Source organism: Marinicella meishanensis (assembly GCF_019931145.1).
Classification (GTDB): Bacteria; Pseudomonadota; Gammaproteobacteria; order Xanthomonadales; family Marinicellaceae; genus Marinicella; species Marinicella meishanensis.
Genome location: NZ_JAIOUV010000004.1, coordinates 115,344 through 171,659, shown reverse-complemented (window position 1 = coordinate 171,659; position 56,316 = coordinate 115,344). Strand labels below are relative to the sequence as shown.

Annotated in this window: 54 protein-coding genes, 1 tRNA gene and 1 pseudogene (2 of these 56 running past the window's edge); 31 read left to right on the top strand and 25 right to left on the bottom strand. The window is 52.8% G+C overall.

All coding sequences use genetic code 11. From position 1 onward, the window contains the following. The 3 genes in view from K7G70_RS07945 to deoC are tightly spaced (at most 24 nt apart) and all read right to left on the bottom strand, a layout consistent with a single transcriptional unit that may run on beyond the window. Positions 1-850, bottom strand: partial view of a purine-nucleoside phosphorylase gene (locus K7G70_RS07945; protein WP_223788087.1) — the 5' portion only. 8 nt of this gene lie to the left of the window's left edge; only the first 850 of its 858 coding nucleotides appear in the window; its start codon is at positions 848-850; the stop codon falls past the left edge of the window. Between the two features lie 4 nt (positions 851-854). After that, a complete protein-coding gene (locus tag K7G70_RS07940) occupies positions 855-3,200 on the bottom strand; it encodes an aldehyde dehydrogenase family protein (protein ID WP_223788086.1) in 2,346 nt (781 codons plus the stop codon). Between the two features lie 24 nt (positions 3,201-3,224). Continuing rightward, positions 3,225-4,178: a deoxyribose-phosphate aldolase gene (deoC, locus tag K7G70_RS07935; protein WP_223788085.1), complete on the bottom strand. Its 954-nt coding sequence runs from the start codon at positions 4,176-4,178 to the stop codon at positions 3,225-3,227. Positions 4,179-4,483: 305 nt separating this feature from the next. Between deoC and K7G70_RS07930 the strand changes: the two genes are divergently transcribed. The 3 genes from K7G70_RS07930 to K7G70_RS07920 all read left to right on the top strand — a co-directional run bounded on the left by K7G70_RS07930 (position 4,484) and on the right by K7G70_RS07920 (position 6,008). Beyond that, complete coding sequence (locus tag K7G70_RS07930) at positions 4,484-4,831, top strand: VOC family protein (RefSeq protein ID WP_223788084.1); 348 nt, start codon at positions 4,484-4,486, stop codon at positions 4,829-4,831. A 24-nt stretch (positions 4,832-4,855) separates the two neighbouring features. After that, on the top strand, positions 4,856-5,668 hold the full coding sequence (locus K7G70_RS07925) for an ATP-grasp domain-containing protein (protein ID WP_223788083.1): 813 nt from the start codon (positions 4,856-4,858) through the stop codon (positions 5,666-5,668). A gap of 94 nt (positions 5,669-5,762) precedes the next feature. Continuing rightward, positions 5,763-6,008: a hypothetical protein gene (locus K7G70_RS07920; RefSeq protein ID WP_223788082.1), complete on the top strand. Its 246-nt coding sequence runs from the start codon at positions 5,763-5,765 to the stop codon at positions 6,006-6,008. 36 nt (positions 6,009-6,044) lie between these two features. On the opposite strand, the gene K7G70_RS07915 is transcribed toward K7G70_RS07920, so the two are convergent. The 6 genes from K7G70_RS07915 to K7G70_RS07890 form a co-directional block, all read right to left on the bottom strand. Beyond that, positions 6,045-7,214: a metallophosphoesterase gene (locus K7G70_RS07915; RefSeq protein ID WP_223788081.1), complete on the bottom strand. Its 1,170-nt coding sequence runs from the start codon at positions 7,212-7,214 to the stop codon at positions 6,045-6,047. A gap of 77 nt (positions 7,215-7,291) precedes the next feature. Then, on the bottom strand, positions 7,292-7,849 hold the full coding sequence (locus K7G70_RS07910) for an HAAS signaling domain-containing protein (RefSeq protein WP_223788080.1): 558 nt from the start codon (positions 7,847-7,849) through the stop codon (positions 7,292-7,294). Between the two features lie 7 nt (positions 7,850-7,856). Beyond that, positions 7,857-8,228 (bottom strand): PadR family transcriptional regulator, encoded by a 372-nt coding sequence (locus K7G70_RS07905; RefSeq protein ID WP_223788079.1) that lies wholly within the window; start codon positions 8,226-8,228, stop codon positions 7,857-7,859. 107 nt (positions 8,229-8,335) lie between these two features. Continuing rightward, positions 8,336-8,851 carry a cupin domain-containing protein gene (locus K7G70_RS07900; RefSeq protein ID WP_223788078.1) on the bottom strand — a complete coding sequence of 172 codons (516 nt, stop codon included), beginning with the start codon at positions 8,849-8,851 and terminating at the stop codon, positions 8,336-8,338. A gap of 381 nt (positions 8,852-9,232) precedes the next feature. Then, a complete protein-coding gene (gene tsaD, locus K7G70_RS07895) occupies positions 9,233-10,264 on the bottom strand; it encodes a tRNA (adenosine(37)-N6)-threonylcarbamoyltransferase complex transferase subunit TsaD (RefSeq protein WP_223788077.1) in 1,032 nt (343 codons plus the stop codon). Then, positions 10,261-10,842, bottom strand: coding sequence for a nitroreductase family protein (locus tag K7G70_RS07890; RefSeq protein ID WP_223788076.1), 582 nt, complete (start codon positions 10,840-10,842; stop codon positions 10,261-10,263). Before K7G70_RS07890 ends, tsaD begins: the two co-directional genes overlap by 4 nt. 135 nt (positions 10,843-10,977) lie before the next feature. Between K7G70_RS07890 and K7G70_RS07885 the strand changes: the two genes are divergently transcribed. Genes K7G70_RS07885 through K7G70_RS07870 form a run of 4 tightly spaced genes read left to right on the top strand, consistent with a single transcriptional unit; the run spans position 10,978 to position 12,685 of the window. Continuing rightward, entirely contained in the window at positions 10,978-11,475 is a 498-nt protein-coding gene (locus K7G70_RS07885; RefSeq protein ID WP_223788075.1) for a GFA family protein, read from the top strand. Positions 11,476-11,532: 57 nt separating this feature from the next. After that, entirely contained in the window at positions 11,533-11,976 is a 444-nt protein-coding gene (locus tag K7G70_RS07880; protein ID WP_223788074.1) for a DUF4124 domain-containing protein, read from the top strand. A gap of 27 nt (positions 11,977-12,003) precedes the next feature. After that, positions 12,004-12,363, top strand: coding sequence for a hypothetical protein (locus tag K7G70_RS07875; RefSeq protein ID WP_223788073.1), 360 nt, complete (start codon positions 12,004-12,006; stop codon positions 12,361-12,363). A gap of 22 nt (positions 12,364-12,385) precedes the next feature. Then, positions 12,386-12,685, top strand: coding sequence for a DUF6958 family protein (locus tag K7G70_RS07870; protein WP_223788072.1), 300 nt, complete (start codon positions 12,386-12,388; stop codon positions 12,683-12,685). A 19-nt stretch (positions 12,686-12,704) separates the two neighbouring features. On the opposite strand, the gene K7G70_RS07865 is transcribed toward K7G70_RS07870, so the two are convergent. The 3 genes from K7G70_RS07865 to K7G70_RS07855 all read right to left on the bottom strand — a co-directional run bounded on the left by K7G70_RS07865 (position 12,705) and on the right by K7G70_RS07855 (position 14,260). Then, positions 12,705-13,181 carry a nucleoside deaminase gene (locus K7G70_RS07865; protein ID WP_223788071.1) on the bottom strand — a complete coding sequence of 159 codons (477 nt, stop codon included), beginning with the start codon at positions 13,179-13,181 and terminating at the stop codon, positions 12,705-12,707. A gap of 61 nt (positions 13,182-13,242) precedes the next feature. Then, a complete protein-coding gene (locus tag K7G70_RS07860; RefSeq protein WP_223788070.1) occupies positions 13,243-13,947 on the bottom strand; it encodes a hypothetical protein in 705 nt (234 codons plus the stop codon). Positions 13,948-14,056: 109 nt separating this feature from the next. Beyond that, on the bottom strand, positions 14,057-14,260 hold the full coding sequence (locus tag K7G70_RS07855) for a hypothetical protein (protein ID WP_431310020.1): 204 nt from the start codon (positions 14,258-14,260) through the stop codon (positions 14,057-14,059). A 192-nt stretch (positions 14,261-14,452) separates the two neighbouring features. Here K7G70_RS07855 and K7G70_RS07850 point away from each other — a divergent pair, with 192 nt between their 5' ends. From K7G70_RS07850 to K7G70_RS07835, 4 genes are all read left to right on the top strand, one after another. Continuing rightward, positions 14,453-15,589 (top strand): Re/Si-specific NAD(P)(+) transhydrogenase subunit alpha, encoded by a 1,137-nt coding sequence (locus K7G70_RS07850; RefSeq protein WP_223788069.1) that lies wholly within the window; start codon positions 14,453-14,455, stop codon positions 15,587-15,589. After that, a complete protein-coding gene (locus K7G70_RS07845; protein ID WP_223788068.1) occupies positions 15,586-15,897 on the top strand; it encodes an NAD(P) transhydrogenase subunit alpha part 2 in 312 nt (103 codons plus the stop codon). The genes K7G70_RS07850 and K7G70_RS07845 overlap by 4 nt, the downstream gene beginning before the upstream one ends. Beyond that, positions 15,894-17,327, top strand: coding sequence for an NAD(P)(+) transhydrogenase (Re/Si-specific) subunit beta (locus K7G70_RS07840; protein WP_223788067.1), 1,434 nt, complete (start codon positions 15,894-15,896; stop codon positions 17,325-17,327). The genes K7G70_RS07845 and K7G70_RS07840 overlap by 4 nt, the downstream gene beginning before the upstream one ends. 233 nt (positions 17,328-17,560) lie before the next feature. Continuing rightward, positions 17,561-19,948 carry an FG-GAP repeat protein gene (locus K7G70_RS07835; protein ID WP_223788066.1) on the top strand — a complete coding sequence of 796 codons (2,388 nt, stop codon included), beginning with the start codon at positions 17,561-17,563 and terminating at the stop codon, positions 19,946-19,948. 5 nt (positions 19,949-19,953) lie between these two features. On the opposite strand, the gene K7G70_RS07830 is transcribed toward K7G70_RS07835, so the two are convergent. Both K7G70_RS07830 and K7G70_RS07825 read right to left on the bottom strand, forming a co-directional pair. Continuing rightward, positions 19,954-21,480: a sensor histidine kinase gene (locus K7G70_RS07830; RefSeq protein WP_223788065.1), complete on the bottom strand. Its 1,527-nt coding sequence runs from the start codon at positions 21,478-21,480 to the stop codon at positions 19,954-19,956. Positions 21,481-21,498: 18 nt separating this feature from the next. Then, on the bottom strand, positions 21,499-22,842 hold the full coding sequence (locus K7G70_RS07825; RefSeq protein ID WP_223788064.1) for an alkaline phosphatase D family protein: 1,344 nt from the start codon (positions 22,840-22,842) through the stop codon (positions 21,499-21,501). 195 nt (positions 22,843-23,037) lie between these two features. Here K7G70_RS07825 and K7G70_RS07820 point away from each other — a divergent pair, with 195 nt between their 5' ends. The 13 genes from K7G70_RS07820 to pnp all read left to right on the top strand — a co-directional run bounded on the left by K7G70_RS07820 (position 23,038) and on the right by pnp (position 40,611). Continuing rightward, the gene (locus K7G70_RS07820) at positions 23,038-26,076 is read left to right on the top strand and encodes a TonB-dependent receptor (protein WP_223788063.1); all 3,039 of its coding nucleotides are present in this window, start codon (positions 23,038-23,040) and stop codon (positions 26,074-26,076) included. Between the two features lie 141 nt (positions 26,077-26,217). Then, positions 26,218-27,483, top strand: a complete 1,266-nt coding sequence (locus K7G70_RS07815; protein WP_223788062.1) for a cation:proton antiporter — start codon at positions 26,218-26,220, stop codon at positions 27,481-27,483. A gap of 105 nt (positions 27,484-27,588) precedes the next feature. Next, positions 27,589-27,665, top strand: a tRNA-Met gene (locus K7G70_RS07810). Positions 27,666-27,816: 151 nt separating this feature from the next. Beyond that, positions 27,817-28,281, top strand: coding sequence for a ribosome maturation factor RimP (gene rimP, locus K7G70_RS07805; protein ID WP_223788061.1), 465 nt, complete (start codon positions 27,817-27,819; stop codon positions 28,279-28,281). Beyond that, a complete protein-coding gene (gene nusA, locus K7G70_RS07800; protein WP_223788060.1) occupies positions 28,278-29,759 on the top strand; it encodes a transcription termination factor NusA in 1,482 nt (493 codons plus the stop codon). Before rimP ends, nusA begins: the two co-directional genes overlap by 4 nt. A gap of 18 nt (positions 29,760-29,777) precedes the next feature. Then, the gene (gene infB / locus K7G70_RS07795) at positions 29,778-32,459 is read left to right on the top strand and encodes a translation initiation factor IF-2 (protein ID WP_223788059.1); all 2,682 of its coding nucleotides are present in this window, start codon (positions 29,778-29,780) and stop codon (positions 32,457-32,459) included. A gap of 24 nt (positions 32,460-32,483) precedes the next feature. After that, the gene (gene rbfA / locus K7G70_RS07790) at positions 32,484-32,861 is read left to right on the top strand and encodes a 30S ribosome-binding factor RbfA (protein WP_223788058.1); all 378 of its coding nucleotides are present in this window, start codon (positions 32,484-32,486) and stop codon (positions 32,859-32,861) included. A 10-nt stretch (positions 32,862-32,871) separates the two neighbouring features. Then, positions 32,872-33,789 carry a tRNA pseudouridine(55) synthase TruB gene (gene truB / locus K7G70_RS07785; protein ID WP_223788057.1) on the top strand — a complete coding sequence of 306 codons (918 nt, stop codon included), beginning with the start codon at positions 32,872-32,874 and terminating at the stop codon, positions 33,787-33,789. Positions 33,790-33,799: 10 nt separating this feature from the next. Next, positions 33,800-35,494: an Hsp70 family protein gene (locus K7G70_RS07780; protein WP_223788056.1), complete on the top strand. Its 1,695-nt coding sequence runs from the start codon at positions 33,800-33,802 to the stop codon at positions 35,492-35,494. Then, positions 35,494-36,579: a J domain-containing protein gene (locus tag K7G70_RS07775; RefSeq protein ID WP_223788055.1), complete on the top strand. Its 1,086-nt coding sequence runs from the start codon at positions 35,494-35,496 to the stop codon at positions 36,577-36,579. Before K7G70_RS07780 ends, K7G70_RS07775 begins: the two co-directional genes overlap by 1 nt. 31 nt (positions 36,580-36,610) lie before the next feature. Beyond that, positions 36,611-37,774, top strand: a complete 1,164-nt coding sequence (locus K7G70_RS07770; protein WP_223788054.1) for a J domain-containing protein — start codon at positions 36,611-36,613, stop codon at positions 37,772-37,774. A gap of 350 nt (positions 37,775-38,124) precedes the next feature. Further along, positions 38,125-38,391 carry a 30S ribosomal protein S15 gene (gene rpsO, locus K7G70_RS07765; protein WP_223788053.1) on the top strand — a complete coding sequence of 89 codons (267 nt, stop codon included), beginning with the start codon at positions 38,125-38,127 and terminating at the stop codon, positions 38,389-38,391. A 120-nt stretch (positions 38,392-38,511) separates the two neighbouring features. After that, a complete protein-coding gene (gene pnp, locus K7G70_RS07760) occupies positions 38,512-40,611 on the top strand; it encodes a polyribonucleotide nucleotidyltransferase (RefSeq protein ID WP_223788052.1) in 2,100 nt (699 codons plus the stop codon). 107 nt (positions 40,612-40,718) lie between these two features. Here pnp and K7G70_RS07755 read toward each other — a convergent pair whose 3' ends face one another. Further along, positions 40,719-41,213, bottom strand: coding sequence for a helix-turn-helix domain-containing protein (locus K7G70_RS07755; protein ID WP_223788051.1), 495 nt, complete (start codon positions 41,211-41,213; stop codon positions 40,719-40,721). A gap of 146 nt (positions 41,214-41,359) precedes the next feature. Further along, complete coding sequence (locus K7G70_RS07750) at positions 41,360-42,706, bottom strand: TonB family protein (protein WP_223788050.1); 1,347 nt, start codon at positions 42,704-42,706, stop codon at positions 41,360-41,362. 120 nt (positions 42,707-42,826) lie between these two features. Here K7G70_RS07750 and K7G70_RS07745 point away from each other — a divergent pair, with 120 nt between their 5' ends. After that, entirely contained in the window at positions 42,827-43,147 is a 321-nt protein-coding gene (locus tag K7G70_RS07745) for a hypothetical protein (RefSeq protein ID WP_223788049.1), read from the top strand. An 84-nt stretch (positions 43,148-43,231) separates the two neighbouring features. Next, on the top strand, positions 43,232-44,035 hold the full coding sequence (locus K7G70_RS07740) for a M48 family metallopeptidase (RefSeq protein WP_223788048.1): 804 nt from the start codon (positions 43,232-43,234) through the stop codon (positions 44,033-44,035). Between the two features lie 5 nt (positions 44,036-44,040). Here K7G70_RS07740 and K7G70_RS07735 read toward each other — a convergent pair whose 3' ends face one another. Continuing rightward, positions 44,041-46,644 (bottom strand): hypothetical protein, encoded by a 2,604-nt coding sequence (locus tag K7G70_RS07735; protein ID WP_223788047.1) that lies wholly within the window; start codon positions 46,642-46,644, stop codon positions 44,041-44,043. Positions 46,645-46,795: 151 nt separating this feature from the next. Between K7G70_RS07735 and K7G70_RS07730 the strand changes: the two genes are divergently transcribed. The 5 genes and pseudogenes from K7G70_RS07730 to K7G70_RS07710 all read left to right on the top strand — a co-directional run bounded on the left by K7G70_RS07730 (position 46,796) and on the right by K7G70_RS07710 (position 50,218). Next, positions 46,796-47,281: an asparaginase domain-containing protein gene (locus tag K7G70_RS07730; RefSeq protein ID WP_223788046.1), complete on the top strand. Its 486-nt coding sequence runs from the start codon at positions 46,796-46,798 to the stop codon at positions 47,279-47,281. Between the two features lies 1 nt (position 47,282). Next, positions 47,283-47,900, top strand: a complete 618-nt coding sequence (locus K7G70_RS07725; protein ID WP_223788045.1) for an L-threonylcarbamoyladenylate synthase — start codon at positions 47,283-47,285, stop codon at positions 47,898-47,900. A gap of 25 nt (positions 47,901-47,925) precedes the next feature. Further along, a pseudogene (locus tag K7G70_RS07720) lies at positions 47,926-48,708 on the top strand (segregation and condensation protein A); the annotation flags it as partial. 11 nt (positions 48,709-48,719) lie between these two features. Then, on the top strand, positions 48,720-49,400 hold the full coding sequence (gene scpB, locus K7G70_RS07715; protein WP_223788043.1) for an SMC-Scp complex subunit ScpB: 681 nt from the start codon (positions 48,720-48,722) through the stop codon (positions 49,398-49,400). Next, entirely contained in the window at positions 49,397-50,218 is an 822-nt protein-coding gene (locus K7G70_RS07710) for a pseudouridine synthase (protein ID WP_223788042.1), read from the top strand. Before scpB ends, K7G70_RS07710 begins: the two co-directional genes overlap by 4 nt. 27 nt (positions 50,219-50,245) lie before the next feature. On the opposite strand, the gene K7G70_RS07705 is transcribed toward K7G70_RS07710, so the two are convergent. The 8 genes from K7G70_RS07705 to K7G70_RS07670 all read right to left on the bottom strand — a co-directional run. After that, a complete protein-coding gene (locus tag K7G70_RS07705; RefSeq protein ID WP_223788041.1) occupies positions 50,246-50,854 on the bottom strand; it encodes a rhomboid family intramembrane serine protease in 609 nt (202 codons plus the stop codon). Further along, on the bottom strand, positions 50,844-51,311 hold the full coding sequence (locus K7G70_RS07700) for a SixA phosphatase family protein (RefSeq protein ID WP_223788040.1): 468 nt from the start codon (positions 51,309-51,311) through the stop codon (positions 50,844-50,846). Before K7G70_RS07700 ends, K7G70_RS07705 begins: the two co-directional genes overlap by 11 nt. Beyond that, positions 51,311-52,285: a hypothetical protein gene (locus K7G70_RS07695; RefSeq protein ID WP_223788039.1), complete on the bottom strand. Its 975-nt coding sequence runs from the start codon at positions 52,283-52,285 to the stop codon at positions 51,311-51,313. Before K7G70_RS07695 ends, K7G70_RS07700 begins: the two co-directional genes overlap by 1 nt. Further along, positions 52,285-52,812 carry a gamma carbonic anhydrase family protein gene (locus tag K7G70_RS07690; protein WP_223788038.1) on the bottom strand — a complete coding sequence of 176 codons (528 nt, stop codon included), beginning with the start codon at positions 52,810-52,812 and terminating at the stop codon, positions 52,285-52,287. The genes K7G70_RS07695 and K7G70_RS07690 overlap by 1 nt, the downstream gene beginning before the upstream one ends. A gap of 93 nt (positions 52,813-52,905) precedes the next feature. Next, positions 52,906-54,723: a hypothetical protein gene (locus K7G70_RS07685; protein WP_223788037.1), complete on the bottom strand. Its 1,818-nt coding sequence runs from the start codon at positions 54,721-54,723 to the stop codon at positions 52,906-52,908. Further along, positions 54,720-55,178 (bottom strand): NfeD family protein, encoded by a 459-nt coding sequence (locus tag K7G70_RS07680; RefSeq protein WP_223788036.1) that lies wholly within the window; start codon positions 55,176-55,178, stop codon positions 54,720-54,722. The genes K7G70_RS07685 and K7G70_RS07680 overlap by 4 nt, the downstream gene beginning before the upstream one ends. After that, complete coding sequence (locus K7G70_RS07675; RefSeq protein WP_223788035.1) at positions 55,175-56,098, bottom strand: SPFH domain-containing protein; 924 nt, start codon at positions 56,096-56,098, stop codon at positions 55,175-55,177. The genes K7G70_RS07680 and K7G70_RS07675 overlap by 4 nt, the downstream gene beginning before the upstream one ends. Positions 56,099-56,200: 102 nt before the next feature. Continuing rightward, on the bottom strand, positions 56,201-56,316 hold the 3' portion of the coding sequence (locus K7G70_RS07670) for an ATP-binding response regulator (RefSeq protein ID WP_223788034.1). 1,297 nt of this gene lie beyond the right edge of the window; only the last 116 of its 1,413 coding nucleotides appear in the window; its start codon lies beyond the right edge, outside the window; its stop codon occupies positions 56,201-56,203.

Below are 56,316 nucleotides of genomic sequence, written 5' to 3'. Positions count from 1 at the left end.
CGGCATACAAATGATCCAAAAAGCCACTGATCAGGATGTGGACTTTGGCGGCGGCTTTGGGGGCGTAGTTGAGGGTTTGTTCGTGGCTCAGGCGCACGTCGTCCATGCCGGCACCGTAGTTGGTGATGATCGACAAGGCCGCGACTTTGATGCCGTGGTAGCGGGCCAGGATGGTTTCGGGCACGGTGGACATGCCCACCGCGTCGGCGCCCATCAAGCGGATGGCGCGGATTTCGGCTGGGGTTTCGAATTGGGGACCGGCCATCCAGGCATACACGCCTTGGGCCAGGTGGATGTCATTTTTTTCAGCGATTTGTCTGAGGTGGTATCGGTATTGTGAGTCATAGGCCTTGCTCATGCTGACAAAGCGGCGGTTGTCAGTCACTCCAAACAGCGGCGATTGGCCGGTGAAGTTGATGTAGTCCTTGATCATCATCACCGAACCCGGCGCGGCATTGAGCAGAGAACCGGCGGCATTGGTGATAATCAGGGTTTCAATGCCCAAGGCTTTGAGGGTGGCAATCACCGGGGCCATGGCGCCCGCATCGGCTTGTTCATAATAGTGGATGCGGCCATTGAGGATGATCATAGGGTGGCCATTCATCAGGGTCAGGAACATCGAACCAGAATGGCCGGCCACCCCGGTTTCTGGAAATCCAGGGATGTCGCGGTAAGAAATTTCCGCCAATATTTCGGCCTGTTCGGTGACTGATCCCAGTCCCGAACCGAGGATCATCGCCGCTTTGGCATGAAAAGGTTTGGGCAACAAGCCGATGATGCCATTGATGAACTCGGCCGATCTTTGCGCCAATTGCTCGGCAGTTGGTTGGTCTTGAGGTGTCTGTTCCATGGGGTCACTCGCCATAAGGGGTCCAAATGTTTTTCACCTGAGAGGCGTGGCGCAAGAATTCGCTGCCTTGTCCCTGCTGGTGCCAATCCCGGGGGGTGGTTTCGGTCCAGGTGCGTTTGAGGTTGGTGGCCGATTCATGTTCCACCAGCTGGGCATCGGCACCAAAGGCCCAGATGGCATCGACGTTCATGTGACCGGCCAAGGGTTTGCACAATTCGGCTTGTTGACCGGAAATGATGTTGACCGTGCCTGCCGGAACATCCGACGTGTTCAGCACCTGATAAAAATCCAAAGCCGGCAAGGGGAAGGCTTCGGCGGCGGTCATCACCACCCGGTTGCCCATGGCCATGGCCGGGGCCAACAAGGAGATGAAGCTCAACAGCGGCGCTTCATTGGGGCACTGGATGCCAATCACTCCGATCGGCTCATGCATGGCCATGGCCACCCCACGCAGTGGCACACTGTGTACCTGGCCGTCGTATTTGTCGCACCAGGCGGCGTAATAGGCCAAGCGTTCAATGGCCGTTTCGACTTCGGTTTGGGCTTGTTTTTTGCTGTGGCCATGTTGTTGCAGCCGCGCAACAAATTCGTCTTGACGGTATGACAGGTTTTCGGCCATGAAATACATCACCTGCTGGCGCTGGTAGCCGTTCATGCCGGCCCAAGTGTGGCTGTCGGCGGCCGACTCCACCGCGTTGCGGATGTCTTTGCGGTTGCCCAATCCGGCATGGGTGATTAATTGGCCTTGGTGATCATGCACGGCATAGGAATAACCGCCATCGGGCCGCACCTGCTTACCACCGATGTACATTTTTGGGGTTTTGTCCATGCCTTCGATGGGGTCATTGCTGGCTTTCATTGTTTTGGTTTTGGCGGCAGGCTTTTGGATGCCTGGCTTGAGCCGCAGATATTCATACAAACCTTCACGACCACCCTCGCGACCAAAGCCCGATTCTTTGACCCCGCCAAAGCCAGCAGCGGCATCAAATTGGTTGGTGCAATTGATCCACACCACTCCCGCCTGCACCAGTGGCGCCAAATGCATGGCCATGTTGATGTTTTCACTCCAGATGCTGGCGGCCAAGCCATAGCGGGTGTTGTTGGCCAGGGCCACCGCCTCGGCCGGGGTGCGGAAGGTCATCGAGACCAACACCGGACCAAAGATTTCTTCTTGGGCCACCGCATCCGAGGGCGACACGTCGGTCAACAAGGTCGGTGGATAAAAGCAACCGCCTTTGGGCAAAGCCGCCGTGGATTGATTCAAACAAGCCCCGGCCTCGACCCCGGCTTGCACCAAGGTGGCGATTTTTTGTTGTTGGCGCGGATCGATGATGGCGCCCATGTCGATCGATTTGTCTAAGGGATCGCCGATGCGCAGCTTGTTCATGCGACTGATCAATTTCTGGTGAAAGCGGTCAGCCACCGCCTCTTGCACCAACAAACGCGAGCCGGCACAGCAGACTTGGCCCTGATTGAACCAAATGGCATCCACCACCCCTTCCACCGCGGCATCCAAATCGGCATCGGCACAGACGATGAAAGCCGATTTGCCGCCCAGTTCCAGGGACAATTTTTTGCCGCTGCCAGCCGTGGCTTGGCGGATCCAACGGCCCACCGCGGTGGAGCCGGTGAAGGCGATCTTTTTGATGTCAGGGTGTTGCACGATGTGTTGTCCGGTCTGACCATCGCCGGTGACGATGTTGACCACGCCTTTGGGCAAGCCAGCCTGTTGGCAGATGTCGGCAAACAACAAAGCGGTCAATGAGGTGAATTCCGCCGGTTTCAGCACCACGGTGTTGCCGGTGGCCAAGGCCGGGGCGATTTTCCAGGCCAGCATCAACAGCGGAAAATTCCAGGGGATCACTTGACCCACCACACCGATGGCTTGGTGGTCGGGCAGCTCACTGTCCAGCAATTGCGCCCAGCCAGCGTGGTGGTAAAAGTGGCGCACCGCCAAAGGCACATCGATGTCGCGGCTTTCGCGGATCGGTTTGCCGTTGTCCAAACTTTCCAGCACCGCGAACAAGCGTGAATTTTTTTGCAACAAACGGGCCAGGGCATACAGATACTGTCCGCGTTGGTGGCCGCTGAGGGCCTGCCAGGCGGGCAGGGCTTCGCTGGCCGCTTTGACCGCCTGGTTGACGGTTTTTTCATCGCCCTGGGCCACCTGGGCCAAGGCTTCACCGGTGGCCGGGTTGTTGGAAGCAAAGTGGTCTTTGCCTTTTTGCCAGCGCCCATTGATGTAGTGACTCATGGTGCCGTTGTGCGTGGCCAACCAAGCCAGGGCTTGGTCGGGGGATTCGGGGGCTTTGCCGTATTCCATGGTGTTGAAGATGTCTTTGATGTTCATGAATAAAATACCTTATACCTGTGCTCAGCCCATCGCGTGGCGGTGTGCGGCTGAATAATGACCGGTGACCTGGTGTTCCAACTGCCGTTCGATGTCGCCCAACAAACTGGAGGCGCCGAAGCGGAACAGTTCGGGCTGCAGCCACTCATCGCCCAATTCTTCCTTCATCATCGACAGGTAAACCAAGGCTTCTTTGGCTTTGCTGATGCCACCGGCTGGTTTGTAACCAACTTTGAAACCGGTGCGTTCCAAATAGTCACGGATTTGGCGGATCATGGTCAGTGACACCGGTAAGGTGGCGTTGACCGACTCCTTGCCGGTGGAGGTTTTGATGAAATCGGCCCCGGCCATCATGCACACCATCGAGGCTTTGGCCACGTTGCGCAAGGTGCTGATTTCACCGGTGGACAAGATGGTTTTCATGTGGGCCTCGCCACAGGCTTCGCGGTAGGCTTTGACCTCGTCGTACAGGGCCGGCCAGTTTTTAGCAAACACATGCTTGCGGGTGATGACGATGTCGATCTCATCGGCGCCGGCTTTGACCGACTCCTTGATTTCTTCGATTTTCAAGTGAAAGGGTGTCAAGCCGGCGGGAAAACCGGTGGACACGGCAGCCAGGTGAATGCCGGTGCCCTCAAGCGCCTGAGCCGCGGTGGGCAGCATGTCGTGATAGACGCACACCGCCCCGGTGGTTAATTTCAAGTCGGCGATGTCCAGCGCTGCAATCAGGTCCTGACTCAGCGGTTTTTTCGCTTTGGCACACAACCGCTTGACGCGCAGCTCGGTGTCATCGCCAGCCAGTGTGGTCAGGTCGATCAAGGTGATGGCTTTGAGCAGCCAGGCCACTTGGTTTTGTTTTTTCACACTGCGCCGCGTGCCCAAAGTGGCCGCGCGCCGTTCGGTGGCACTTTTGTTGACCTGGATGGATTCAATCCAATCCAAATTCAGGTCCATGCCGGGATTGCGTTCAATAGTCATGTCAGCATTTTACAATAAAAGGATGGCAGTTGAATGCCTTAAACCAAAGGTTAATGGTGCGATGTGGTGGTGGTTGTCTTATGACCGGGGGGCTGCTGCACTTCGACAAGCTCAGTGGCCTTATGTGAGAACAGCATTGCAAGGTGGCTGAGCTTGTCGAAGCCCTGTTGTTTGCATGGGGTTGTTAAGTCTGTCTGATCCGTCAAATCGGACAGTGGCTTGCTGAGCGTGTCGAAGTACTCGGTGAACTGATGTGGAGATTGTGTAAAATGGCATTCAGTCACTTTAAATTATAGGAGTTGAGCATGGGTAACCCCATTGTGTTTTTCGACATCGCCGGTGATGACGACATCGCCTTGGCCCAGTTTTATCGGCAATTATTTGGTTGGGAAAAGGATGATCGAGGCCAACTGTCCATCCAGGTCAACTCACCGATCAACGGGGCGTTTCGCAAGGACCCGGCTGAAAAGCGCCTTTATATTGGGGTGCCCGACATCACCGCCACCCTCAAACAAGTGGAACAACTCGGTGGGCAAGTGGATGCCCCCCGCTTTGAAGTCCAGGGTGTGGTGGTACTGGGCCTGTTCAAAGACCCGGCCGGCAATGAAATGGGCCTGGTTGAAATGGTCGACAACGACATCAAAATTCCCTAGACAAACACCCTAGGAGGATTTGGTATGCCCGTGCGTTGGGTGCTAGAAGCCCACATATTCCCTGACAACCATCAGCAATTGGCCGCTGCCGTGGCAGCCGCAGGGCATCGGTTGAGTTGGTGGGACGATGCCTGGCTGCTTGATGGCATGCCCGCTTTTGCCGATGATGTGGTATTGTTTCATGGCAGTTTGGGCAATGCCCACCATGTGGCTCAACAGTTGTCATGGCAACCCGGTGCCTTTTGTCATACCCAGGCCTTTCATTGCAGTGCTTGGTATCCAAGCATTAAAGAACACTTGGTCAATCAGCAATGGCGATCAAGCACCGTCAAACAATTGGTTGAAGACAGCCATGCGGTGCTGCAAGGGTGGCCCGAAGGGGCGCCTTTCTTTGTGCGCCCCGACAGTCCCTTGAAGCCGTTTGCCGGCCGAGTGATGCAAGCCAAGCCATTGTCTTTGGCGGCATTGGACCATGGGTTTTATTACGAGGATGAACATTTGCCCATCATCGTGGCGCCGGTGCGACAATTGGGTGCCGAATGGCGTTTTTTGGTGGTGGATGGGCAACTCGTGGCCGGTTCGGCCTACCAAGCCGAAGGTCGAGCAGCCAAAGCAGAGCCCATACCTGACGAGGTGACCCGTTATGCCGCAGAAGTGTTGGCTGCGTTGCCAACTCCTGAGCCGCTGTTTATGTTGGATGTCTGTGAATGCGACGGTGGTTTAAAACTGCTGGAATTGAACCCATTCAGTGGCGCCGACTTATATCTGTGTGACCGCCATGCGGTGGTTGATGCGGTGTCGGCATGGATGTTGAGAACGGCATCAGCGACTGGTTGATGAATGTTCAATTTTGTTAACCAATGCATAAAAATGTCCTGATGGCGGTTGTTATGATGGGCCCAAAACAACAACCATAAAAGAGGGTCCATTCATGAAAAACGTCCGTCATTCAATCGACTCACCCAACCCCGCCGGTGCCGACCATTCCGACACCTGCCCCAAAGCCTTGTCCGCTGAGATTGCGGCAGCGGCAGAAAAAGCAGCCATTGATCCACAAGACATCCGCTCTTTGACCTTGATGATCTTAAACATCAAGCCTGAACGGGTGGATGCCACTTTGCGTGATCAAATGGCCACTTTTATGCAGCAGGTCAAAGCCCAAAACGCGGCCGCCTGAGGTGGCCACCCACAGATTTTCTGTGGCACATGAGCATCAGAGCAACTGGCGCTCACCGTCCGCCAACAAACGATAAAAGTCTGCACCCTCGATCAACAAGCCTTCGGATCGCCGCAAGGGAAAGCTGAAGTAGTAGTCCTTGGGGTGTTTGACGTCAATGGCATAAACCTTGCCCCCATACAGTTTGCTGACTTCGCTTTGGATGGTGTGGCCCACCACCACCGCGTCGGCGCCAAAAGCCGCCAGCCCCTGTTCCACTTCGGCTTGGCTTAAATCGTCCTTGAAATACCCACGGTACCAAGCGGGGCCGGTGTGGGAAGAAGTGATGAAGTCATATTGGCCTGGATCACGGCGGGTGAAGTGGGGTTTTCGGTATTGGTCGCGAATGATTTGGTTGACTTGGGTCAGGTCCAACTTGAAATCAGCGATCTCAGGGTGGATGCCGCCATGGGTGAATAGCACCCCATTGATTCGTTCGATGCTGTTTTTACTGGCCAACCAGCGCCCGATGAACGACTCCTCGCCATACAACTGTTGTTGGCTTTTGCCCAACATCGCCGCAATGTAATGGTATTTGTCTTCGGCGGCTTGAAAGTTGGCTTGCAGGTTTTTGATTTCATGGTTGCCGATGATGTAATGCACCCGCCCGCCAGCTTCGGCCGCGTCCTGTTCCAGTTTGTAGATCAGCCACAGCACTTGGGTCACTGAATTGCCGCGGTCAACGAAATCGCCCACCAGCACCAGGTGGCCAGAACCAAAGGTCCAGTTCAATTCCTGATCAATCACCCGATGACTGATGAGGAAATCCCGAAAGGCTTTGAAGCCGCCCTCGATGTCAGAGATGGCGAGCATGGGCTGGTCATCCTGGTAGCTGACCGGTGGGGTGAGGATCTGCGGGTTGATGGTGACGGTGAAGTGCTGGTCGTCCAAAGGGAAATACACCTTGGCCGCAAATTCCTGATCGAGGTCATGTCGCTGCTGTTCGGTGTGGAAACCGTCATCAGGGTTGCCGCGCAGGGTGAGGGCGGTCCACTGATGGTCTTGTTGAAACACATGCGGTCCTTCGCCATCCAGGTGATAGGCCAAGGGGTTTTGGTTCAGGTGGGCATCGGCGCCAATGGCCATGCCCAGGGCGATCAACACCGCCAGCAAGATGAAAAATGTGATGAAAAAATGTTTTAAGTTGTGCAGGATCAAACGTCCCATAACAGCCTCCTGTGATGTGGTGAGTGCCGGCCTGGGTATCAGGCCGGGTTCAATGAAAAGTGATGTGGGTTAAGGGCTTATGGCATGCCGTGCCGCAGGGCTTTGAGCACTTTGCGGGTGAGGATGAACACCAAGCCGCTGGCCAACAAGGCCAAGGGCACCAGCCACCAGCCCAAGACTTCTTGGGACATGGGAAAGCGCGCATCGGTGAAGGTGATCACCACCGACTGGCCTTGTGCCGCACTCCACAACCCGACTTGATTGGGAAACAACAATTTGGCCAATCCGACCAAAGCCAAAGCGCCGGCCATAAAGTAACCAAAGAAAGCCATCGAATACCACAGGCCTTTGGTCACCCCGCGGGTGATGGATTGGATGGCTTTGAAACCTTTGGGCGGTGGCGCGCCTTGCAGCACGTGGTCAACGTATTGGCTGGCCAAGTCCCTGGCCGAGCCAAAGCCAGCCAATATGTGTTTCATGTCCACCGTTTCGCCATTGGCTTCACGGGCTTCCACCGCATCGAGGATGTGGCTTTCGATTTCCTTGATGACTTCGGCGGCATCGTCATGGTGCAAACGGGCCAGGTATTTATTCAAGGACGACAAGTAGTTGTGCAGTTCAGTTCTGATGTTCATGTTCACCTCATTCTTCAAACATGGGTTCAGGACCGGGGTGGTCCAGGATGTAAGCCAGATCGGCCACCGATTGGCGCCAACGATCGGCCAGCAAGGCCAGCTTGTCAGTGCCGGCGCTGGTCAATTGAAAATATTTGCGGGGTCTCGAATCACCTTCCTGAAACCACTCGGCGGCAATCAAGCCCTCCCGTTTCAACCGGTCCAACAAGGGGTATAAAGTGCCCTCGGTGATTTGCATGGTGGGCAGTTGTTGTAATGATTTCAACAACTCCAAGCCATAGACCTGTCGTTCATTCAAGCTGGCCAACACCACCAGTTCCAAGGTGCCCTTGCGCAACTGGCTGTCCCATTTTTCATGCGGGTTGGAAGTTTTGCTCATACCATAAACCTATATGATGTCATGATAGGTAACAATATAATGCATGATACTATGTAATGCAAGGTATAAAGATAAAAATAGTAAAACTGAGTGCGGTTTTTGTTGACTTATCGGGTCAGTTGTTGGATCAGGTTGTTATGCTGGGGGTGCTGTTTTGCCAAGGCCTGGCCATCGGCCAGCTCAAAATCGGCAAACTCAAAACCCGGGGCCACGGTGCAACCGACCAGGGCATAGCCTTTGGGGTCATCGACGGTGGCGGCAAACCAATCGCCGGCCTTGACCACTTGTTGCCAGGCTTGCCCTTGCTCGGGGTCTGGGCCCAGCTGCAAACGCAGGTGCTCACCCTCGGTGGTGATGACTTGAATGGTGAGACCGGTGCCTTGGTAAAAATGCCAGACCTCATCTTGCTGAATGCGATGAAAGGCAGAGAAATCTGGTGCCTCTAACAAGTAGTAGATTGCCGTCGAGAAGCAGTGGTCTTGGCTAAAGCGTGGCGGCAAATGAGCGACAGAAATCTGTTCGGTACTGCGGTGGGTTTCTTTGAAATACCCCCCTTCTGGGTGGGCTTGCAAGCCCAGGTGCTGGATCCAATAGGCGGCATTGTGATTGGCTGAAGAACTCATGTGGCTATTTTGGACAGAGGGCCTTTACAGATCAAGTTTTTTTCGTTGATGTCTTCAGTGTTGCATTGTTACAGAATGAAACCCAACTTGACTGGCACTTCGACAAGCTCAGTGATCTTAATCAATGAAATATACCCAAGGTGGCTGAGCCTGTCGAATCCTTTTACTTTAGGGAATGTTGGTCTAGTTCTAAGGCGCTTCGACGGGCTCAATGGTCATGTTTTGAAAGTTTAAATTAAGGTGGCTGGGCACTTCGACAAGCTCAGTGATCTTGATCAATGAAATATACCCAAGGTGGCTGAGCCTGTCGAAGCCTGAAATATAAGGTACATTCGTCGAGTTTTATGGCACTCCGACGGGCTCAGTGGTCTTTGGCTGGCATCATGACAAGGCTTCCAGACTCCAGCGTGGGTGGGCTTTGATCAGGGTGTCTTGGGGCACGTCTTTGTGCATAAAGCGCATGGCACCAGCCACCGCAATCATGGCGCCGTTGTCGGTGCAGTATTTGAGTGACGGGAAGAAAGATTTGAACCGGTGCTTGGCGCCCATTTGACCCAAGGTTTCACGCAGCGACAGGTTGGCGCTGACGCCGCCGGAGATGACCAGCTGTCGGTGCCCGGTTTGTTTGATGCCGCGCAGGCACTTCTTGCTCAGGGTGTCGATCACCGCCAATTGAAAGCTGGCTGCGATGTCGGCTTTCAATTGTTGCACTTCAGCTTCTGTGGTGCAGTGTTCTCGAGCTTGTTCCCAAGTAACCCGGGTGTGGGTTTTGAGTCCGGAAAAGCTGAAATCCAGACCCGGTCGGTTCATCATCGGTCGGGGGAATTTAAAACGTTGGTCGTCACCTTGCTCGGCCAACTCTGCGATGTAACGACCCCCGGGGTAAGGCAGCCCCAGCATTTTGGCAGTTTTGTCAAAGGCTTCACCGGCGGCGTCATCCAGGGTGTCGCCCAGGATCTGGTATTGTCCCAGTGCCTGCACATCCACCAACAAGGTGTGGCCGCCTGAGACCAACAAACACAAAAATGGGAAGCTCGGTTTGTCGGCTTCCAACAAGGGTGCCAACAAATGGCCTTCCATGTGATGCACTTCAACCGCCGGCTTGTCCAAAGCCCAAGCAATCGATTTACCGACACAAGAGCCGACCAGCAAGGCACCAACCAAGCCGGGACCGGCGGTGTAAGCCACCGCATCGATGTCAGGCAAAGTCAGTTCGGCATCGGCACAGGTTTGTTGAATCAGCGGGACGATTTTGCGCACGTGGTCACGCGAAGCCAATTCCGGCACGACGCCACCGTATTCGGCATGCAACTCCACCTGGCTGTACAAATGATCGGCCAGCAAACCGGCCTCTGTGTCATAGATGGCGATACCGGTTTCATCACAGGAAGATTCGATGCCAAGGATTTTCATGGCGCCTCCCAATGACTCACCACCGCAGCCAAATCAGGCCGTTGTCGGTCGGCCGGTTGTTCATCAGTGGAACCGATGTATAAATAGCCGGCGATGAATTCGTGATCGGCCAGGCCCATGGCTTTTTGGGCCTCAGGATCCAAACAGGACCAGCCGGTGACCCATTGGCTGGCATAGCCCAATGAGGCGGCAGCGATGTTGATGTTTTGGCACACCGCGCCGGCGGACAAGATCTGTTCCACTTCGGGGGTGCGGTGTTCGACCGGAGAGGCGACCACGGCAATCACCAAGGGCGCACGCAGAAAACAGTCTTTTTCAATGGAGATCTGAATGTCCTCCATGTCTTCTTTGTTGGCTTTGACTGCCGCCAAAGCCTCGCCGAACTGCTGGCGGGCCTCACCTTGCAACACCATCAAACGCCAAGGTTCGAGTTTGCGGTGGTCCGGTACCCGCGTGGCGATGGTCAGAATGGTGGCCAATTCATCGGCATTGGGTCCAGGCTCGCGCATGTTTTTGATCAACACCGAACGGCGTTTGAGCATGAAGTCGGTGACCTGGTTTGGGGCTGATTCAGTCATGGTCTCAGTCAATGTGTGCTTGATGGGCGAACATTATATCGGATTGGCTGTGAATGTGGACAGCTGTTGGGTGCTTGTGTCTTGCTGGGGGTCGTGGTAGAACAGTTGTTGAACCGCTGGTATGAATCACCCTTTATGACATCCACAACAGAACAATTACCGCTTGCAGCCGAGTATGCCTGTCAATGCGCTTGCGGCCACGTCCAGTACACGGTGCAAGGCTTGCCCCTGTTTCGCATGGTCTGTCATTGTGGTATTTGCCAAAAGTACAACCAAGCCAGCCACGCCGATGTGTTGATTTACCGCACAGACCGGGTGCAAAATCCGCCGGCCGATGCGGTCCGTTTCAGCACCTACAAACGGCCGCCCAATGTGCAACGGGGCTGTTGCGAACAATGCGGACAAGCCGTCATCGAAGAGTTTTATTTTCCACTGATGCCGAAACTCACCATGGTACCGGTCCGGGTGTTTCCAGCCACTGATTCATTGCCTGAGCCGTCAGGCCATATGTTTTATGAGTCGCGGGTGCAAGAGGCCACCGATGACCGGCCCAAGCTGCATGGATTCTGGCGCAGCCAATGGGCATTTTTCAAATTCTGGTGGCGCCACCGTCGGCCGGAATCGAAGGGTTGATTTGTTCCGGTAGCCGATTGGGTTACAATGGCGGTTTTTTTTAGACCAGAAATAGCCATGAATAAAACCAGTTTGTGGATCATTGCATTGCTCATTGTGGCCGGCTCAGCCTGGAGCCAGGTGTACAAATGGGTGGATGAAAATGGCGTGACCCATTACTCGGCCAAGCCGCCCGAGGGTCAAGCCAATAACGCCAAAGAAATGAAGGTCAAAGGCATGCAGCGCTCGGTCGATTCGGTCAGCAACAGCCCAGCCGGTGCCAGTGAGTGTGAAACCATTGTGCGCCATGGCCTGACCCTGATGGAAATAGACATCAAAAAAGAAAACGTGGGCCAAGCAGCCGATGCCATGATCGCCCTATTAAAAGACCCGGGCACAGTGGCTGATGGTGTGGCCGAATGTCAAAAAGACATGCAGGATCCGGTGAAAGCCCAGATTTGGGCTTGTCAACAAAAGGCCCAAACTTTTCAGGCCCTGCGCGATTGTGAAAAATCAAGCTGATTCAGGTTGGTGATGAGACCAAGCTGTATGAACCAACGACCATCCAACAATCAGAAAACGCGACAAGCTTGGTTGCTGTTCTTCTGTTGTTGGGGCTTGGTGGCCTGTCAGCAAGCGCCGACGGTGGTGGGTGCGTGGCAAGGCCAGCATGACGGCGAGCTGCTGACCATCCACATCAACGCCGATGGCAGTTGTGAGGCGACCGATCAAAAACCCGGGAAAAAAGCCCGAGATCCGATCCACGGGCAGTGGCAAGAACAGCCCGATGGGACTTATCAACTGGACCTCAGTGGCAAAATGTTCAGCGCTGTGTTGAAGCCAGACGATCAGTTGTGGATCAAGCCAGCTGATGATGTTCAAGTCGTCTTTCATCGCCAGCAATCCTGACGCTATAAAGCAGCCAAAGGCCATGGACCCGAAAGCCAAAATCGAAGTCGAAAACATCAATGTCCCAGGTCAGGTGACGCGGGTTAATGCGGCCAAATACACCGCCATGCGCACGGCCTACCTGGCCATTTTGCCGAGCGGAGCACCGGGACTGACCCAAAAAGAAGCCATGCAGCAGGTCATACCGCATTTACCGGATGACCTGTTTCCAGGTGGCCAAACCGCTGGTTGGTGGGTCAAAACCGTGCAACTGGATCTGGAAGCCAAAGGTTTCGTGATCCGAGAATTTTGCAAGCCATTGCGCTGGCACCGCGTGACATAAGCCCTTCAACGGCTGGGGTTCAATACTCGGTTTTGTCGGTTTTTTGGTGCCATTCTTTGAACACCGCCACCGCTTCGGCCTGATTGATTTGAGTGAAAGGGATTTGGCGGTCATCGATGTGGGCATCGATTTCGTCGTAGATGAATTGGTCGTCAAAGGCGATGTTGGCCGCATCCTGGCGGTCACAACCATAGAACACTTGTTCCGGGCGGGCCCAATAGATGGCACCCAGGCACATGGGGCAGGGTTCACAAGAGGTGTAAATCACACAGCCATCCAATTGGAATGAACCCAATTTGTCACAGGCCAAGCGTATCGCCGTGACTTCGGCGTGGGCTGTGGGGTCATTGGTCGAGGTGACCCGATTCCAGCCTTCGGCAATGATCTCATTGTCTTTGACCACCACGCAGCCAAAGGGGCCGCCATGGCCGTTGTGCATGCCTTCACGCGCCAGTTCGATGGCGCGCTGCATGAATATCAGGTGGGTGTTGTCCATCGCCTTATGATAAGTTGAATCGCGGCAAAAGCAACACCCACCCGCCAAATAAATGGTGAAATTAAGGGGGTGGCGGTGGTTCTTCCATGCCATCTGTGAAAATCAAATCAGGTAAGCTGGCAACCACAAAGTCATCGACACTCCATAAGAACTCAAAATTGCCGGTCCATGAAAAACGCATGAACACCCCTGATTGCCCTGCGGCCACAGCGCTGACATCAAAAGAGCTGAATGTGGGGTTATAGGACCACCTGACATTGGGCGGATCTGGCGTGCCCAGGGTCAAGTTCGGGTAAGGCGCATAAGTGGTCCAATTGTTGCCGCCATCGTTACTCACTTGGAACACGGCGTTATTAGCGGGCACCACGGTGTACGCCCCAATAAATCCTTGAAATTCAACGTGGACACTGGATGCACCACTCAAATTAAAAGGTCCAGCCGTTAAGGTGCTGACATGATTTTGCGGTAAATTGCCATAAATGTCTGAATCCAGTGTCATGAATCCATTGTTTGCTGAGCTTGAAGCAAATGGCCCTTGTTGATTCAATCCGTCATCCCACAGAGGTGGGCAACCATTGCTTTGCCCTGTAGTCGGATCGGCGCAGTAGGTCCAGAAGGCATTTTGTCCAGACAAGTCGTCTGTTATCCAGCCAAATGGAATGGCACCACCTGAAAAGTCTTCTTGGTAATAAATTTCTCTGCTTTCGCTGACCCCAATGATGCCGGCCAGCACCATGGCTGAATACAGCTTGCTGTGTTTACACATACCCTTTCTCCTGTGTTGTTCTGTTGATTATAACAAAAATTCCAACACAGCATTCGCCGTGATGAGTGGGTGGGCGTATGGGTGAGACTGACTCAATTCATGATTGATTTCAACGAGGTGCTGAATTTTGTTCGTGTGCCAGGTTTTTGGCCACCGTTTCCGGTGAAGTGGTGTTGCGGGCCAACACACTGTAAGCCATCGGCACCACAAACAAAGTGAACACGGTGGCGCCGATCAAGCCGAACAAGATCACCGTACTGATCACCACCCGGGTTTCGGCCCCGGCGCCACTGGCCGACCCCACACCAAGCATCGGTTGATTCAGTTTTTCATGTTTTTTAGTTCATTGACAAAAAGCACACCATAGGTCTTCTGTGGGAGATTGTCAGTGAATGATCAGGCCAGATTTTGATGGTTTTTTTTGAACACCACGTTCGAAAAAATCAAACCACACAATAATTTCCGCTTTTGCTATACTGATGACGTTTGAAACAAGTGGGATCCTATGACGACAACAGTGGGCTTTGTGAAAGAGCAAAGAGATGACGAGTCCAGGGTGGCTTTGGTGCCAGAAACGGTGGCCAAAATACTGGACCTGGGCTGGCAAGTCCTGTTTGAACCGGGCGCCGGTGAAGCGGCGGGTTTTCCTGACGATGCCTACCCTGAAATGTGCCAAAAGGCCAAAAGCCGCACCGATGTGCTCAATGCCGCTGATGTGCTGGTTGGTGTGGATGCGCTGAGCGCGGCTGACATGGATGAGTTGAAACATGATGCGGTGGTCATAGGCATGGTCTCACCCTATGCCGATCAAGACCGTTTTGATGCCGCCGCTGGCAAAGGCATCACCGTTTTTTCCATGGAGTTGATTCCCCGCACCACCCGGGCACAGGCCATGGATGTGTTGTCTTCACAAGCTTCGGTGGCTGGCTACAAGGCCGTGCTGTTGGCGGCCTCAGAGGCGCCGCGATTTTTTCCCATGTTGACCACCGCCGCGGGCACCATCCGCCCGGCCTCGGTGTTGGTGATCGGTGCCGGGGTGGCTGGCTTGCAAGCGATGGCCACGGCCCGCCGGCTGGGGGCCAATGTCACCGGTTATGACGTACGACCCGAAACCGTTGAACAAGTCAAATCACTGGGCGCCAAGTTCTTGGACTTGGGGGTCGAAGCCGTGGGTGAAGGCGGTTATGCCCGGGCCTTGACTGACGAAGAAAAACAAACCCAGCAACAAAACCTGGCCAAACACCTCACCGAAGTGGATGTGTTGATCACCACCGCCGCGGTGCCAGGCCGACCGGCACCACGCATCATCACTGCGGCCATGGTTGATGACATGAAAGCCGGCAGCGTGATCGTGGATTTGGGCGCCGAAGGTGGCGGCAACTGCGAACCCACCGAAGCCGGGGTCACCAAAGTGGTCAACAATGTCAAAGTCATTGGCCCGAAAAACTTATCGGCCACCGTGCCCTTGCATGCCAGTGAAATGTATTCGCGCAATGTGTGGAATTTATTGGCCTTGATGAACAATGAAGGGGCCTTTCATTTGAATTGGGAAGACGACATTTTGGCCGGTTGCGCGGTGACCAAAGACGGCGCCGTGGTGCACCCAGCCGTGAAACCACAACCAGCGGGAGAACAATCATGATTGACGGTTTTATTGCTTTGTATATATTTGCCCTGGCAGCGATTCTGGGCTTTGAGATCATCCGCAAAGTACCGGTGATCTTGCACACCCCATTGATGTCAGGATCCAACTTCATCCACGGCATCGTGCTGGTGGGTGCCATGATTGCCTTGGGCCATGCCGACACCACTTTGGAAAAGGTGTTTGGTTTCATTGCGGTGTTCCTCGGTGCGGGTAATGCCGCCGGTGGCTATGTGGTCACCGAACGCATGCTGGAAATGTTCAAACCCCGCCAGAAAAAGCAGGATGACGATGGAGCAGGCTCATGATGGAAACCATACAAGCCTACCTGCCGTCACTGATCAAAGCCTCCTATTTCTTGGCGGCCATCTTGTTCATCACCGGTCTGCGGCGCATGAGTGCGCCCGGCACCGCCCGCGGCGGCATCGTCTGGGCTGGCTGGGGCATGTTGATTGCCACCGTGGCCACCTTCTTGTTGCCGGACATGCACAACATGGTGTTGATCATCGCGGCATTGGTCTCGTCCACCGTGCTGGCTTGGGTCAGCGGCAAGAAAGTGGCGATGACCGACATGCCGCAAATGGTGGCCCTGTACAACGGCATGGGCGGTGGCTCTGCGGCCTTCATCGGTGCCATGGCCTTGTTCAATGCGGTCGATCACCTCGGCGGCTGTACTGCGGGCACCATCGTCGACACCGCCACCGCCCATGATTGCCTTTCAGGGGTGAGCATGGTGTTCGCCATTGCCGGCGTATTCATTGGCGCCATTGCCCTCAGTGGTTCGCTGATCGCCTTTGGCAAATTACAAGGCTGGATTGACAAACGCTACGTGTTCCCCGGCCAACACTTCTTCAATGGCCTGGTGGCTTTGGGCACCATTGGTTTGGGGGTCTATCTGACCCAAGACCTGAACGCCAATTACATTTGGTTTTTCTTTGGCCTGTCCTTGTTGTTGGGCATCTTGATGACCCTGCCGATCGGTGGCGCCGACATGCCGGTGGTGATTTCGCTGTACAACGCGTTCACCGGTTTGGCCGTGTCCTTCGAAGGTTTCGTGCTGCAAAACGAGGCGATGATCATCGCCGGCATGCTGGTGGGTGCCGCCGGCACCTTGTTGACCCAGGAAATGGCCAAAGCCATGAACCGCTCACTGGCCTCGGTGTTGTTCGGTTCCATGGGCGGTTCAGGTGGCAAGGCCATTGAAGGTGAAATGAAAGAAATCCAGGCGCAGGATGCCGCCATTCAAATGGCTTATGCCGACCGGGTGATCGTGATCCCAGGTTATGGCATGGCCGTGGCCCAAGCGCAGCACAAACTGTGGGAAATGACCGAGATGTTGTTGGACAAAGGCGTCGATGTGAAATTCGCCATCCACCCGGTGGCTGGTCGCATGCCAGGGCACATGAACGTGCTGTTGGCCGAAGCCGGTGTGCCCTATGACCTGATCGAAGACATGGAAGACATCAATGGCCAATTCGCCCAAACCGATGTGGCGCTGGTGATCGGGGCCAATGACGTGGTGAATCCGGTGGCCAAAACCGACCCGGAAAGCCCGATCTATGGCATGCCGATTCTGAATGTCGATGAAGCGAAGAACTCCATCGTCATCAAACGCGGCAAAGGCACCGGTTTTGCCGGCATCCAAAACGCCCTGTTCTTCGCCGACCACAACAAAATGCTCTATGGCGATGCGCAAGAGGCGATCGCCAAGTTGATTCAGGGCTTGAAGGCGCTGTGATTTAATCACTTTGATGCAAAAAGAATGTCCCGACAATTGAGGCATTCTTTTTGCACACCCAATGATGATCCATGCGAACGAATTTGGCCCCATCGGTTTGACCATTAACAGTGCAAAATCATTTTATTTGATTTAATATGTTGATCGATGTCCGCAACGAGGGCAGGGCTTTGATGGCAATGATTGAGCTTTTACCATGAGGCCACAACCAAAAAAAAGGAATTTAACCCCCCATGAAATTGACTGCAAAAACCAACCACCTCAATCCCACTTTCATCACCAAGCTAGCGCTGTGTTGGCTTTTGCTGTTGCCGCCATGGATACAACCCGTCTTGGCCAACCAATTATTTGAGGGCACTTTGTTACCCAGTGGCGTTGGGATGTCAGGTCGGGACAGTCGCTTTGGCCATGACGTGGCATTGGATGGCAACCGCCTGTTGGTGGGGGCCAAAGACACTGCAGACACCGGTGTGGCTTATGTTTTTGAGAACAGTGGCGTGACATGGGAAAAAACCGAGACTTTGGTGCCAGCTGGGGGCAGTCCGAATGACCAGTTTGGCGCGTCGGTGGCTTTGTGGGGTGATTGGGCATTGATTGGTGCCCCCAAATTCAGTGGTGAAGCCTTGGGCAGCGGTGCGGCCATGCTGTACCGCAAACAGGGCAATCGTTGGTTGTTACACCAACAGTTGTTGGCGCCAGAACCAGCGGAGTTGGGTGATTTCGGTTGTGCCATCCATTTGCAAGAAAACATGTTGTTGGTGGCGGCCTGCCAACAACAAGCGGTTTATGTGTATCTGAATCAGGGTGGTCAATGGCAACACAGCCAAACCCTCAATCAACAAGGACAAAATGATTTGATGTCGTATGGTCACAGCTTGGGTGTGTCTGCGGGTCAGTTGATGGTGTCAGCCCTGGGTCCGAATTGGCGTGGATCGGTGGATGTGTTTCAATTGAATGGATCAACATGGGACGCATCGGGCACCATTGAGTCAAGTAACCCAGTTGATTACGACACTTTTGGTGTCAACCTCAGCTTGTCAGAAAACTGGGCCATGTGGCAATCCCATGGTTTCAGCATGACCACAGTTGAAGTGTATCGCTTTGATGGTCAGTCTTGGGTGCACCATCAAAGCTTGGTTCCAGACGACAACATCCATGACTTTGGCTTTGGGGCTTTTGTGCTGGTGAGGGATGATGAAGCCTTTGTTGGCACTTGTGAGAAGGTTGTCAATGGCATCAATAGGCGGGCCACTTGTCGATATCGGTTGATCAACAACCAGTGGCAGCTGGTTGAGAAACTGATCGCCGAAAACAGCCCAGCGACTGAATACTTTGGTGGGCGCATGGCGGCCAATGATGACCATTGGCTGATGGGTGTGACCGACGCCGATGACGAAGGACAAAATGCCGGCGCTGCTTATGTGTTTGAATCTTTCGGTGATGATTGGGTACAACCACAAAAGCTGACTGGAGGGCAAGGTTCGCCCCGGGCGTCTGCGGGCAGCAGCTTGGCCTTGTATGGAGACCGCATTTTGTTTGGGGCGCCTTACCAGGATCATGGCGACAAATTTGGGGTAGGCTCGGCCTATGTGTACCGCTATGATGGCAGTCGGTGGTGGCCTGAACAGAAACTGCTTTCCAATGATGCGGCTGACCAGGATCAATTTGGCACCGCGGTCTTGTTGCAAGATGACTGGCTCATGGTTGGCGCACCACTGCAAGATCAAGCCCCCCATTACGAAGCCGGTTCAATCTATTGGTTCGCCAAGCAAGGGAATCAATGGCAACAGTCCAGACGCATTCAAGCGCCCGATCCATCCCAATACAAAGGTTTTGGGCGTTCCCTGGCACTGGGTCATGGCAAGCTGTTTGTGGGCGCTGCTGGGGATAACGAGGCCGGCGTTGGAGCGGGAGCTGTGTATCTTTTGGAAATGCAACAAGGCTTGTGGCGACACAGCCAAAAAATTACCCCACCCAGGGATGCCGATTACCAAGGATTTGGATGGCAACTGATCACGGCCGGAGACTGGTTGTTTGTGACGGCTCGGTATGATGGTTTGACCGATGATTCGGTGGGAGCGGTGCATGTGTACCACCAGGACAATTTGACCACACCGCTGCAAACCTTGTTACCCAGCCATCCAGGCGGATTGTCGTTTGGGAGCGGTATTGGGGCCATTGATTCTGAGGTCTTCATTGGTTTGTACCTCGATGCAGCCATTGACTCAAGATATGCGGTTGAAGTGTTCCAGTTCGATGGCCAGCAATGGACATTCCATCAACGTTTGGATCCCGACCTGGGGACAACGGGTTTCCCAAGGTTTGGGCAGGGCATCAGTGTGCATCAGGATTACGCATTGATTGGTGCTCCCCGGGCCGTGGTTGCGGGCACGGAAACGGGCCTGGCGCGTTTGTATCGAAAGCAGGGTGCGTACTGGTCAGAAGCCATGGCCCTGACCCCCACCAATGGCACTGCCGGCGATGGTTTTGCCGGTGAGGTGTTGTTATCCGCCGATAAAATGGTGGTGGCTGCAACCGGTGATGATTTCAGGGGATACAACGCTGGCGCGGTGCGGGTTTATCGTCACGACTTGATCCGCCAGGACGGCTTTGACAACTGATCACGTCACATCAAATCAAATTCGATGCGGAACACATGTTGGCCGTTGACATATAAATAGTTCAGCTCGGCGTGGTTGTCATGGCACAGTTGGCGGCAGATGTGCAGGCCCAGGCCGGTGCCGCGGTTGTGGGTGGTGAAGAAGGGTTCGAACAGGTTTTCGCGTTTTTTGTCGTCAAAGGGTTCGCCGTTGTTGCGGAATTCCAAGGTGCCGTCGCGCAGGATCATTTGCATTTGGTTGTCGTTACCGTGCTTGATGGCATTGGATGCCAGGTTCCATACCACCTGTTTGAAGTGATCGGGATCGAAATCCACCGCGATGCCGCGTGAGGCAATGATTTGCACCTGATGTGGCTCGGCCATGCCGTGGTCCATCAATTGCAATTTGGCCAAATCCAGGTAGTCGGCAATGTAGATGGTTTCCGGTTCGGCGGTTTTGCGCTTGGACATGTCCAGGATGTCCTCGATGATGTTGTTGGCCCGTTGGGTTTGGTTGACGATGATTTCACAAATTTGCTTGTCCTGGTCTTTCAAATCGGGCGATTCAGTCAACAATTCAGCAGCGGTGTTGATGGCCGCCAATGGGTTGCGGATTTCATGCGCAATGGAGCTGGACATTTTACCCAGAGAGGCCAGATTCAATTGTTGCGCAGCTTTCTTCAAAAAGCTGGAGTCTTCGATGAACAACACCCCAAAATTTTTCTCATTGGTGACCGAAGCCTTGCGCAGGTACAGGTCTTTGCCATTGGGCGCATGATACACCGCACCGTCTTTGTTGCTGGCCAAGTGTTCGGTGATTTCATCGGGGAAAAAAATGATGTCCTCCAGGCCCAGCAGGTCTTTGGCCGCTTGGTTGGCATGCAAAATCACTTGATCTTGTTGGTAAATTACCACTCCATTGGTCAATTTTTCAATGATCACCTGATTCATGTGCTCCAGGCCACTGATGGTTTGGCGCTGGTTTTTGTACAGTTGTAGGGTGCTGGTGTAGGAGATCGATTGGCGGATACCCAGCAAGGCGATGACATAGTAGCCCAAAGCATGCAACAAGCGGCTGGAATTGGTCACCGATTCCATTTGGCTGAAGTCCATCATCACTGGCATCCACCACAACAGGATCACCGCGGTGGTTGGGGCCAGCATGATCGACCAGGCGTTGCGGAACAAAATGGCTGCCGAACCAATGGCCAGTACCGGAATCACCGCCAGGCCCTGGGAAAAGCCATAGGTGGCATAAGCCAGATAAATCAACACAAACAAATCAAGGAATAAAACCAGTTTGCTGACTTGAATGACCCAGGCTTGGCGACTGAGGTAAGTGATCAACATCAACACCAGGGACAACACCAGGTAGGCGTTGACAAAGGCTTCGGTCCAATTATGGAAATCGGTGGCCGGGTAAAAATTGGCCATCCAGGCATTGTTCAACAGCATGAAGAAAAACAAGCTGGCAAACAAGCGGAACAGGTTCAGGTAGCGGAGGTTCTTTTGCTCCAGCTGCAGCAGTTTTTCCTGGTCGTCATTGCGGATCATGGGTCAGGTATCAGTGCATCAATCGGACACTTGTGCATAGCTCAACACACTGCTTTTGATTTGCTTGCTCCAGTATTGTTCACCGTTGGCGCCCATGATGTCGATCCTGAGGCTGCGATCGGTGCGGGGGCCGGTGAAGGTGAACTTGCAGTAGTTGTGGTGGTTGACCAAAGAACCCGGCACCAGGCGGGGGTTGTCCAAATCACCACCGGACTTAGATGAGTGGGTGCCGGCGGTCAGCGGTGAACAGGTCATTTCATATAAGGGGTAAGCGCCGGGTCGATCGGCCCGCAACATCTCACTGTGGTGCTTGTCGCCAGATAAAAACATCACCCCGGGGATTTTTTGCTCATCCAACCAAGCCAGGAAAGGATCGCGTTCGTGGCGGTATTTGTCCCAGCCTTCAAAGGCGTGGTGATCATTCAACATTTGGCCACCACCCACGATGATTTTAAACGGCGCATAGGAGGCAAGCAGGCTGTTTTTCAGCCAGTCCAATTGGGCTTGGCCGTAATAGATTTTATCCGGACCATCGATCATGTTTTCATGGGATTTGTGGTAGCGGTTGTCCAATAAAAAGAAATCGATGTCGTTGTGACTGACCCGGGTGAACACACCTTTTTCTTCCGGCATGCCATAACTGGGATTGGCCCAATAATTTTTGAAGATTTCCAAGGCCTGGTCTTTGAAGATGAATTCACGACCAGAATTGTTGGGTCCGAAATCATGGTCATCCCAAGTCGCGTAATTGGCGAATTTGTGATACAGCGGTTGCAGGAATGGTTGCTTGCGGTCATACATCACCCGGTACAACAAGCTGTTGGCATTGTCGTAATCGACTTCATGGTAATACCAATTGTCACCGATCCACAACATCACTTCGGCATCCTCAGTGGCCATCTGGCCAAACATCGCTTCATGCCCGCTGCCATAGGGGGTGCCGGGGCGGTCATACACGGTTTCATTGACGAAATTACAAGAGCCGGCCAACACCGAAAAATCAGGTGGATCAAAGCGCCATTGCCACAGGGTTTGGGTGGTGAATTGATAGGGCTGCTGGCGGCGCACTTTTTTGCCATTCACGGTCAAGCGGTATTGGTAAGTGGTGTCGGGTTCCAGGCGGGTCAAGTGAAAGGTGTGGGTGTTGCCCATGGCGGCATTGACTTGGGCGCTCAGGCTTTGTTTGGCGCGGGGCTGATCCGCTGGCCAATACGTGATGGACACGGTGCCTGGGTGCTCAGACTGGACCCAAACATTGGCGCCCCTGAGAGACACATGGCCCAGCATGGGGCCGGCCACAATGGACTTGGCCAGGGTGAATTGAGGGAGGATCAGTAAGCCAAAAAACAGCCAATTCTTCATGTCGATATATTACACATTTTAACGGAATCTTCACAAAACACTTTTACCATGCGCCTTCATGTGAGAAAATACGAAGTGGATTTTTTCAGAGAGACTTAAATTGCGCGTTATTTACATCAAACGTTCGTTTTAATGGTGTGTCTGCGTCTATGCAAGTCATTATGTTTATTTAAATAGGTTTTTGCAATGAGAAATATGAAACAAGTGAAGTGGATGGTCGCGGTGTTGTTACTCGCCGTGCTGCCATGGGGTGTGTCATTGGCTCAGGAAACAGCGTCATCGATCAACGGTACCATTGTTGACTCAGAAGGCAGTGTGTTGTCTGGCGCCACCGTAATCGTGACGCACGAGCCGACTGGTCAAGTCAAAACATTGACCACCAATGAATCAGGCCGTTATTCTGCGCGCGGATTGCGCGTTGGCGGCCCATACAACATCGAAGTGCGCGCCAGTGGTTACTCAGATTCTGAAGAAGGCAACATCTTCATCAAACTGGGTGAAGACCGCACCATCGACGCCATTCTGGTGGCCGATGCCGTTGACTTGGGTAACGTGACTGCGGTCGGAGTGGCGCCTCAATCAGCCACCTTTAACCCAGACAACATGGGTGCCGGCACCAGCGTTTCTCAAGAGCAGATCACCAACTTACCTACCGTTGATCGCAACATCCAAGATTACGTGCGTTTGGATTCTCGAGTCAACATCCGTAGTTTTGGTGATGGCATCTCGGTTTCTGGTGTGAACAGCCGCTTCAACAACATCTCGATTGATGGTGTGGGCATTGGCGACCCATTTGGTTTAGAAGCTGCTGGAACTCCAGGCATCTCTCAACCCTTCTCACTGGACACCATCCAAGAATTGAACGTGCAGTTGTCACCATACGACGTGACCCTGTCTAACTTCACCGGCGCCAACATCAACGCGATCACCAAATCAGGTACCAATGAATTTTCTGGTCGGGTGGCGTTTTATTACTCCAATGATGACTTGCAACGTGATGATGCGGATTTCACCCGTGAAGTGTATTCTTTGAGCGCTGGTGGCCCGATCATCAAAGACCGTTTGTTTTTCTTCGTGTCATATGAAAAAGAAGAGCAAACCCGTTTGAACAACACCTCGGGTGTTGACACCGCTTTGGCCCAACAAGTTGCTGACATCGCGGCTAATGTCTACGGTGTTGACGTCGGTGGTTTCAATGCCCCGTCTGACCTGGTCACCGAAGAAGAGTCGATCGTGGTTAAATTGGATTGGAACATCAACGATTACCACCGGGCTTCTTTCAAGTACCAAAACAACGAAGATGCCCAACCCATTTTTCCTAACTATGGTGGTGGTGAAATTTCGTTGAGTTCTCATTGGTATACCAATAATTGGGAGAATAAATCATACAACTTGAACTTGTATTCTGACTGGACGGCCAACTTCTCGACCGAGTTGCGCATTTCCAATTCAGAATTTGACAAAATCCCTGATTTGAATTCATTGCTGCCTTCAGTTGAAGTGCAAGTGGGTGGGGGTCAGTCGGTGTGGTTCGGTACCGAAGAGTTCCGTCACGCCAATGAGTTGAACGTGGTGACCGACAACATCTACCTGGAAGGTAACTACTTCTTGGGTGACCACAACCTGACTTTTGGTGTGGACTGGCGCGAGCAAGACATCCGCAATCTGTTCATCTCCCAAGCTTTGGGTTTGTACGAGTTTGACAGCATCGAAGATTTTGCCAATGGCATTCACTCTCGTTATGAGTACAACCGCGGTACCAACGTGCCTCGCCCTGAAGCCAATTGGTCTTGGGAAAACCTGGGTTTGTTCATTCAAGACAACTGGACGGTTAATGACCGCTTGACCTTGCAATACGGTTTGCGCTTTGACAAACCAGATGCCGGCAGCAAGCCGCGTTTGAATCAAGATTTTGTTGACGCTTACGGCTTTGCCAACAACAGCACCGTCAGCGAAGGCACCATCCAACCCCGTTTGGGTTTCAACTACGACATGTCTGACGAGCGTTACATGCAATTGCGTGGTGGTGTCGGTGTGTTCACTGGTGGTACCCCGAATGTGTGGCTGTCTAACTCATTCACCAACACTGGTGGTGATTTGACTTTCTACAGTTCCAATGGCATCGAAGACGGCATGCTGTTCACCTTGGATCCCAACAACCAACCAATTTTGGAAGGTTCTTCCAGACAAAATGTGGACGTGTTGGATCCTGATTTCGTGATCCCCACCGTGTTGAAATCCAACATCGCCGTGGACGCCGAGTTGCCTTGGTACGGTTTGATCGGTTCGGTTGAATTGGAATACATCAAAGCGCAAGACGCCATTGATTACCAACACCTGAATCTGGGTGACCCCACAGGCACCTTGCCTGATGGTCGCTTGTCTTATTACGAAGATCCATTGAATTTTTCAGGCAGACGTGCCAATGCCAACCCTGACTTCAATGACGTGATCTACCTGACCAACACCTCCAAAGGTGACACCAAACGGGCCACCGTGAGTTTGGAATTGCCGCAAACCGAGCACTGGTATGCCAAAGCGTCGTACACCTTCACCGATGCCACCGAAGCCTCGGCCGGTACTTCTTCGCGAGCCATATCTAACTGGAACAACACCCCGGCCTTCAATCCCAACCAAGCCATGGCTGCCACCTCGGCCTATGAGGTTGAAAACGCGTTTGTGTTCACCACCACATACCAAAACATGTTCTTTGGTGACAACTACACCACCATCGGTCTGGTGTGGATCTCTCAAGACGGTGAGCCATTCTCATACACCTACAGCAATGACGTGAATGGTGACGGCATTCGTGACAACGATCTGGTATACGTGCCCATGCCTGATGAGTATGTGCTGTCTGATCCCAGCGAGCAAGCTGAGTTCGAAGCCTTCTTGCGCTCTTCTGGATTGGCCCAGTACCGTGGCCGTGTGGCACCTCGCAACGCCTTCAAAGCCCCGCGCATCAACACCGTGGACTTGAACGTGTCACAAGAGCTGCCCGCATGGGGTCCGGTTCGCGCCACCTTGTTCTTCAACGTCAAGAACTTGGGTAACTTGCTGGACAGCGACTGGGGTCAAATCCTGACCGCTGGTTTCGACGGCGATGACGTGTACCGTTTGAACTCACTGGAAGACGGTGTGTATGAATTGGATTGGAATGGTCCAACCCGCTTCAGCACCAACCGCTTTGCTTCACAGTGGCGTGCACAAGTTGGTTTCCGTTTGGATTGGTAAACCAGCAAGACATCATGTCTTAAAACCAAGGGTGGCTTTCGGGTCACCCTTTTTTTGTGTCCGAAATTTGAGGGCCGATAAAAAAACAGGCCCTGGCCTGAGTTACAATGGCGGTTCCCAATCACTGTACCCTAAGGACCCATGAGCTTATATGACCTGATTGCCATTCTGCTGTCTCTGGCGGCTGTGTTCGCCTACTTCAACCACCGCTTTGTGGGCTTGCCCAATGGCATTGGTATCATGTTGATTGGTTTGGTGATGTCCTTGTTTTTGTTGTTGTTGAATCAATTGGGCTGGGTTGACTCGGACCAGGCCGAAGCGATGCTGGCGCAGGTGGAGTTCGATGACACGGTGATGAAGGGCATGCTCAGCTTTCTGTTGTTTGCCGGCGCCTTGCATGTCAACTTGAACCGCTTGGCGGCCATGAAAGACACCATCGCCACCCTGGCCACTTTGGGTGTGATCATGTCTTCGGTGATTGTCAGCGTGGTCAGCTATTACGTGTTCCAGTTGTTTGGCATCGACATTCCTTATATCTATTGTTTGGTGTTTGGCGTGTTGATTTCGCCGACCGATCCGATTGCCGTGATGGGCATCCTGAAAAAAGTCGGCGCCCCCAAAGCCATTGAAGTCAAAATCACCGGCGAATCCTTATTCAATGACGGCGTGGCGGTGGTGTTGTTCATCGCGGTATTGGGCGTCGCCACGGGCCAGTCTGAAGCCACTGTGTCGGGCGTTGGCTTGTTGTTTTTGCAAGAAGCGGTGGGTGGTGCCTTGTTTGGCTTGTTGTTGGGTTACGCCGGTTATTGGATGCTGAAATCAATCGACAGTTACCAGATTGAGGTGTTGATCACCATGGCCATGGTCACCGGTGGCTATGCCTTGGCCATGCATTGGCATTTGTCCGGCCCCATCGCCATCGTGGTGGCAGGCTTGATGATCGGTAACCAGGGGCGGCGCCTGGCCATGAGTGCGCAGACCCGGGAGCGCTTGGACACCTTTTGGGAGTTGGTCGATGAGGTGCTCAATGCGGTGTTGTTCTTGTTGATCGGCATGGAGGTGTTGATCATTCACTTTTTGCCCAGCTATTTGTACAGTGCCCTGTTGATCATTCCGTTGGTGGTCATCGCCCGTTTCATCAGCGTCGGTTTGCCGATCAGTTTGTTGCGCATGAAAAACACCTACCCACCACACGTGGTGAAAATACTCACTTGGGGTGGCCTCAGGGGCGGTATCTCAGTCGCGCTGGTGTTGTCCTTACCGCCCGGTCCACATCGCGATCCTTTGATCGCTGCCACTTATGCGGTGGTGTTGTTCAGTATCATCGTGCAGGGCCTGACCGTCGGACGGGTGGCACAAATGGCCAACCAGACCGAGTCCAGCCGGCCTGCAGCGGCTGAAAAATAAGGCACCCAAGCCAGGTCTGGCGACCGCGGCAACAACCATGGCAACTTTCCACAGTTTAACGGTTGCAAAAACAAAAATATATAGTAGAATATGCCATCTTGATGATGCGGGGTGGAGCAGTCTGGCAGCTCGTCGGGCTCATAACCCGAAGGTCGTAGGTTCAAATCCTGCCCCCGCAACCAATTGAATGATCGCCAGTAGAACGATCAAACAGTCAGGCTCCCAGTGGAGCCTTTTTTGTTGCTGAATTTCATTGATTGGTGAGGCGACAATCCGGTCTGCAATTCACCTCCCTGAGTTCATCACAACGTAACCAACACCACAGTAAACTGGATGAAAGAACAACAGTTAACAGAATTGATCCAACCGGTGATCGAAGACCTGGGATTTGTTTTTTGGGGGCTGGAATACCTGCCACAAAAGAACAATGCCATCTTGCGCGTGTACATTGATCACGAGCAAGGGGTGGGGGTCGATGATTGTGCCACCTGCAGCCACGAAATTTCTGGCTTGTTGGAAGTGGAAGACCCCATCAAAAGTGCCTATGTGTTGGAAGTGTCCTCACCGGGCATTGACCGGGTGTTGTTCACACGGGATCAATATGCCCAATACATCGGTGAAAAGGTGCAGGTCAAGCTGGCCCAACCGGTGGCTGGTGCCCGCAACATCAAAGGCATCATACAATCGGTCAGTGCCGATGAAATTGTGGTGGCCAATGAAGTCACTGAATATGGTTTTGCAATGAGTAATGTTATGAAAGCACGGTTGAAACCAACCACGGCTGGAGTGAAGAAATGAGTAGAGAAATTCTGTATGTGGCAGAAGCCTTGTCTAACGAGAAAGGCGTCAGTCGAGACGTGATTTTTGAGGCCATTGAACTGGCTTTGGCTTCGGCCACCCGCAAAAAGCACATGAAAGACATGGACGTGCGGGTAGACATCGATCGCACCACCGGTGAATACGATTCTTACCGTCGTTGGACTGTGGTGGAAGACGAGGAATTTGAATCAGAAGACCGCCAACTGACCTTGGAAATGGCCCATAAAGAAGATCCTGAACTGGAACTTGGTGACGTCATTGAAGAACAAATGGAGTCGGTGGAATTCGGCCGCATCGCGGCACAAACGGCCAAACAAGTGATCTTGCAAAAAGTGCGTGAAGCCGAACGTGAGCAAGTGGTGGAAATGTTTGAAGACCGCGTGGGTGAGGTGCTTTCAGGCATCGTCAAGCGGGTCGAACGTGGCCATGTATTCATTGATGTGGGCAGCGGCATCGAAGCCATCGTGCCCCGTGAATATGGCATCCCCCGCGAAAAAGTGAAACGCGGTGACCGCCTCAAAGGCTTGTTGGTGGAAGTCAACCGTTTGAACCGCGGACCGATTTTGACCTTGTCGCGCAAATCGCCGGAATTCATGATTGAATTGTTCAAAGTGGAAGTGCCTGAAATTTCTCAGGGTTTCCTGGAAATCAAGGGTGCCGCCCGTGACCCGGGTCACCGGGCCAAGATTGCCGTGTTCTCTCACGACCGCAAACTGGACCCCATCGGCGCTTGTGTCGGCATGCGTGGTTCCCGCGTGATGTCGGTGGCCAATGAATTGGGTGGTGAGCGCATTGACATCATCTTGTGGGATGAGAACACCGCACAGTTCATCATCAACGCCATGTCACCGGCTGAAATTGAGTCGATTGTGGTGGATGAGGAAAAGAACACCATTGATGTGGCCGTGGCCGAATCCCAATTGTCGCAAGCGATTGGCCGGGGCGGCCAAAACGTGCGCTTGGCCAGTGAACTGACCGGTTGGGAAATCAATGTCCTGACCACCGCGCAAGCCGAAGAGAAGAACGAAGCCGAGGCGATGGAGTTCGTCAAAGAATACGAAGAAAAATTGGATGTCGATGAAGACATGGCCATCCTGCTGGTGCAGGAAGGCTTTTCATCGATTGAAGAAATTGCTTATGTGGATGAGTCTGAGTTGCTCAACATCGAAGGTTTTGATGAGGAGTTGGTGGAAGAGTTGCGTGGCCGGGCCCGCGACGCGTTGCTGACCCAAATGATTGCCAATGAAGAGAAGCTGGAAGACAAAAAACCCGCCGATGACATGTTGGGTTTGGAGCTGATGAATGATAAATTAGCGTACACATTGGCAGAGCAAGGCATCAGAACCCGTGATGACCTGGCTGATCTGGCCACCGATGAGTTGGTGGACTTGGTCGAAATGGATGAAGAAGATGCTTCGGCGTTGATCATGGAAGCCAGAAAACATTGGTTCGAATAAAACACAACAGGAGACAACATGTCTGATGTAACCGTAAAACAATTGGCTGGAGTCCTCGGGATTACCACTGAAAAGCTGATGGAACAACTGGCCAGTGCAGGCATCCCTGCCAAGTCAGAAGATGACACCATCAGCAATGAATCCAAAGTGAAGCTGTTGGAATTCTTGCGTGGTGCCCATGGCAAAGAGAAAAAAAGCCTGTCCCCACGCAAAAAAGTGGTGCTCAAGCGCAAGTCAAAAGAAGTTTTGCGGGTGGCCAGTAGTGGCGGCGGACCGGCCAAGACCAAAAGCATCAACATCGAAGTCAAAAAGAAAAAACGCAGCGTTGGTCCCAGCCAGTCAGAACTGGCTGAAATTGAAAAGGAACGCCAAGCCGCACAGGAAGCTTTGGCCGAGCGCAAGCGTCAATTAGAAGCCGAAGAACAAGCCAAGAATGAAGCCGAAGCAGCGGCCAAGCAGAAAGCAGAACAAGCCGCGGAGCAAGCGGCTGCTGCCGAAGCCGAAGCGGCTGCCGCCGAAGCCGAAACAGCAGCAGAAGTCGAAGCGGCCACCGAAGCCGATGTGACTGAGGCAGACGCCGCCGAAGACAGTGAGGAAGCGGCTGCAGCAGCAGAAAAGACAGCTGCTCCCAAGCAAAAACTGGACGAAGAGGCTGAGCGCAAGCGGCGACATGATGAGTTGGTCAACCAACAGGTGCAAAAAGCCATCTCAGAACGGGCCAACCGCAAACGCCGCGAGAAAGCCGGTGCCGCCGACAACAAACGAGACAAAGGCCGCGGTGCAGACCGCAGTGGCGACAAACGTTCCAACACGCGCTATGGCCGCAAACAACTGCACGTGTCTGGCAGTTCCCACGGCCGAGGTGAGCGCAAAGCCATGCGTCCGGTGTCTGCAGGCAAAGGAGAGCACGGCTTCCAAATGCCGGCCGCTCCAGTGGTCAAAACCGTGGCCATTCCAGAAAACATCACGGTGGCGGATTTGGCCAAAGAGTTGTCAATCAAAGCCAGTGACGTGATCAAAGTGTTGATGCAAATGGGCATGATGGTGACCATCAACCAACCCTTGGATCAAGACACCGCGATTTTGGTGGTGGAAGAATTGGGCCACAAAGCCGAAGAAGCGGTGGTGCAGTCCAAAGCCGAAATCCTGAAACAAGAATCCGAACAAGAAATCGACGAAGAGAACGCCGAAACCAGACCGCCTGTGGTGACCGTCATGGGCCACGTGGATCACGGCAAAACCTCTTTGTTGGATTACATCAGAGACACCAAAGTCACCGACAAAGAAGCCGGTGGCATCACCCAACACATCGGTGCTTACCACGTGACCACCGACAAAGGGGTGATTTCCTTCATTGACACCCCAGGTCACGCGGCCTTCACCGCGATGCGTGCCCGCGGTGCCCAAGTAACCGACATCGTGATTCTGGTGGTGGCAGCCAACGACGGTGTGATGCCACAAACTCAAGAAGGCATTGAGCACGCCAAAGCCGCAGGGGTGCCCTTGATTGTGGCGGTGAATAAGATTGATTTGCCCGAAGCCAATGTCGACAAAGTCAAACAAGACCTGGCCAGCCACGAAGTGGTGCCAGAAGACTGGGGCGGTGACGTGCAATTCATTGAAGTGTCGGCCCTGACCGGCCAAGGCATTGATGACCTGCTGGACGCCATTTCTTTGCAAGCCGAAGTGATGGAGCTGAAAGCCGTGAAAGACTCCAGTGCCTCAGGCATTGTGGTGGAGTCTTCATTGGACAAAGGCCGTGGTCCGGTGGCCACCGTACTGGTTAAAAACGGCACCTTGAAAAAAGGTGACATGATTTTGTGTGGTGAACAATTTGGCCGCATTCGCAGCCTGATTGATGAAAGCGGTCATGAAATTGATGACGCCGGACCTTCGATCCCGGCGGTGGTGCTGGGCTTGTCCGGGGTGCCGATAGCCGGTGATGAATTCCTGGTGGTTAAGAACAAGAAACACGCCCGGGAAGCGGCCCAAGAGCACCGCGAACAAGAACGCGAAATGCGCCTGAAGCGCCAACAAGCCGCGAAGTTGGAAAACCTGATGTCGCAAATGGGTCAGGAAGAAAAACTCAACGTCAATTTGTTGGTCAAGGCCGATGTGCAAGGTTCGGTGGAAGCCTTGCGTGAATCGTTGGAGAACATTTCCAATGATGACGTCGATGTGAAAGTGATTTCTGCTGGTGTCGGTGGCATCACCAATGCCGATGCCCAATTGGCGGCGGCCTCCAGTGCCATCATCATCGGCTTCAACGTGCGTGCCGACAAAGCCGCCCGTGAATTCATCAAAGAAAGTGATTTGGACCTGCATTACTTCAGCATCATTTATGAAGCGATTGATCAGGTCAAACAATCGGTGACCGGTATTTTGGGCACCGAGGTCAAAGAAGAAATCATTGGCATCGCCGATGTCAAAGACGTGTTCCGCTCATCCAAGTTCGGCACCATTGCTGGTTGCTTGGTGTCAGAAGGGGTGGTCCGCCGCGACAATCCGATCCGTGTGTTGCGTGACAATGTGGTGATTTTTGAGGGTGAATTGGAATCCTTGCGCCGCCACAAAGACGACGTCAATGAAGTGAAGTCGGGTACCGAATGTGGTATCGGGGTGAAACAATACAAAGACGTGCAATCCGGTGATCAGATCGAATGTTACGAGCGGGTTGAAGTCCAAAGGACTTTGGAATAAAGTCTATAACAAGACAGCGAGATTATGGGACACAGAGATTTCAAACGCAGTGACCGGGTCGCGGCGCATTTACGCCGCACCCTGGCCACGGCCATACATCAAGATTTGCCTGATGAGGACACGTCGTTCATCACCATCTCAGATGTTGAGGTGACCCGCGATTTGTCGGTGGCCACGGTGTACATCAACACCCTGGACCCATCACAAGAGAAGCTGGCGATCCAAACCCTGAGTTTGAATGCCAAACAATTGCGCCGGGTCATGGCCCAACAACTGAACACCCGCAAAGTACCGGAATTGCGCTTCAAGTACGACGCTTCTTTGGAATATGGTCGCAAATTGGAACACCTGATTCAAAAGGCCCGCGCCACCGACCCCAACTTGACCGAAGAAGACGCCTGAGTCTGCGCTGATGGGCCAGCGAACCTCTGCCAAACGCCACTACCGCGACATCCACGGCATCATCTTGCTGAACAAAGCGACCGGCATGAGCTCCAATCAAGCCATGCAGAAGTTGCGGCATGCCATCCAAGCCAAAAAAGCCGGCCACACCGGTAACCTGGACCCCATGGCCACCGGGTTGCTGCCCTGTTGTTTTGGTGACGCCACCAAAGTCGCCAACCTGTTGATCAATGCCGACAAAACCTACATCGCCCGTTGTGTGTTGGGCAGCCAAACCGACACCGGGGATGCCACCGGCCAAGTGATCGAAACCGCCCCAGTACCGACGCTGACAAGCGAGGAAATCGAACAGGCTTGTGCGGCACTGACCGGCGACATTGAACAAATTCCGCCGATGTATTCGGCCTTGCACCACCAAGGTCAGCGCTTGTATGACCTGGCTCGCCAAGGCAAAACCGTCGAACGCCCAGCCCGTCCCGTGACGGTGCATCATTTCACCCTGTTGGCCCATACATCCGAATACCTGGAATTTGAAATCAAAGTGTCCAAGGGCACCTACATCCGCACGCTGCTGGAAGATTTCGCCGCACAATTGGGCACCGTGGCCCACATGTCGGCCTTGCACCGCACCCAAACCGGGATCTTCACCGCTGAACACATGCTGGACCTAGCAACCATCCAACAACGGCCTTTGAGCGAGGTGTTGATGCCATTGGAAACCGCCTTGGTTGAGTATCCCCGATTGGATTTGAGTGAAAGCCAAACCCAGGACCTGATCCATGGCAAAAAAATCAGTTATACTATCGAGCAAGGAATTTACCGCATGTTTGATTGGACTGACCGGTTTTTGGGACTGGGTGAAGTGCAACACCATCAATTGAAGGTAAAAAAACTGTTTTACAAATCTTACAGTCAAAAGGCAGTTTGACAGGAGTGAAATGACCATGCTGATCGGCATTGATTTGGGCACCACCAACAGCGTGTGTGCCGTGTACCAGGACGGTGCAGCCAAACTGATACCCAACAATTTTTCTGAATACCTCACCCCTTCTTGCATCAGCGTGGAAAAAGACGGCCGCTTGCACATTGGCAAGACCGCCAAAACCCGCTCGCTGTTGTATCCCAAAGAATCGGTGGCCAATTTCAAACGGTACATGGGCAGCGACAAGGTGTTTCGCATCCACCGACAGCAATACTCACCCGTGGAACTGTCCTCCATGGTGTTGCGTAAATTGGTTGAAGACGCAGAGAAACACACAGGCCAAACAGTCACCGAAGCAATCATTTCGGTACCGGCCTATTTCAATGGGGTGCAACGCAAAGCCACCATGCAAGCCGCCGCCATGATCGATCTGAAAGTGGAAAAACTGATCAACGAACCCACCGCCGCCGCCATTGCCTATGGCTTACAAACCAAACCCGAATACACCGACTTCATGATCATTGATTTGGGTGGTGGCACTTTTGATGTGTCGATCATGGAATATTTTGATGACATATTGGAGGTCAAAGCGTCGGGTGGTGACAATTATTTGGGTGGCGAAGATTTTCTGCAGGTGTTGGTTGACATTTACGCCGACAAAGCCGGCATCAAGCCGCCAAAGCTGTCGGCCAACGACCGCCACTTGTTGTACACCCGCATGGAAGATTTGAAAAAACAAAGTGCCAAACAGAATTGGCAGATCGAACCTTTTCTGTCGGTGCCCACTCCCACAGTGACGATCGAGAAAGACACGTTCGAACAAGCCTGCAAGCCGTTGTTGCAAAAAATGATCAAGTCCATTGAGCTGTGTTTGAAAGATGCCCGTCTGCGACCAGATGAAATGGATGAAATCATTTTGGTTGGTGGGGCCTCGCGGATGTCTTTCGTGCGGTCTTTGGTCACCCGCTTGTTCAAAAAAATGCCACGCACCGACATCGATCCGGATTTGACCATAGCCCATGGGGCGGCGATTCAAGCCGGCTTGAAAGCCCGCAACGAGGACTTACAAGATGTGGTGTTGACCGATGTGTGTCCATACACCCTGGGCACCGCGGTGGTTAACCACAGTGTGTATGACGACAGTTTGTTGTTCAGTCCGATCATTGAGCGCAACACGGTGGTCCCGGCCAGCCGCTACAACATCTATGAAACGGCCACGGATAACCAGAAAAAACTCAACATGAAAATCTACCAAGGTGAAAGTCGCCTGGTCAAAAACAACATCTTGTTGGGTGAGTTTGAAGTCACTGTACCACCCGGGCCGCAAGGGCAGGAGCAGGTCGAGTTGCGCATCAGTTATGACGTCAATGGCATCTTGGAAGTGGACGCCAAAGTGTTGTCAACCGGCGACAGCAAAAACCTGCTGATCAACAATTCACCGCAAGAACTCAGTGCGGCAGACATCGCCAAGTCACGCAAAAAACTGCAAGGGCTGAAGTTTCACCCCAGAGAAAGCGAGGCAGTGCAGGAATTGATGATGCGGGCCGAAACCATCTATGAAAACAGCATCCAAGAGGAGCGCGAAGCGATCAATCAGTTGGTGCAGCGTTTCAATGACGTGTTGGCCTCTCAAGACCCCAAACAAATCGAGCAAGGCATGGCCCACATGCGGGAACAATTGGCCCAATTCGAAGCCAACCGGTGGTTCTGATGTTCCCCTGGGATGTGTTGGGTTTGGCGCCCACCGATGACCGCAAAGCCATCAAAAAAGCCTATGCCCGGTTGTTGCGACAGCACCGACCGGACAGCGATCCGGAGGGTTTTAAGCGGGTCAATGAGGCGTATCAGGCGGCGTTGATATTGATAACACAGAATAATGGTCAACAGGTCGAGTTGGACTCTGAAACCATTTCGAATGACCATCAAGAATTTCAGACCAAAAAATCAAATGACGCTACCAATTCGCTCGGGGCTGAGTCAAAGTTTCAGGTTGATTGTCATAGTGTGGCAGAAGATTTATTTACCAAGACAGATGAATTGATCAAGACAAAATTAAAGATACGAAATGATCTGCAAAACTGGCAATTTTTGCATGGGTTTCATGACATATTGGAGTTAAGCTTTAAAGAACAAGTATCCAAAGAGATGTTTAAAAAAGTTGCCGAATTAAACCACAATGAACTTAAAACAAATGGTGTATTGTTGATTGATCGTGATGTTCTGATTTTGATGAACCAGATTTTTGATTGGGATCGTAATTGGCAAGAGTTGAATCAATTATATCCGTCTACATACTTCGAAAACACAATAGATCGGACTTATGTTCAATCTGAGTCGAATCAGATTCCTAAAAAACATAATTTTTACAAGTTGGCCGCTTTTTCGTTAGATATGGGAGCAGCTGCTCTTTTCACCTTGTTCATTTTCTTAAAAATGCCTGATGATTACCCCGGTTATGTCATACCAGTCTTTTTGATTATTTTCAGTTTGATGACAGGGCTCACTGAACTTTCCAAGTACAAAACTTCTCTTGGCAAATATACACTTGGATTTAGGTTAACCGCGAACGGGGAACAGTTGGCAAGTAGATTCAGAATTTTGATTCGATTGATGTTGTTTCATGGATCAGCATGGTGTGTTTATGTATCAATGGTAAATGGAAATATTGATATGAATTTTTGGTTCATCCTTTCCCTGGTGTTGATGGTCAGCTCATTGGTCATATGGGTGCTCAAAGACAAGCCACTACATGATTGGCTGACTGGTGTCACAGTGGCACAAATAGAATCAAATTGAAGCATCATTTAAACTGAAATTAGGAAGCCAGATGTATCCATGGGATGTACTCGAAATAACTGAAACCGATGACCGCAAAGCCATCAAAAAGGCCTATGCCCGGTTGTTGCGACAGCACCGACCGGACAGCGATCCGGAGGGTTTTCAGCGGGTCAATGAGGCGTATCAGGCAGCATTGAAATGGAACGCGGCTGATTGGCAAGAACCTGCCTGGGCTGACACTCCGCCAACGCCCCTTGCTGCCGACCAGGCACAGGAACCAGAGCCCTCAGTACATGATCCCGAACCGGCGCCAACAACGGCACCAACCGCTGAGACAACTGCTGAGACAAGCACCTCGACAGAATCGCCTTCGGTTGACCAAGTGCTGTTGGCCGATGAAGCTTCCTGGCAAGTGGTGACCGACATCCTCAAACAATTCAAGGCCACCGCTTTCGCCCCCATCGCCATCAAGCGCGACCTGACCCATTGGCAGTTCCTGGAACAGTATCATGACATCAGTGATCTGGCGGCTCGAGAGGCCTTGTCCGAGGAAATATTCAAGCGCATTGTCGAATACAATCATTTTCAAATGCAGGCGGGGAATTTGGCCGCGTTTGACGCCCAAGTGGTCAACTACTGCAATGAGGTGATGGATTGGGAAGCCAATTGGGTGCATTTTGAGCGGCGCTTTGCCCCGGCCTATGTACAACATGTGTACCACCTGATCGAATGGCAGCAAACCGGTGGCCATGACCATGCCCCGGCCACTGGCTGGCAGCGTTTGTTGGCCTGGTGGTTTGATGTGGTGGTGGCTTTGGCGGCCAGTATTTTGTTGGCCGCTCTGATGATGCCTGAACACAAGATCAGTGTCATATTTCAGGGTGATTACCGAATGATCACCTGTGTGCTGTTGATGCTGGTCATGAGTGGCATGCAACTGTCCCGCTGGCGCAAATCACCCGGCCAACACATCAACGACATCAAAGTTTATGATTTGTTCGGCAACCACCCGGCCCTGAACATGATGTGGATTCGGGTTGCGGTCTTTCAGGCCTCCATGTCGCCCATTTATGGCTTCTTGTTGTGGCCGACTGCACCGTTCTGGTTGTTGGCCTTGTGGGCTTATTTGGTGGTCATGATCAACCTGTTTCTGCGTTATAAAATGGGGCACTGGTTGCACGAATGGGTTTCAGGCACGGTGGCCATCAAGTGAGTCGGCAGCAGTGATCATCGCCATTGGGCAGTCAACAATTGATCGATTAAGGCCTGATCAACGAACGGTGAGGTCCATTGCGATCATACGGTAGAATGCCGTTTGCCAGCATCACAGGGTGGTCGAAAAATGACCCAAAACAAAGGCTGTCTGAGTTTGTTCACTCAAGCCAACTTGATGGCCAACATCAGGTCCTGATGGTGACCCCGAAAAACCCCAAAAAACGTTGTTATTGCTGCATAAAACCAGTAGAATACGCCCCACATCTGAGCTGTGCGAGCGTCTGACGGCAGTTTGGTTTTTTAAACGGGTCAAATACCAGCGATGGGACCCCTTCAACGAGAGATGACATGATTACAGTTGAACAAAGACAAGAAATCATCAAAGAATACAAAACCAGTGAAAATGACACCGGTTCTCCAGAAGTGCAAGTGGCTTTATTGACTGCCCGCATCAGCAACTTGACTGAGCACTTCAAAACCCATAAAAAAGACAAGCATTCGCGCCGCGGTTTGATCAAATTGATCAACCAGCGTCGTAAATTGTTGGCCTACACCAAGCGCAAAGACGCCGATCGGTATCAAAACCTGATCCAACGTTTGGGCTTACGAAGATAATGACGTCAGTCAAAAGAAAACCCGCATCCGCGGGTTTTTTTTTACCTGCCTGCTCATAGGGAACAGGCAGTCGGAAAGCAGAGAAAATAACAGACCCATCAAAGGTCAGGAAAATAATCAGTGAATAAACAAGTAAAACAATTTCAATACGGCAAGCACACCGTGACTCTGGAAACGGGACAAATCGCCCGCCAAGCCACCGGTGCAGTGAAAGTATCCATGGGCGACACCATGTTGTTGGTGACCGTGGTCGGCAAGAAAGAAGCCAACCCGGATGCCAGCTTCTTCCCCTTGACCGTGAATTATCAAGAAAAATTCTACGCGGCCGGGGCCATTCCTGGCGGCTTTTTCAAACGCGAAGGCCGACCCACTGAAAAGGAAGTCTTGATTTGTCGTTTGATCGATCGCCCGATCAGACCTTTGTTCCCCAAAGGTTTCAAGAATGAAGTGCAAGTGATTGCCCAAGTGATGTCTTTCAGCAAAGACATCGATGCCGATGTGCCCGCCATGATCGGTGCGTCTGCGGCTTTGGCGCTGTCTGGCATCCCGTTTGCTGGCCCGATTGGCGCGGCCCGCATTGGTTACCAAGACGGTGAGTACTTGTTGAACCCTTCACTGGAAGAACTGGAAACCTCCAAATTGGATTTGGTGGTGGCGGGTACCGATCAAGCCGTGTTGATGGTGGAATCGGAAGCCGACCTGCTGAGCGAAGACGTGATGCTGGGTGCGGTGAACTACGGTCATGAGCAAATGCAAGTGGTGATTGAAGCGATCAAAGAATTCGCCGCCGAGCACGGTAAACCGGCTTGGGACTGGGAAGTGGCACCGACCAATGACAGCCTGTTGGATGCCATCCAAAAAGAATTTGGTGCTGACATCGAAGCGGCTTTTGCCAACCAAGTCAAAGAAGACCGCTATGCGGCCTTGGATGCCATGCGCAGCAAAGTCATGGCTCATTTTTGTCCCGAAGGACAAGATGAGCCTGAGCACAACCCCAAAGAAGTGGCGGAACTGATCGGCAAGCTGGAAAAAGACCACGTGCGTCAAAAAATCATTTCGGGTGCACCCCGCATCGACGGTCGGGATCCGACCCAAGTGCGTCCCATTTCGGTGGAAGTGGGCATTTTGCCACGGGTCCATGGTTCGGCCTTGTTCACCCGCGGTGAAACCCAAGCCATCGTGGCCACCACTTTGGGCACCGGTCGTGATGCCCAATTGATCGACGGCATCGAAGGTGAGAGCAAAGACGATTTCATGTTCCACTACAACTTCCCACCATTCTGTGTCGGTGAAGCCGGTTTCATGAGTGGTCCCAAACGCCGTGAAATCGGCCATGGCCGTTTGGCCAAACGGGGCTTGATGGCGGTGGTGCCGAATGAAGAAGAATTTCCATATGTGAAACGCATCGTGTCTGAAATCACCGAATCCAATGGTTCGAGCTCAATGGCTTCGGTCTGTGGTTCGTCCTTGTCGATGATGGACGCCGGTATCCCATTAAAAGAGCCGGTGGCCGGTATCGCCATGGGGTTGATCAAAGAAGGCGATGATTTTGCCGTGTTGTCTGACATCCTGGGTGACGAAGATCATTTGGGTGACATGGACTTCAAAGTGGCCGGTACCGAAGGTGCCATCACCGCTTTGCAAATGGACATCAAAATCCAAGGCATCACCCGTGAAATCATGGAAATTGCCTTGCGTCAAGCAACCGCTGGCCGCCAATTCATCTTGGGTGAAATGAACAAAGTGATTTCAGAGCCACGCGCTGAGATGTCGGCTTATGCCCCGCGTTTGGAGACCATCAAGGTCAACCCAGACAAGATCCGTGACATCATCGGTAAAGGCGGCGCCACCATCCGTGCCTTGACCGAAGAAACCAATACCACCATCGACATCAACGACGATGGCACCGTGACCATTGCGGCGGTGAACCAGGAAGACAGCGACTTGGCCAAGAAACGCATCGAAGATTTGACCGCTGAAGTTGAAGTGGGTGCCACCTACGAAGGCAAAGTGGTGAAAATCATGGATTTTGGCGCCTTTGTCAACCTGTTACCGGGTCAAGACGGCATGGTGCACATTTCTGAGATTTGTCATGAGCGCGTGGCCAAGGTCACCGACAAAATCAAAGAAGGTGAAGTGGTCAAAGTGAAAGTGCTGGAAGTTGACAAACAAGGCCGTGTGCGTTTGTCCATGAAAGCCCTGGAACCCAAGCCTGAATAAGGCTGATCAGAAAAAGACTTGAAGTGAATTCAAGCGATCAAAAAACCCGCCGATTGGCGGGTTTTTTTTGTGGCTGCAAGCGCCAGTTGGATCAGAAACACAAAGTCTCAAAGTTTGCGCCCCAGGCGTTTTTCGATTTGTTTCTTTTCCCATTCGCTGTCAAAGCGGCCCAACCAATCAAAGGTGACCATGGCATGCATGGCGAGGCCCAGACCCCATCCCAGGGTGGCCCAGAAAAACCACAGATTGCCCGGGCTGGTCAGTAAGTTGACCAACAAGATGAAGGTGTTGATCACCACAAACACCATGGCATGCACATAGAAACTTTTCAAGCCCTGCACATATTCCATGGCTTCGGTTTCTTCGTCGGTGATCAATGGGGCCTTTTGGTCGGCTGGTGGTTGCTGATTTTGTTGCATGGCTATCTCCGGTTGTAAATCTTCAACATTCACTTCGAATACGGCCGCGATCGATTGAAACGATTCCATTTGGGCTGGTTTGCCTTTTTCAATGCGTTGAATGGTGCGGATGCTGAGTCCACTGTATTCAGCCAATTGTTCTTGTGACCAGCTGCGTTGTAGCCTGAGTTTTTTAACGATCATGGTGTCATTCGTTGTTCATTGATAACCATTATCCTTATTATGCCGCAAAATGTTACGACTGTCATGTGACTTGCGGGTGACTTGGTGACCTGACAGCGCCCGCATGTCGGCTGTCACCTGGTTGTCAGGTCATTCTGTGGGCGGTTTTACAGGCTCAAGTCCCAGCCCAGTTTTTTGGCCAGTTTGTTGGCTTTCTTTTGGTGTTTTTGGGCTTTTTTCGGTTCGCCAGCGGCTTGGTAAACCAAGGCGGATGTTTGGTACCAGTTCACCGAAGGTTTGCGTTGGCCTTCGTGGTCCTCGAGCAATTGCCGGGCCAATTCGATGTCCTCAGTTGAGCGTGGCTCTTGTTCGACCAAGTGGCTGGCGTAAGCAATCTGGGCATTGGCATCGCCATCCAGGGCGGCTTGTTTGAGCCAGTATTCAGCAGGCTGCCCGGTTTGATTGAGGTGGCTGTCATGGCGGAACAGATCATAAGCCAAGCGAGCGGCTCCGGCATGACCTTGTTCGGCCGCCAAAACCACCCAATTGCTGGCTTTGTTGCGGTCGATTGCGGTGCCTGCGCCGCACAGCATGTTTCTGCCCAACAAATATTGGGCCTTGGCATGGCCATTGGTGGCGGCTTTGAACAACCAGTCATTGACTTCGAAGCGACTGATTTTGGCTGTTTCATTCATCAAATTTGAACTGGCGGCCATGGCAAACAAATACTGGGCTTGGGCAGAGCCTGCCTGGGCTTGGGTTTTCAGTTTTTGTAAGCGGTTCTCATACAAGCGCCGCAATTCACTTCGGTTGGTCAAGTTCTCCAAACTGTATTCAATGGTTTGCCGGGCAAAAACCGGTCTGGACTCGGCGTCAGGCTTGAAATTCAAAGAAAATTTAAACTGTTGGACGACATCCAGGGTGGCTTTATCAAACACCTCTGGCGGGTAGGCGTCAATCACGTGGGGTTGTCTGACGGTGCCATCGGGGTGCACATAAAAACCCACCGTGACCCAGCCTTGGACCCGGTTGAGTAGGGCGGCATTGGGGTAGCGCGGCGGTTTGCGGGCAACTATTTTCAGGTCAAAAGTGCTTGTCTGGTCGGTTTTGTCAGTGGTTTGTTGTTGCTCAATCGGTGCCCATTTTTGCGCAATGGCGGCTGGGCCATACTGCGATGACAAGGCATTGCTTGCTTGCTCGGCGGCTTGCAGTTCAGTGGCAGATAACTGGGCTGTTAAGGTGTTGATGATGGGTTTGAACTCAGGGTGTTCAGGGTCTTGTGCCAGGCTGGCCCATGCATAAGCTTGGACCAGATCTGTATCCACATGCTGACCGTGTAGGTACATCACCGCCAAATTGTATTGCGCGCGGTGGTTGCCAATGTGGGCCAAGCGGGTGAATTCAGCGTAAGCCTGATCGTAGGATTGTTCTTCATACCATTGCATGGCTTGATCAAAATCGGCCGTCGCCAGGTTGGCAAACAACAATGAGAGCAGTAAGACGTGTTTTTTCATGGATAATTTCCTTGTTAAAAAAACTGCGAATCATGATAGCAAACTTCAGAATATTATGCCACCGCCTCACCGCTTTCACAGCGGCTTGCTATAATGCCCCTTTTACAACATGCATTGCCCATGAACCCCAGCAGCCACACCGATCATGTCGTCTTCACCCCTTTGCGCATCGCTCTGATCACCGCCATCATCCTGGCCAATGGCCTGGCGGTGATCAGCCAATTCTTGGGTGATGATCCCTGGGCCCAGGCCCTCAGTGTGTTTGCGGTGGTGTTCATCATGTTGTTTGTGTTCGTGATCCTGTTGGAAGTGGTTTGGCTGCACCACCGAGCCAAACCGCTGGCAGACCCGGTGCTGGTGGCCCGTTATCGCCTGGCCAAAGTGATTTACGGGGTGTTGTTTGTGTTGGGATTTGCCTTGGCAGCTTGGGTGTTGTTGTGAAGTGAATGACTTTTTACACTGATTTTCATTCACTCTTGCCGTGAATTGGTTAAACTGAAAGCAATCAAATAACCGGGAGACGACATGAGAATGATTGCACCGATGCTGGTCTTGGCCTTGCTGAGCGCTTGTGCCACCACCCCCAGTGGTGACAGGCGCCTGATCTTGGTCAGCCCTCAACAAATGAGCCAAATGGGTGCCGCCACCTTTCAACAAATGAAAAGCCAACAGACCGTCACCAGCAACAGCCGGCAGGTGGACTATGTGGAATGCGTGTCTTATGCGATCATCAATGCCTTGCCAGACGAATGGCGCCAAATGCCCTGGGAAGTGGTGGTGTTTGAAGACGACTCTGCCAATGCTTTTGCCTTGCCTGGCGGCAAAATTGGGGTGCACACGGGCTTATTGAACGTGGCCCAAAATCAATCCCAACTGGCCACCGTGATTGGTCACGAGATCGCCCATGTGTTGTGGCGGCACGGGGATCAGCGGGTGTCGGCACAGTTGCTGGCGCAAGCGGGCTTACAAGTGGCCGACATGGTCAGTCGGCAGCACGTCGAAGGTTCCCGGGAACGGCAGATGTTGTTGGCCAGTTTGGGCTTGGGGGCGCAGGTGGGGGTGATGTTGCCGTTCAATCGCAACCACGAGAAAGAGGCCGACCGCCATGGTTTGCATTTCATGGCCCGAGCCGGTTTTGACCCGACCGAAAGCATTCAGTTGTGGCAAAACATGGATGCCGCTTCCAGTGGCCAACGACCACCAGAATTTTTATCAACCCACCCAGAACCAGAGAACCGCATCCTCAAACTGCAAAAATTCATGAACAAAGCCTTGAGTTATGAAGCCGAGGCCAAAGCCAAGGGCTTGAATCCACAGTGCGGCCGCTGAATGGCTTAAGGTTGCCGATGGTCTGAGAATTGCAACACCTGCTGTAATTGCAACAAAGTGTCTTGCGCCCAATGGGCATCGTCGCTGTTGGTTTGCCAACTGTCTTGATGGCTGGTAAAACTGGCGTCGGCTTGTTGCATCATTTCAACCACATGGGTTTGCTGTTGGTAAGCTTGCCGGAAGAAGCCCATGTCAACCAGCCGTTGGTCGCCACTGAGGGCTTGTCGCAGGGCGCTGGAAGCGGCATATTGTTGCGGATACAAGCCAGTGGCCATGTGCGACAACAACTGGCGGTGGGTGAGGAAATCAAAGGCCGCTTTGGACAGCGCCGAATCATTGGTGCGAGAAAAGTTGTTGGCAATCAATTTCCGATAAATCTGTTGTTGCAGGTCGTTGACGTGGCCCAGCAGGGCGTCGTTGACCGTGGCCCGCATGCCATTCATTTCATCGTAAAAACTGAAGCCGCCGGGTTCTTGGCTTATCAGGGTTTGCCAATCAGTCCAATTGCTGCGAATCACCGCATTGATGTCTATTTTTTGCGCCGTGAGGAAGGTCAGTCGATTGGGAAAGAGGCCATAGGTGCCTCGGTCCAAGCTGGTGTTGATCTGCTTCCCGATCAAACTGATGGGGCAGGCCATGTCCAGGGTTTCTTGGTTGTTTTCGCCGAACAAGTAAATATGACGCTGTTCACTCAGCAACGGCTTGGTGAACACCGTTTGGTCATTGAAGCGGCCATTCAATTGCAGATACAGCTGGCCTTCAAAGTTGGCGATTTTGTTGTTTTCCAGGTGGGTTGGCGAGGTTTTGCGCTGCTGCCACTCAACCTGGTCGTAACAAATTTCCAACGACCCCAGGCCAAATTGTTCGGCCAATTTGAGGTGGTTGGGAAACAGGTTCAACAGTTCTGTGCTGGGTTCCAGCACCACATAGGCACCACATGCCTGGGTCACCGCACAGGGTTCGATGACCAAGTTCTCGGGGATGTATTTGGTTTTTTGTTCGATCGATTGAAACAGGTCCACATCACTGCCGGGCTTCAATTCGGTTTCGGTGTATTGGTTGACGTGGGTGACGATTTCTTGTTTTAAGCGCTCCCATTTTGACTGCAATAAAGTGAATTGAGCGGCCAATGGTTGGGCTTGTTGCACGCATTCTGGGTATTGATATAAGCTCAAGCCAGCCATCAGCAAATTGCTGATGTCGTTGCGGCTGTCATCAGCAGCCATCAAGCCGGGCCAGCGGTCATGGAACCAGGCCATGGTTGCGGCCGCCAGGGCCCACTCAACGGCGTTGCCCTTGGTCGAAAGTTGTTGCTGACAACCCACTTCACCCGCCGCTTGCATGGTCAGGTTGTTGATGATTTGCACCGAAGGCAATTCCAAGGCGCGGTTGATGCTGTTGCTGTTGTCCAGTCGAATCATGTTGCCGGACAAATTGCCACTGCTGGCCAGCTCGGTGCCCCAGCGCATGAATTCCTGAAAACAGCTCTCGTATTGGTTGCTGCCAATCGGCAGGGGTGGTTCCGGTTTCTGCTGCACACTGAGGTTCAAGCAGACTTCCAGGTTTTGCTGTATGTCATCCCGCAAGGGGTGGTCAAAATACACCGCTGGGTTGTTGATGTGGGTTAACAGACTGAACAGTTGTTGGTTCAGGCTGAGATTGAAATGGTCGGGGTTTTTGAACTTGTTGGGCAATTCAGTGAGCAGCGTGTTCACCACCGCAAACAATTGGGTGTCCAAGCCATCGACTTGGCTTTGGTTGGCTTGCCAATAGGCCGCGGTTTGTTGGATCAAAGCGCCCAATTGTTGTTGTTCTTCAGCGGTCATCAAGGCCGGACTCAATTCAATCAACTGGTACAGTTCAATCCAATCATAGGCCAAAGCCAGCAATTGCTGCTGTCCGCGGTGCCAGTCTTGCCGCAGCAGGGCCACCGACAAAGGGTCGAACGACAGGGGTTGGGCCAGTAAGGTGTTGTAATCAGCCACGCTCAACGGCTGATTCGGATTGAGGGTGGCCAAAATGAGCGGATAGGCGCTGTCTGCCGGGGTGGCATCGCTGGCCTCGGGCACAGCGGTCTCGGCATCGGCTGGTGAGTCAATCCAAGGCAACCACTTGGCCACTTGCGGGCCTTTGTCGCCTTGCAACATGTTCGACCAGCTGCGGTTCAGCGTCAACCAAGCCTGGAATGTGGTGGGGCTGATCGGGGCGTCCACGGTATGCTGTTGCGGGTCTGGCGCCGGCAGGTCAATTTGCCGCCAACGATTCAAAGTCATGCCATTGGTGTATTGAATTAAGGACTGGGCCATCAAGGCGTGGGTGTTGATGTGGGTGAAGGTTTGGGGTTCTTCAACTTCAGTTTGCAGCGCTTGTTGCCATTGTTGTTGCAACTGCTCGGTTGAGGCAAAAGATTGCGACAGTTGTTGCGCCAAGCGGGTCAGGTAGACTGCTTTGGCCACCCCATATTCGAGCCGCAGGTGATTGGCAACGGCTTCGGCATCGGCCAACTGCAACACCTCGATTTCAGGTGCTGGGGCGGATTCGGTCTCTGATTGTGTGTGGGCTGTCAGTGCCCACATCAACAGGCACCAACCAACCATCAGCTGATTCATGCAGTCATTGTATCAAAGTGCTTGCATTTGCCAAGCAGAGATTCATGGAATCGACACCGCCACTGCCGCTGCCTCAAGAAGCTCACTTTATCGCTGTCAATGTGCGGCAGAAAAGCGCTAAAATACCTCTCTGATTAATCCAAATGATGGCATGAAAAATCTGAAAATCATCACCACCGGTGGCACCATTGATAAATTGTACTTTGATGATCTGAGTGATTATCAAATCGGCAAACCGATCATCGGTGAATTGCTCAATACCTACCACGTGGGTTTTGATTTCGAAGTGGTGCCATTGTTGAAAAAAGACTCGATCTACCTCACCGATGAAGACCGGGAGTTGATCAAACAAGTGATCGTCAAATCAGATGAAGCCCACTTTTTGATCACCCACGGCACCGACACCATGGTGGAGACCGCCCGCTACCTGCAGGGTATTGAGGGCAAAACCATCGTTTTGACCGGGGCGCTGACGCCCGCCCGATTCAACGCCACCGATGCCATCTTCAACATCGGTTGTGCGGTGGCCGCCGTGCAAACCCAGCCCCAAGGGGTGTGGGTCATCATGAATGGTTTGGTGTGGGATCCTGAGCACGTGCGCAAGAACCGCCAAGCCAACCGTTTCGAGGAGGTGTGACGTGGCCAACATCCTGCGGGTGCATCCCGACAACCCCCAACCGCGTTCCATCAAAGCCGCCATTGACACCTTGAGAAATGGTGGGTTGATCATTTATCCAACCGATTCAGGCTACGCCATTGGCTGGGGCATGGACAACATGAAAGCGCCCAAAATCGTGGCCCTGATCAAACAAATCGATGCGCAGCATCACTACACCATGATGTGTCAAAGCATTTCGCAGATGACCGATTTCGTGCTGGTCGACAACATCGCATTTCGCTTGATCAAGGAACACACCCCCGGCGCCTATACTTTTATTTTGCCGGCCACCCGGCGGGTGCCAAAAAAACTGCAGCAGCAAAAACGCAAAACCATCGGCGTGCGGATCGCCGACCACGCGGTGGTCAATGCCCTGTTGGAAGAACTGGGTGAGCCGATGATGACCTCCACCCTGGAGTTCCCTGACATCGACATGTATGAGTTGGATGTGGATGACATCGAGTTGCGGGTCGGTAACCGGGTCAACACCATCATCGATGCCGGTTATTGTGCACAAGAACCTTCCACCGTGGTTGACCTGTCCGAAGGCGAGGTGAACATCATCCGACAAGGCAAAGGGGAGATTGATTTTGTCTGATGCCAAAGAACCCAATCACCCACCCATGGTGAGTCAAGCCGAAATGCCGTTTGCGGTGGTCGAAGGTAAACCATTCACCACCATGCCCACCGATTTGTACATCCCGCCAGATGCCCTGGAAGTGATTCTGGAAGCGTTTGAGGGGCCGTTGGATTTGTTGTTGTATTTGATCCGCCGACAAAACCTCGACATTCTGGACATCCCGATTCGTGACATCACCCAGCAGTATGTTGAATACATTGAGTTGATGCACCATATGAATTTTGAACTGGCCGCCGAATACCTGGTGATGGCCGCCATGTTGGCCGAAATCAAATCGCGCATGCTGCTGCCCAAAACCCATGAAGACGAAGATTCTGAGGAAGACCCACGGGCCGAACTGATCCGCCGACTGCAAGAATATGAACGCTTCAAACAAGCCGCTGAAGACATCGATCAGCTGACTCGGGTGGGCCGGGATGTTTGGGTTGGCGAAGCCCATACCGACAAACAGCCGGAACAACAAGCCATCGTCGAGGTGAGTTTGCAAGACCTGGTGATGGCTTTCAAAGAAGTGATGATGCGGGCTGACCTGAAAGTGTCGCATGCCATCGAACGGGAAGTGCTGAGTGTGCGGGATCGCATGACCATCGTGTTGGACCGTTTGTTGCAGCACCAGACAGTGAATTTCAAATCGCTGTTTTCCCGCCAAGAGGGCAAACAAGGTGCCTTGGTGACTTTTTTGGCGGTGTTGGAATTGCTCAAATCACAGACCATTGAACTGGTGCAAAGCGCCCCTTTTGCCGACATTTACCTGCAATCCAGTGCCACGGAATAACCATGGAAATGACCCAAATCAAAAACATCATAGAAGCCGCCCTGTTGGCTTATGGTGAGCCCATGAACCTGAAAAACCTGGTGGCCTTGTTCCCGGATGAGGAAATCACCAGCAACGACATCAACCAAGCCCTGAATGACTTGGAACAGGATTACCAGGACCGGGGCATCGAGTTGAAACGCCTGGCCAAAGGCTACCGCTTACAAACCCGAGAATCGATGCAACCTTGGTTGCAGCACATGTGGGAGCAAAAACCGAAAAAACTGTCGCGGGCTTTGTTGGAAACCCTGGCTTTGATTGCTTACCGGCAACCGATCACCCGGGGCGAGATCGAGGACATCCGCGGGGTGGCGGTGTCGAGTAAAATCATCCACTACATGATGGATCAGGAATGGATCCGCATCCTCGGGTACCGCGATGTACCTGGCAAGCCAGCGATGTTGGGCACCACCACCACGTTCCTGGACTATTTCAACATCACCTCATTGCAAGACCTGCCCAGTTTGTCTGAAATCAAAGACCTGGACACCCTGGAACAAGAACTGCAATTCAAAGGCCTGGCGGCTGAGGGCGGTGACGCCAACCGCTCTGAGCAAGCAGCCGATACCACAGCCGAGACAGGCGAAGAAGCCCAGCCCAAACCGGCTGCCGAACCCAGTGACCACAACCCCGAGTCCGCATGAGCAAGAGAACCGAAGACTTCACCGTTGAACCCACCGAACGGATCCAAAAAACCCTGGCCCGTTGTGGCCTGGGCTCACGCCGCCAAATCGAAGCGGCGATCAAGTTGGGACAAATTCAGATCAACCGCCAAGCGGTACAACTGGGCCAAAAACTGCAGGTGGGCGATAAAATCACATGGAAAAACCGCGGTTGGGTGGTGGAGTCCGAAGCGGTGCAACCGCGGGTGTTGATGTACCACAAACCCCTGGGCCAGGTGACCACGCGAAAAGACGAAAAAGGCCGGCCCACAGTGTTCGATGCCCTGCCCAGCTTGAAGGGCCAAAAATGGCTTAACATTGGTCGGCTCGACATCAACACCACCGGTTTGTTGTTGTTCACCACCGATGGTGATTTTGCCAACCACATGATGCACCCCAGTGCCAACATCGACCGCGAATACGCCTGTCGGGTGTTTGGTGAAGTGACCGAAGAGACCCTTGAGCGCTTGTTGGCCGGGGTGGAATTGGAAGATGGGGTGGCGCGCTTTTCTGACATCCAGCCTGCCGGCGATGAAGAGCGGGGTGCCAACAAATGGTTCCATGTGGCCATCATGGAAGGCAAAAACCGCGAAGTGCGGCGCTTATGGGAATCACAAAATGTGCAGGTCAATCGCCTCAAGCGGGTGCGTTATGGCGGGGTCTTTCTGCCCAAGGGTTTGCGCCAGGGCAAGCACCGCGAGTTGAATCAAAAAGAATTGGACATCCTGTTCAAAGACACCCACTACGAACCGCAAGCAGCCACTTTGGTGGTGCGCACTTTGAAAAAAGGCCGCCGCTGAGGCAAGGCTTGACCCAGTGGTGGGTCTTCACCACTTGAACGGTGGTTTTTTGCGCCAGTATTGAATCAACAAAAAGCCGGTGATGGCGCCACCCAGGTGGGCAATGTGGGCGATGCCGTCATTGCGTGGGTTGATGCTGCTGATCAGCGCGATGCCGGCGAAAATCATCACGAAATACTTGGCCTTCATCGGAATCGGTGGGATGATCAATTGGATGGTGTGGTTGGGCCACATCATGCCATAGGCCACCAACAAACCATACACGGCGCCAGATATGCCAATGGCCGGTGCCTGGCTGAGCAGGGCATTGGCCAGGCCTGAACCGATGATGCAGACCACAATGAAAATCCCATAGCGTTTTTCACCCCAGTAATGTTCTATCTGTGAGCCGAACATCCAGATGGCAAAACCATTGAAGAACAGGTGCATCAGGTTGCCGTGCAGCAGGGCATAGGTCAGCAACTGCCACGGATAAAACCAAGTGGTGTCTATTGGATACAGCGGGAAATATCGGCCAATGAATTGACCCCCGGCTGAACCGGCCAGGATTTGTTGGAACAAAAACATCACCACAATGGCGATCAACACATTGCGGGTCACTGGCGGGATGGAGCTGAGGGGGTTGTTACTGTGCATCGGGCTTGAAAAAATCGTGGGGTCGTGCCGGTAATTTGAGGCCATCTGCCGCGATTTCAAGCGCCAAATGGGCCACACAGGCAGGGCTGAATGGGGTTTGGTGCAAGGGGTTCAGGTATTGGGCCAATTGCGTCATGGTGGGGTTATGCCCCACCAGCACCAAGGCCGCTTGTTGCGCTTGCTCGGCGATCACATCACACCAGTCACCAACCATGGCATGGTACAGGTGGGGATGGGCATGGATCTGTTCGCTGCCCAGCACCTCACCAATGGCGGCGGCGGTTTGCCGCGTGCGGGTGGCATTGGAGCAAACGATCAACGGCGGCTGCAAGGTGCGTCCTTGGATGAATTGGCCGGCTTGTCGGGCTTGGGCCTGGCCCAAATCGGACAAGGGGCGTTGGTGATCGGTGGCGGCGGTGAAGGGTGAATGGCCGTGTCTGACCACGAACAGGTGCATCAGCTGTACTCGAGTTGTTTGGCCTGACGCAAAAACTCGGCCTTGATCTGCTCGGCAGGCATGTCGGCGGGCAGTTGTTCGATGTGCTCAGACAGGGCGATCAGTTTGTCGCTGTTGTGTTGTTTGTGCTCACTGAACAACTCGCGGGTGATGTTGGCATTGAAGGTTTGTTGCTCAAAAAAATAAATTTTTTGCTGTTCACTGAAGAATTGATGGGCCGAAATCGGCACGTGTTCATGGGTGATCAATTCATCAAAAATGTGCACCGCAGACAGGGCAAATTCACTGATCGGCAGGCTCACATTGGCGGTGTCCAAATCACAGCCCAACAGCACCAACTGTTCGTCGTTTTTGTTCGGCAGTTGCAATTGTTCGAGCAGGTGTTTGGCCAAATTGCCCTGGAAGAAATTTTTGCTGCGCTTGCCACCTGAGCCAAAGGTGCTGCCTTCGATCATGGTCTTCAGCAACAACACATGGTGTTCGGTCCACAGGCCGTCATCATCGACCAGTTGGATGATGCGGTGGGCTTCTTCAAAGCTGGCTTTTTCATTGGCCCCCACCAATGACTTGAGGTTGTCTTCCAGCCTCGGCTCGGCTTGTCGCAAGTCATGACAAGCGGCAAAAAAACTCATCACTGCCAGGCCATTGGGGGTCAGTTGTTGAAATCGCTTGGCACAATACATCAAGCGCGACAACAAGTCATTGATGTGCAATTCATTGTGGTAACTGCGGGGATGGTCACTGAGCGCCCCATTGCGCAGGGCCATGCGGGCATAGGCAATGGTCATGGCTTGTTGTAAGCCCGGTTGCCAGGCTTTGGTCTGAAAAACCTCATCGGCCCAGCGATGCCAGTGACTCAATTGGGGGTGATCAGGGGGCAGTTCAGCCAGCGCTTGTTGGGCCTCTTTGAAGCCACAAATCGCCGTTTCCGTCTCGTCTTGGACGCTGTCTGAAGCCATGTTCACCGTTGCCATTACCGAAGATACTGTTGTTTTAGTTTAACATAATGTTGCGCCGAATATTCCAAACTTTGTTGCGCCTCGGCCGACAAGTCTTTGACTTTTCTGGCGGGGTTGCCGACCCACAGTTCGCCGCTTTCGATGACTTTTCCGGGTGGTAACACACTGCCGGCGCCGAGCATGCTGTGTGGGGCCATGCGCGCCCCGTCGAGCACGGTGGAACCCATGCCGACCAGACAATAATCACCGATTTCACAGGCATGCAGAATGGCGCCGTGGCCCACGGTGACACCTTGGCCAATGATCAAGGGCCCACCTTCGGGTTGTGCGGCACTGCGGTGGGTGACGTGCAGCACACTGCCATCCTGGATGTTGCTTTGGGCGCCGATTTCGATGCGGTTGACATCACCACGAATCACCACCATGGGCCACACCGAGGCATCATCGCCCAGGGTCACTTCACCAATGACCACAGCCGTTGGATCGACGTAGACAGCATCGCCCAGGATCGGCTGATGGGATAAAAAAGGTCGGATGTTCATGTTGATTTTGCGCAGTTTTAAAACAACAACGCCTCACAAAATGAGGCGTTGTTGCGGTTCTAGGGATCAAGCCAGAATCAGTATTTGCCAGCATCAATATTTGATGTTGACGTCGGTGCTGAATCCTTGATCGGTGAACGAAAGGGTCATGGATTGTTGTTGCCAATACAACATGTCCATGGTCAACTCTTTTTGCATGGCCAATTCTTCTTTGATGGCAGCCGGCATGTTGGGCATTTCGGCCATTGAGAAGATTTGCTCCATCAGTGATTTGTAACCATCGGCTGAGGCCGAGAATGACATCAACGCGGTGGTGCCAGAATCTTGTACTTTGTCGCTCAACTCACCACCACCCACGTGACCCATGGACACGCCAATGGTGTCGGCTGATACGGCGGCGTATAAATTAGCCACGTCAATGGGGATGTCTTTGCCACTGATCATCGGCACCTGGTCAGCCAGGGTGATCAAGGAACCATCGGTTTTGATTTCCATGCCCTGTAACTGTGGCACCATCATTTGCGCCATACCCAACAAGGCTTCGGTTTCATCCACGGCCAGGAAAATTTGGGTTTTGAAGCTTTCAATCATGTCTTTGGGATTGGGGTTGTCGACATTGGCCGCGGCCATGTTCAGTTGCAACTCATCCAGGGAGAAATTGAAGCCTTTGAAGTTGCCCACGAAAGGGGGAATCGGTTGTGACAACTGCGCTTGCAGTTCCACCGCTTTGGCGTTCATGGGGGCAAAAAACTCACATTCATAAGGCTTGGCGACCATTTCAGTGACGTATTTGCTGGCCAAGTTTTTCGCGCTCAACAAATCAAAGCTCATGCCAAAGGCCATGGCGGCATCGGCATTGCCATGTGGGATGCGACCGGTCAAGGTGGCCATGTCGGCGGCCATGTCGGCATCCATTTCCCACACAAACGAACCACTGATGGTGTCGTTGGTCAAGGTGCTGGTGCCAGCGACCATGCGTGGGGCATGGCCAATCATGGCGGTGATTTCAGCCTTACAAGCCGGTGACAGCATGTTGTCTTCGATTTGCAAGAAATTAATCATCGGTGAATTGTGTTGGCCCGGATTGATGAAGTAATCAGCCACTTGTTGGATGTTAAACACCAACACATCGTCCAGTGTGTAGCCGTGGGCTTGTTTCACCCCTTGAATCAAGGCGTCGTCATCCGCCAAAGAGGTGGCCGGTTTGGCCGCGCCCATCAACTGCCCAATCATCTGGTCTTTGATCACACTGGGTGAAACGCTGACCACCAGTTGGTCGTTGTGGGTACCAATCAACAAAGTCATTTTGTCCATGGCCAATTCGCGCACTTTGATGCCGTCGAGCTCAGCAGTCATGAACTGCACTTCGAACTGGCTTTGTAAGTCGGCCAACATGGCTTCAACTTGGTGGCCCTCGCTGAGTTTGATGCGCAGCACTGGGAACAAGTCAACCAGGTAAACCGCCAATTGGGTTTCGCCCATTTTCATGCCAATTTTGGCGAAGTTGTCTTGCAAGAACCATTGGTCGACGAAGGTGCGCGCTTTGTCTTTCATCACATCTTGTGCAGACGGTGTGGCTTCCTCGGTGGCTGCTTCACCGGCTTCGTTCAGTTCCGCTTCGATCGCGGCATACAATTCGTCTTGTTCGGCAAACGCTTTGTCCATGATCATGCGCAGGTATTTAACCGCACCTTCCATGTTGGCTTCCATCACCGACAAGTAGCGGTCTGGGTATTGTTCGGGGTTCAAGCCTGAGGTCAGCAACAAGGGGGTGTTGGCTGGCACATAGCTCAAAATTTGCGGTGCTTTGCTGGCGGCCACAGCGAGTGGCTGGTCGGCCACTTTGGCTTCGTCTTCACCACAACCCACCAACAGGGCCGTGAATGAAGCCACTAACATGAATCTTTTCATGACTTATTTTCTCCAAGTATTTCTACAATTAAAACGGTACCGTCAATGTCGATGACTTTGACGGTGGAATCGATGGGGGCGTCATCACCTTTGACTTTCCAGCTGGAATCATCCACTTTGATTTTGCCCACGCCATTGACAATGGCATGGCTCAATTGAAAGGTGCGGCCGATGTACTGGTGCCCACGTTTGTTCAGGGTTGGCCGGGGGCTGGTTTTGTCCCGTCGCTGGTCATAGATGTACCAGGCAATCACTGACAATATGGAAGTGGCGGTGAACACCACCATTTGGGCTTCCCAACCAATGCCAAACAGCCATTGCAACAAGGCCACCAAGAAGGCCGAAAAACTGACCCACAACAAATAATAAGAACCGACCAGCATTTCAATCACCAGCAGCAACACCGCGGCGGTGAGCCAGTGCCATGGGCTCATGTCGATTAAAAAGGCGATCATTTTGTTGTCCCTTTGTCTGACAATTCTTTGACCAGTTCCGTGATGCCAGCCAAGGAGCCCAACACACCGGTGGCTTCCATCGGCAGGATCATGGTTTTTTGATTCGGTGACTGGGCAAATTTACCAAACTCGGTGAGGTATTTCTGCGCCACGAAGTAATTGATCGCGTTGATGTCGCCAGCGGCGATCGCGGTGGACACCATCTGCGTGGCTTTGGCTTCGGCTTCGGCCTCACGCTCACGGGCTTCGGCTTCCAAAAAGGCGGCTTGCCTGAGGCCTTCGGCTTCCAGAATGGCGGCTTGTTTGGAGCCCTCGGCTTTGAGGATTTCCGATTGTCGATGACCTTCGGCTTCCAAAATCTCGGCGCGTTTGTCCCGTTCGGCTTTCATCTGCCGGGCCATTGAGGCGACCAAGTCTTGGGGTGGTTTGATGTCCTTGATTTCAATCCGGGTCACTTTCACCCCCCATGGCGAGGTGGCTTCATCGACCACGGCCAACAGGCGGTGGTTGATCTCGTCCCGTTTGGATAAGGATTCATCCAAGTCCATGGCACCCAACACGGTTCGGATGTTGGTCATGGTCAGGTTCAAGATGGCGTATTCCAGCCGGTTGACCTCATAAGCGGCTTTGACACAGTCCAGAATCTGGTAGAACACCACGCCATCGACCGTGACCACGGCGTTGTCTTTGGTGATCACTTCCTGCGAGGGCACGTTGGCCACTTGTTCCATCATGTTGATCTTGCGACCGATGCGTTCCACAAACGGCACTTTCAAGCCCAAACCCGGGCTGAACACGCGTTTGAATTCACCAAACCGTTCGACGGTGTATTCAAAACCCTGTGGCACCACCACAAACACACTGCGCAGGAAAATGAATCCAAAAATGCCCAGTATGATATAAAAGATGTAATCTTCCATTACCGCTCCTCCTCAAAGATTGCTGACGCACAATACAATAATAATAGCAATATTATACGGTATTTTTCATGTGCCAGAGGTTGGGGCCGCCTGAGATTTTGCCTATTCTGAGACGCTGTTCACCAAATCTTCCTGGCTGAGCGGTTTACTCAACACCCGATCAAAGCCCACGGCCAACAGGTGGTTGATGCGTTCCTGACTGGGGTTGGCCGAAATCA

What these genes read in the sequence shown, in the direction of transcription:
- K7G70_RS07845 (WP_223788068.1), top strand. Translation starts at nt 15,586, where the DNA reads ATGATTGACGGTTTTATTGCTTTGTATATATTTGCCCTGGCAGCGATT.
- nusA (WP_223788060.1), top strand. Translation starts at nt 28,278, where the DNA reads ATGAGTAGAGAAATTCTGTATGTGGCAGAAGCCTTGTCTAACGAGAAA.
- K7G70_RS07770 (WP_223788054.1), top strand. Translation starts at nt 36,611, where the DNA reads ATGTATCCATGGGATGTACTCGAAATAACTGAAACCGATGACCGCAAA.
- tsaD (WP_223788077.1), bottom strand. Translation starts at nt 10,264, where the DNA reads ATGAAAATCCTTGGCATCGAATCTTCCTGTGATGAAACCGGTATCGCC.
- K7G70_RS07735 (WP_223788047.1), bottom strand. Translation starts at nt 46,644, where the DNA reads ATGAATCAGCTGATGGTTGGTTGGTGCCTGTTGATGTGGGCACTGACA.
- K7G70_RS07745 (WP_223788049.1), top strand. Translation starts at nt 42,827, where the DNA reads ATGAACCCCAGCAGCCACACCGATCATGTCGTCTTCACCCCTTTGCGC.
- K7G70_RS07690 (WP_223788038.1), bottom strand. Translation starts at nt 52,812, where the DNA reads ATGAACATCCGACCTTTTTTATCCCATCAGCCGATCCTGGGCGATGCT.
- K7G70_RS07880 (WP_223788074.1), top strand. Translation starts at nt 11,533, where the DNA reads ATGAATAAAACCAGTTTGTGGATCATTGCATTGCTCATTGTGGCCGGC.
- K7G70_RS07920 (WP_223788082.1), top strand. Translation starts at nt 5,763, where the DNA reads ATGAAAAACGTCCGTCATTCAATCGACTCACCCAACCCCGCCGGTGCC.
- K7G70_RS07830 (WP_223788065.1), bottom strand. Translation starts at nt 21,480, where the DNA reads ATGATCCGCAATGACGACCAGGAAAAACTGCTGCAGCTGGAGCAAAAG.
- K7G70_RS07710 (WP_223788042.1), top strand. Translation starts at nt 49,397, where the DNA reads ATGAGCAAGAGAACCGAAGACTTCACCGTTGAACCCACCGAACGGATC.
- K7G70_RS07730 (WP_223788046.1), top strand. Translation starts at nt 46,796, where the DNA reads ATGAAAAATCTGAAAATCATCACCACCGGTGGCACCATTGATAAATTG.
- K7G70_RS07815 (WP_223788062.1), top strand. Translation starts at nt 26,218, where the DNA reads ATGAGCTTATATGACCTGATTGCCATTCTGCTGTCTCTGGCGGCTGTG.
- deoC (WP_223788085.1), bottom strand. Translation starts at nt 4,178, where the DNA reads ATGACTATTGAACGCAATCCCGGCATGGACCTGAATTTGGATTGGATT.
- K7G70_RS07850 (WP_223788069.1), top strand. Translation starts at nt 14,453, where the DNA reads ATGACGACAACAGTGGGCTTTGTGAAAGAGCAAAGAGATGACGAGTCC.
- K7G70_RS07680 (WP_223788036.1), bottom strand. Translation starts at nt 55,178, where the DNA reads ATGATCGCCTTTTTAATCGACATGAGCCCATGGCACTGGCTCACCGCC.
- rimP (WP_223788061.1), top strand. Translation starts at nt 27,817, where the DNA reads ATGAAAGAACAACAGTTAACAGAATTGATCCAACCGGTGATCGAAGAC.
- scpB (WP_223788043.1), top strand. Translation starts at nt 48,720, where the DNA reads ATGGAAATGACCCAAATCAAAAACATCATAGAAGCCGCCCTGTTGGCT.
- K7G70_RS07925 (WP_223788083.1), top strand. Translation starts at nt 4,856, where the DNA reads ATGCCCGTGCGTTGGGTGCTAGAAGCCCACATATTCCCTGACAACCAT.
- infB (WP_223788059.1), top strand. Translation starts at nt 29,778, where the DNA reads ATGTCTGATGTAACCGTAAAACAATTGGCTGGAGTCCTCGGGATTACC.
- rbfA (WP_223788058.1), top strand. Translation starts at nt 32,484, where the DNA reads ATGGGACACAGAGATTTCAAACGCAGTGACCGGGTCGCGGCGCATTTA.
- K7G70_RS07860 (WP_223788070.1), bottom strand. Translation starts at nt 13,947, where the DNA reads ATGTGTAAACACAGCAAGCTGTATTCAGCCATGGTGCTGGCCGGCATC.
- K7G70_RS07940 (WP_223788086.1), bottom strand. Translation starts at nt 3,200, where the DNA reads ATGAACATCAAAGACATCTTCAACACCATGGAATACGGCAAAGCCCCC.
- truB (WP_223788057.1), top strand. Translation starts at nt 32,872, where the DNA reads ATGGGCCAGCGAACCTCTGCCAAACGCCACTACCGCGACATCCACGGC.
- K7G70_RS07755 (WP_223788051.1), bottom strand. Translation starts at nt 41,213, where the DNA reads ATGATCGTTAAAAAACTCAGGCTACAACGCAGCTGGTCACAAGAACAA.
- K7G70_RS07835 (WP_223788066.1), top strand. Translation starts at nt 17,561, where the DNA reads ATGAAATTGACTGCAAAAACCAACCACCTCAATCCCACTTTCATCACC.
- K7G70_RS07855 (WP_431310020.1), bottom strand. Translation starts at nt 14,260, where the DNA reads ATGCTTGGTGTGGGGTCGGCCAGTGGCGCCGGGGCCGAAACCCGGGTG.
- rpsO (WP_223788053.1), top strand. Translation starts at nt 38,125, where the DNA reads ATGATTACAGTTGAACAAAGACAAGAAATCATCAAAGAATACAAAACC.
- K7G70_RS07915 (WP_223788081.1), bottom strand. Translation starts at nt 7,214, where the DNA reads ATGGGACGTTTGATCCTGCACAACTTAAAACATTTTTTCATCACATTT.
- K7G70_RS07865 (WP_223788071.1), bottom strand. Translation starts at nt 13,181, where the DNA reads ATGGACAACACCCACCTGATATTCATGCAGCGCGCCATCGAACTGGCG.
- K7G70_RS07825 (WP_223788064.1), bottom strand. Translation starts at nt 22,842, where the DNA reads ATGAAGAATTGGCTGTTTTTTGGCTTACTGATCCTCCCTCAATTCACC.
- K7G70_RS07705 (WP_223788041.1), bottom strand. Translation starts at nt 50,854, where the DNA reads ATGCACAGTAACAACCCCCTCAGCTCCATCCCGCCAGTGACCCGCAAT.
- K7G70_RS07820 (WP_223788063.1), top strand. Translation starts at nt 23,038, where the DNA reads ATGAAACAAGTGAAGTGGATGGTCGCGGTGTTGTTACTCGCCGTGCTG.
- K7G70_RS07685 (WP_223788037.1), bottom strand. Translation starts at nt 54,723, where the DNA reads ATGAAAAGATTCATGTTAGTGGCTTCATTCACGGCCCTGTTGGTGGGT.
- K7G70_RS07700 (WP_223788040.1), bottom strand. Translation starts at nt 51,311, where the DNA reads ATGCACCTGTTCGTGGTCAGACACGGCCATTCACCCTTCACCGCCGCC.
- K7G70_RS07840 (WP_223788067.1), top strand. Translation starts at nt 15,894, where the DNA reads ATGATGGAAACCATACAAGCCTACCTGCCGTCACTGATCAAAGCCTCC.
- K7G70_RS07885 (WP_223788075.1), top strand. Translation starts at nt 10,978, where the DNA reads ATGACATCCACAACAGAACAATTACCGCTTGCAGCCGAGTATGCCTGT.
- K7G70_RS07890 (WP_223788076.1), bottom strand. Translation starts at nt 10,842, where the DNA reads ATGACTGAATCAGCCCCAAACCAGGTCACCGACTTCATGCTCAAACGC.
- K7G70_RS07775 (WP_223788055.1), top strand. Translation starts at nt 35,494, where the DNA reads ATGTTCCCCTGGGATGTGTTGGGTTTGGCGCCCACCGATGACCGCAAA.
- K7G70_RS07695 (WP_223788039.1), bottom strand. Translation starts at nt 52,285, where the DNA reads ATGGCAACGGTGAACATGGCTTCAGACAGCGTCCAAGACGAGACGGAA.
- K7G70_RS07870 (WP_223788072.1), top strand. Translation starts at nt 12,386, where the DNA reads ATGGACCCGAAAGCCAAAATCGAAGTCGAAAACATCAATGTCCCAGGT.
- K7G70_RS07780 (WP_223788056.1), top strand. Translation starts at nt 33,800, where the DNA reads ATGACCATGCTGATCGGCATTGATTTGGGCACCACCAACAGCGTGTGT.
- K7G70_RS07740 (WP_223788048.1), top strand. Translation starts at nt 43,232, where the DNA reads ATGAGAATGATTGCACCGATGCTGGTCTTGGCCTTGCTGAGCGCTTGT.
- K7G70_RS07750 (WP_223788050.1), bottom strand. Translation starts at nt 42,706, where the DNA reads ATGAAAAAACACGTCTTACTGCTCTCATTGTTGTTTGCCAACCTGGCG.
- K7G70_RS07900 (WP_223788078.1), bottom strand. Translation starts at nt 8,851, where the DNA reads ATGAGTTCTTCAGCCAATCACAATGCCGCCTATTGGATCCAGCACCTG.
- K7G70_RS07930 (WP_223788084.1), top strand. Translation starts at nt 4,484, where the DNA reads ATGGGTAACCCCATTGTGTTTTTCGACATCGCCGGTGATGACGACATC.
- K7G70_RS07905 (WP_223788079.1), bottom strand. Translation starts at nt 8,228, where the DNA reads ATGAGCAAAACTTCCAACCCGCATGAAAAATGGGACAGCCAGTTGCGC.
- K7G70_RS07675 (WP_223788035.1), bottom strand. Translation starts at nt 56,098, where the DNA reads ATGGAAGATTACATCTTTTATATCATACTGGGCATTTTTGGATTCATT.
- K7G70_RS07910 (WP_223788080.1), bottom strand. Translation starts at nt 7,849, where the DNA reads ATGAACATCAGAACTGAACTGCACAACTACTTGTCGTCCTTGAATAAA.
- K7G70_RS07875 (WP_223788073.1), top strand. Translation starts at nt 12,004, where the DNA reads ATGAACCAACGACCATCCAACAATCAGAAAACGCGACAAGCTTGGTTG.